The 47377-nt window shown below is 59.3% G+C and carries 41 protein-coding genes; 25 read left to right on the top strand and 16 right to left on the bottom strand.

Translation table 11 applies throughout. The annotated features are described in order from the left end of the window. Positions 1–129: 129 nt before the first annotated feature. Positions 130–534 carry a RidA family protein gene (locus tag B0E42_RS00820; RefSeq protein WP_077505271.1) on the bottom strand — a complete coding sequence of 135 codons (405 nt, stop codon included), beginning with the start codon at positions 532–534 and terminating at the stop codon, positions 130–132. Next, positions 524–1660: a DSD1 family PLP-dependent enzyme gene (locus B0E42_RS00815; RefSeq protein ID WP_018601256.1), complete on the bottom strand. Its 1137-nt coding sequence runs from the start codon at positions 1658–1660 to the stop codon at positions 524–526. The genes B0E42_RS00820 and B0E42_RS00815 overlap by 11 nt, the downstream gene beginning before the upstream one ends. Before the next feature lie 95 nt (positions 1661–1755). Here B0E42_RS00815 and B0E42_RS00810 point away from each other — a divergent pair, with 95 nt between their 5' ends. The 13 genes from B0E42_RS00810 (at position 1756) to B0E42_RS00750 (ending at position 17611) form a co-directional block, all read left to right on the top strand. Beyond that, a complete protein-coding gene (locus B0E42_RS00810) occupies positions 1756–2640 on the top strand; it encodes a LysR family transcriptional regulator (protein WP_077505269.1) in 885 nt (294 codons plus the stop codon). A 586-nt stretch (positions 2641–3226) separates the two neighbouring features. Continuing rightward, the gene (locus tag B0E42_RS00805; protein ID WP_003203206.1) at positions 3227–3895 is read left to right on the top strand and encodes a haloacid dehalogenase type II; all 669 of its coding nucleotides are present in this window, start codon (positions 3227–3229) and stop codon (positions 3893–3895) included. A gap of 36 nt (positions 3896–3931) precedes the next feature. Beyond that, on the top strand, positions 3932–5206 hold the full coding sequence (locus tag B0E42_RS00800) for an FAD-binding oxidoreductase (RefSeq protein WP_077505267.1): 1275 nt from the start codon (positions 3932–3934) through the stop codon (positions 5204–5206). Positions 5207–5291: 85 nt separating this feature from the next. Then, positions 5292–6935, top strand: coding sequence for an ABC transporter substrate-binding protein (locus tag B0E42_RS00795; RefSeq protein ID WP_053177709.1), 1644 nt, complete (start codon positions 5292–5294; stop codon positions 6933–6935). Between the two features lie 43 nt (positions 6936–6978). Further along, positions 6979–7935, top strand: a complete 957-nt coding sequence (locus B0E42_RS00790; RefSeq protein WP_003203201.1) for an ABC transporter permease — start codon at positions 6979–6981, stop codon at positions 7933–7935. After that, positions 7932–8807 carry an ABC transporter permease gene (locus B0E42_RS00785; protein ID WP_053177707.1) on the top strand — a complete coding sequence of 292 codons (876 nt, stop codon included), beginning with the start codon at positions 7932–7934 and terminating at the stop codon, positions 8805–8807. The genes B0E42_RS00790 and B0E42_RS00785 overlap by 4 nt, the downstream gene beginning before the upstream one ends. A 1-nt stretch (position 8808) precedes the next feature. After that, complete coding sequence (locus B0E42_RS00780) at positions 8809–10653, top strand: ABC transporter ATP-binding protein (protein WP_014337749.1); 1845 nt, start codon at positions 8809–8811, stop codon at positions 10651–10653. Further along, a complete protein-coding gene (locus B0E42_RS00775; protein WP_014337750.1) occupies positions 10650–10958 on the top strand; it encodes a (2Fe-2S)-binding protein in 309 nt (102 codons plus the stop codon). The genes B0E42_RS00780 and B0E42_RS00775 overlap by 4 nt, the downstream gene beginning before the upstream one ends. Beyond that, on the top strand, positions 10940–12316 hold the full coding sequence (locus B0E42_RS00770) for an NAD(P)/FAD-dependent oxidoreductase (protein ID WP_077505265.1): 1377 nt from the start codon (positions 10940–10942) through the stop codon (positions 12314–12316). Before B0E42_RS00775 ends, B0E42_RS00770 begins: the two co-directional genes overlap by 19 nt. Next, positions 12313–13467: an FAD-binding oxidoreductase gene (locus B0E42_RS00765; RefSeq protein WP_053189281.1), complete on the top strand. Its 1155-nt coding sequence runs from the start codon at positions 12313–12315 to the stop codon at positions 13465–13467. The genes B0E42_RS00770 and B0E42_RS00765 overlap by 4 nt, the downstream gene beginning before the upstream one ends. Beyond that, positions 13464–14621: an acetylornithine deacetylase gene (argE, locus tag B0E42_RS00760; protein ID WP_053177701.1), complete on the top strand. Its 1158-nt coding sequence runs from the start codon at positions 13464–13466 to the stop codon at positions 14619–14621. Before B0E42_RS00765 ends, argE begins: the two co-directional genes overlap by 4 nt. A gap of 412 nt (positions 14622–15033) precedes the next feature. Next, positions 15034–16491 carry an NAD-dependent succinate-semialdehyde dehydrogenase gene (locus B0E42_RS00755; protein ID WP_077505263.1) on the top strand — a complete coding sequence of 486 codons (1458 nt, stop codon included), beginning with the start codon at positions 15034–15036 and terminating at the stop codon, positions 16489–16491. Between the two features lie 40 nt (positions 16492–16531). Then, positions 16532–17611 (top strand): tartrate dehydrogenase, encoded by a 1080-nt coding sequence (locus B0E42_RS00750; protein ID WP_077505261.1) that lies wholly within the window; start codon positions 16532–16534, stop codon positions 17609–17611. Positions 17612–18289: 678 nt separating this feature from the next. Here B0E42_RS00750 and B0E42_RS00745 read toward each other — a convergent pair. The 5 genes from B0E42_RS00745 to B0E42_RS00725 form a co-directional block, all read right to left on the bottom strand. After that, positions 18290–18997, bottom strand: a complete 708-nt coding sequence (locus B0E42_RS00745) for a cupin domain-containing protein (protein WP_018601230.1) — start codon at positions 18995–18997, stop codon at positions 18290–18292. A 43-nt stretch (positions 18998–19040) separates the two neighbouring features. Beyond that, positions 19041–19898 carry a GNAT family N-acetyltransferase gene (locus B0E42_RS00740; protein ID WP_077505259.1) on the bottom strand — a complete coding sequence of 286 codons (858 nt, stop codon included), beginning with the start codon at positions 19896–19898 and terminating at the stop codon, positions 19041–19043. Between the two features lie 260 nt (positions 19899–20158). Further along, positions 20159–21247: a DUF6161 domain-containing protein gene (locus B0E42_RS00735; RefSeq protein WP_053177693.1), complete on the bottom strand. Its 1089-nt coding sequence runs from the start codon at positions 21245–21247 to the stop codon at positions 20159–20161. Continuing rightward, complete coding sequence (locus B0E42_RS00730; RefSeq protein ID WP_077505257.1) at positions 21244–22350, bottom strand: hypothetical protein; 1107 nt, start codon at positions 22348–22350, stop codon at positions 21244–21246. Before B0E42_RS00730 ends, B0E42_RS00735 begins: the two co-directional genes overlap by 4 nt. A 131-nt stretch (positions 22351–22481) precedes the next feature. After that, positions 22482–23408: a glyoxylate/hydroxypyruvate reductase A gene (locus B0E42_RS00725; protein WP_077505255.1), complete on the bottom strand. Its 927-nt coding sequence runs from the start codon at positions 23406–23408 to the stop codon at positions 22482–22484. A gap of 288 nt (positions 23409–23696) precedes the next feature. Here B0E42_RS00725 and gabT point away from each other — a divergent pair, with 288 nt between their 5' ends. The 3 genes from gabT to B0E42_RS00710 all read left to right on the top strand — a co-directional run bounded on the left by gabT (position 23697) and on the right by B0E42_RS00710 (position 26267). Then, the gene (gabT, locus tag B0E42_RS00720; RefSeq protein ID WP_077505253.1) at positions 23697–24989 is read left to right on the top strand and encodes a 4-aminobutyrate--2-oxoglutarate transaminase; all 1293 of its coding nucleotides are present in this window, start codon (positions 23697–23699) and stop codon (positions 24987–24989) included. Between the two features lie 87 nt (positions 24990–25076). Then, positions 25077–25733 (top strand): hypothetical protein, encoded by a 657-nt coding sequence (locus B0E42_RS00715; protein ID WP_018601222.1) that lies wholly within the window; start codon positions 25077–25079, stop codon positions 25731–25733. Between the two features lie 45 nt (positions 25734–25778). After that, complete coding sequence (locus B0E42_RS00710) at positions 25779–26267, top strand: Lrp/AsnC family transcriptional regulator (RefSeq protein WP_003203167.1); 489 nt, start codon at positions 25779–25781, stop codon at positions 26265–26267. 386 nt (positions 26268–26653) lie between these two features. Here B0E42_RS00710 and B0E42_RS00705 read toward each other — a convergent pair whose 3' ends face one another. The 3 genes from B0E42_RS00705 to B0E42_RS00695 all read right to left on the bottom strand — a co-directional run bounded on the left by B0E42_RS00705 (position 26654) and on the right by B0E42_RS00695 (position 29707). Next, positions 26654–27607 (bottom strand): alpha/beta fold hydrolase, encoded by a 954-nt coding sequence (locus B0E42_RS00705; protein ID WP_077505251.1) that lies wholly within the window; start codon positions 27605–27607, stop codon positions 26654–26656. Between the two features lie 299 nt (positions 27608–27906). Continuing rightward, positions 27907–28554: a VOC family protein gene (locus tag B0E42_RS00700; protein ID WP_077505249.1), complete on the bottom strand. Its 648-nt coding sequence runs from the start codon at positions 28552–28554 to the stop codon at positions 27907–27909. Positions 28555–28906: 352 nt separating this feature from the next. Then, complete coding sequence (locus B0E42_RS00695) at positions 28907–29707, bottom strand: hypothetical protein (protein WP_077505247.1); 801 nt, start codon at positions 29705–29707, stop codon at positions 28907–28909. 216 nt (positions 29708–29923) lie between these two features. On the opposite strand from B0E42_RS00695, the gene B0E42_RS00690 reads away from it, so the two are divergent. Then, positions 29924–30673, top strand: coding sequence for an ABC transporter substrate-binding protein (locus B0E42_RS00690; protein ID WP_077505246.1), 750 nt, complete (start codon positions 29924–29926; stop codon positions 30671–30673). A gap of 40 nt (positions 30674–30713) precedes the next feature. Here B0E42_RS00690 and B0E42_RS00685 read toward each other — a convergent pair whose 3' ends face one another. Continuing rightward, positions 30714–32102 carry a surface-adhesin E family protein gene (locus tag B0E42_RS00685; RefSeq protein WP_053189261.1) on the bottom strand — a complete coding sequence of 463 codons (1389 nt, stop codon included), beginning with the start codon at positions 32100–32102 and terminating at the stop codon, positions 30714–30716. A gap of 622 nt (positions 32103–32724) precedes the next feature. Here B0E42_RS00685 and B0E42_RS29445 point away from each other — a divergent pair. Together B0E42_RS29445 and B0E42_RS00680 are read left to right on the top strand one after the other, a co-directional pair. Then, complete coding sequence (locus tag B0E42_RS29445) at positions 32725–33957, top strand: hypothetical protein (RefSeq protein ID WP_139353061.1); 1233 nt, start codon at positions 32725–32727, stop codon at positions 33955–33957. Further along, positions 33950–34993, top strand: coding sequence for a hypothetical protein (locus B0E42_RS00680; RefSeq protein ID WP_139213149.1), 1044 nt, complete (start codon positions 33950–33952; stop codon positions 34991–34993). The genes B0E42_RS29445 and B0E42_RS00680 overlap by 8 nt, the downstream gene beginning before the upstream one ends. Positions 34994–35070: 77 nt before the next feature. On the opposite strand, the gene B0E42_RS00675 is transcribed toward B0E42_RS00680, so the two are convergent. Then, a complete protein-coding gene (locus B0E42_RS00675) occupies positions 35071–35508 on the bottom strand; it encodes a helix-turn-helix transcriptional regulator (protein ID WP_256578252.1) in 438 nt (145 codons plus the stop codon). Positions 35509–35866: 358 nt separating this feature from the next. Beyond that, entirely contained in the window at positions 35867–37327 is a 1461-nt protein-coding gene (locus tag B0E42_RS00665; protein ID WP_077505275.1) for a fatty acid desaturase, read from the bottom strand. Between the two features lie 171 nt (positions 37328–37498). Here B0E42_RS00665 and B0E42_RS00660 point away from each other — a divergent pair, with 171 nt between their 5' ends. Together B0E42_RS00660 and B0E42_RS00655 are read left to right on the top strand one after the other, a co-directional pair. Further along, positions 37499–38164 carry a hypothetical protein gene (locus B0E42_RS00660; RefSeq protein ID WP_168188486.1) on the top strand — a complete coding sequence of 222 codons (666 nt, stop codon included), beginning with the start codon at positions 37499–37501 and terminating at the stop codon, positions 38162–38164. Next, positions 38158–39273 carry a hypothetical protein gene (locus tag B0E42_RS00655; protein WP_077505242.1) on the top strand — a complete coding sequence of 372 codons (1116 nt, stop codon included), beginning with the start codon at positions 38158–38160 and terminating at the stop codon, positions 39271–39273. The genes B0E42_RS00660 and B0E42_RS00655 overlap by 7 nt, the downstream gene beginning before the upstream one ends. Here the strand turns inward: B0E42_RS00655 and B0E42_RS00650 are convergent. Both B0E42_RS00650 and B0E42_RS00645 read right to left on the bottom strand, forming a co-directional pair. Continuing rightward, complete coding sequence (locus B0E42_RS00650; RefSeq protein ID WP_168188485.1) at positions 39261–40187, bottom strand: hypothetical protein; 927 nt, start codon at positions 40185–40187, stop codon at positions 39261–39263. The two genes, B0E42_RS00655 and B0E42_RS00650, sit on opposite strands and share 13 nt — an antisense overlap. Beyond that, positions 40184–41062 (bottom strand): metal-dependent hydrolase, encoded by an 879-nt coding sequence (locus B0E42_RS00645; protein WP_168188484.1) that lies wholly within the window; start codon positions 41060–41062, stop codon positions 40184–40186. The genes B0E42_RS00650 and B0E42_RS00645 overlap by 4 nt, the downstream gene beginning before the upstream one ends. A gap of 88 nt (positions 41063–41150) precedes the next feature. Between B0E42_RS00645 and B0E42_RS00640 the strand changes: the two genes are divergently transcribed. The 4 genes from B0E42_RS00640 to B0E42_RS00625 are packed head-to-tail and all read left to right on the top strand — an operon-like array spanning position 41151 to position 45210. After that, positions 41151–42080 (top strand): fatty acid desaturase, encoded by a 930-nt coding sequence (locus B0E42_RS00640; RefSeq protein ID WP_077505273.1) that lies wholly within the window; start codon positions 41151–41153, stop codon positions 42078–42080. Further along, on the top strand, positions 42080–43681 hold the full coding sequence (locus B0E42_RS00635; protein WP_077505240.1) for a GH3 auxin-responsive promoter family protein: 1602 nt from the start codon (positions 42080–42082) through the stop codon (positions 43679–43681). The genes B0E42_RS00640 and B0E42_RS00635 overlap by 1 nt, the downstream gene beginning before the upstream one ends. Then, positions 43666–44751: an aromatic ring-hydroxylating dioxygenase subunit alpha gene (locus tag B0E42_RS00630; protein ID WP_077505238.1), complete on the top strand. Its 1086-nt coding sequence runs from the start codon at positions 43666–43668 to the stop codon at positions 44749–44751. Before B0E42_RS00635 ends, B0E42_RS00630 begins: the two co-directional genes overlap by 16 nt. Positions 44752–44805: 54 nt before the next feature. Beyond that, on the top strand, positions 44806–45210 hold the full coding sequence (locus tag B0E42_RS00625; protein WP_077505236.1) for a thioesterase family protein: 405 nt from the start codon (positions 44806–44808) through the stop codon (positions 45208–45210). A gap of 108 nt (positions 45211–45318) precedes the next feature. Here B0E42_RS00625 and B0E42_RS00620 read toward each other — a convergent pair. Continuing rightward, positions 45319–47377: TonB-dependent siderophore receptor (locus B0E42_RS00620; RefSeq protein ID WP_139353060.1), on the bottom strand; the 2059-nt coding region annotated here is incomplete at its 5' end.

Genomic DNA, 47377 nt, shown 5'->3' with positions numbered 1-47377 from the left:
GGATTTATCCCCGCTGGGCTGCGCAGCAGCCCCAAGCCAGGCGACTCGGCGTGCCAGGAAGATTGAGTTCACTGTTTTAGGGCTGCTGCGCAGCCCCGCGGGGATAAATCCCCTCGCCACAGGTTCATCTCATGCCGTTGGGAAGGGGCGCGCACGGGCCAGCGCTTCGATTTCGATCAGGTACCCATGGTGCAAGGCCGGGACGGGCACCACCGCGCGCGCAGGCCGGTGTTCGCCGAGATAGTGGGCGTAGATCCGGTCGAAAGCCGGCCAGTGTTCGATGCCGGCGACATAGACCGTCACTTTCAGCAGGTCGTTGGGGCTGCGGCCTGCCGCGCCGAGAATCGCCATCAGGTTGTCCAGGGCGATGATGGCTTGCACTTCGAACGGTTGGTCGACGCTGTGGCTGCCATCGGCGCGCACTGGCAGTTGTCCGGACACGTACAAGACGCCCTGGTGCAAAACCGCTTGAGCGTAATGTCCGCCCGCAGCGGCCGCCTGGGTTGTGTGAATCAACTCGATTTCACCAGCCATGCAGACGACTCCAGGTGTGCACCGCGCCCGAGGCATCGCAGGCGTGGTAATCAGGGAATTGCGCACCGGTGGCGCAGGCGTGGTTGGGCAGGATGCGCAGGCGACTGCCGATGGGAAACCGCTCGGTGATATCGATGTCCCCGGGGCTGGAAAGGGTGACGATGCCGTGTTCCTGGTTGGCGCTGGTGAGCAGCGCGCCCTCGATCCAGTCACCGGCTTCGCTGCACACCTGCCCATAGCCGAAATCCGTTTGCTGGCGCTGCGTACCTCGATCACGACTCATGGCCATCCAGCCGGCATCGGTGATGATCCAGCCTTTGTCCGGCTGGTGACCGATGACCGTGGTTAGCACGCTCAAGGCCAGCTCGTCCGCCTGGCAAACACCGATGTTGTGCATCACCAGGTCGAAGAACACATAGACGCCGGCGCGCACTTCAGTGACGCCTTCCAGGCTTTGCGCCGAAAGTGCCGTGGGTGTGGAGCCGATGCTGACCTCGGGGCAGGCCAGCCCGGCTGCACGGATGCGTTGGGCGGCGCTGACGCAGAGGTGGCGTTCTTGTTCGGCCAAGGCTTGCAGCGCTTGGGGGGTGTCGAGCTCGTAGCTGGACCCGGCGTGGGTCATGACGCCGCACAACTGCATGCCGCCTTCGCTGAGTTGCCGGGCGATGTCGACAAGTGCATCGTCTTCAACGCGCACGCCGGACCGATGGCCATCGCAATCGATCTCGATCCAGACCTCGAAACGTTCGTCGTGCTGCCTGCCGAAATCGACGATGGCCTGCGTCGCCGCCAGGCTGTCGGTCAAGATGCTCAAGCGGCAGCCCTTGCGCCGCAGCGTCAGGGCCTGGGCCAGTTTGCCGGGCGCCATGGACACGGCATAAAAGATGTCGTGGATGCCGGCGGCGAAGCAATGCTCGGCTTCCTTGAGGGTCGACACGGTGATGGCGCTGGCGCCTGCTGCAAGCTGCGCCTGAACCACCGGCAGGCATTTGCTGGTCTTGATGTGCGGGCGCAAACGCACGCCCAAGGCGTCCATGCGGTGTTGCATGCGTTGGATATTGCGCTGCATTCGCGGCACGTCGATGAGCGCGACCGGGGTATCGAGGGAAGCAATTGAGACTGGCATGAACGAGGCTCGCGGGTAAAAGACAGGCTCGACTCTACTCAGTCATCGTAAAGCCGTGGTTCAATGCGCTGTCATCAATCATTAAGTTGAACTGAATGATCAGCCTCGAAGACCTGCGCATGGCCGTGACGCTGGCACGCTGCGAATCGTTGAGCGCCGCTGCCAGGGCCCTCAATGTCTCGCCGCCAGCGCTGTCCATGCGCTTGCGCAAACTGGAGACACTCCTGGGCCTGACCTTGGCCAATCGCGACGCCCGGCGGCTGAGCCTGACCGCCGACGGCGAGCGTTTCTCGCGCCAGAGTGCGCTGTTGCTGGAACAGCTGGAAGCGCTTCCCGAATCGTTCAGGCAGCAAGACGATCAACTGGCTGGCACCCTCAGGCTGGCGGCACCGTTCGGCTATGGACGCCAACGCCTCGCGCCGCTGCTGGCCCGTTTTGCCAGGTTGCATCCGCAGCTGTGCCTGCATCTGGATCTACGGGAAACGCCCTGGCCTGACCGTCATGACAGCGATGCGGTGATTCACATCGGTCACCTGAGCGACAGCCAATGGGTCGCCCGGCCTCTCACGCAAAATGACCGTTGGCTGTGCGCGAGTCCCGCTTACCTGGAGCAGAACGGCACACCGCTAGTGCCGGAGCAACTCGCCGAGCACCGCTGCATCTGTATTCGTGAAAACGATGAAGATGTCACCCTGTGGCACCTGCGCAACGCACACGGGCGCAAGACCCTGCGGATCAAGCCTGCCTTGTTGAGCAACGATGGCAGCGTGGCCCGACGCTGGGCCGAACAGGGCCTGGGGCTGGTGCTGCGTTCGCAATGGGACGTCAGCAAAGCCATCGCCGACGGCCGCCTGGTACGGGTGCTCGCCGATTGGCAATTCGACAGCGCCCCCATCAACCTGCTGGTGCCCTCGCGCAAACTGCGCAGCGCGCGGGTGCAGGCGTTGGTGAGCTTCCTGGAGGCCGAACTGAAGGTCTGAATAGGCCACTGCTCCTACCGACCCACCGCCATCGCGAGCAGGCTCGCTCCCACAAAGGATCGGTGGCGTTCCTCGGACCTGTGTCCACCACCCCCCTGTGGGAGCGGGCTTGCTCGCGAAGACGCCAGCCCATTCACCACACTTGCAAGCAGACCCACCGCTTTCGCGAGCAAGCCCGCTCCCACAAAGGATCGGCGGCGGTCCTTGAACCTGTGTCCACCACCATCCCTCCTGTGGGAGCGAGCCTGCTCGCGATGACGGCAGCCCATTCACCGCGGATGCTGAAGCTGCTGCGCCAAGCGTAGATTCTGCCGAAAACAACGCTTTGCAGAGTCGTTTGGCGCACCATAACTGTCCGCAAACCGAAGAAACACGGGCACAACGCCCACGCCTGGAGCATCCCGCAAAGTCTGCTGAGCGAGCCCCGCAAAACGGTGGTTTGTACCAAGCGGCCGGTATTTTTAACGATTTATCCACGGTCTCATGGTGTTGTAATGAAAACGTGATGCAGCGTTGCACCGATGCCTCACGAAAGGCGCCATCGTTCGCCTCGTCGAGCCTTCAACAACAATCCAGGACCGCACTCATGAGCTTTCTTCGACCCAAGTACATCACCTTCGACTGCTACGGCACGTTGACCAATTTCCAGATGGGCACCATGACCCGCGAGCTGTTCGCTGACCGTGTCGATGCCGGGCAGATGGACCAGTTCGTCAAGGATTTCTCCGCTTATCGCCTGGACCAGGTGATGGGGGACTGGCGGCCCTATGATGAAATCATCAAGACCTCCCTGATGCGGGTCTGCAAGCGTTGGGGCGTCGAATATCGTGGCGAAGGCCAGCTCTATTACGACGCCGTGCCAACCTGGGGCCCCCACGCCGATGTACCGGCGGGCCTGTCGAAAATCGCCGACAAGATCCCCCTGGTGATTTTTTCCAACGCGATGGACGAGCAGATCATGTCCAACGTCGACAAGCTCGGCGCACCTTTCCATAAAGTCTTCACGGCCCAGCAGGCCCAGGCCTACAAGCCGCGCCTGGCCGCCTTCGAATTCATGCTCGATAACCTTGGCTGCGGACCGGAAGACGTCCTGCATGTGTCGTCGAGCTTCCGCTACGACCTGATGTCGGCCCACGACATGAAGATCAAGCACAAAGCCTTCGTCGCCCGCGGTCATGAACACCCGGCCAACGCTGCCTTTGGCTACCACCAGATCCCGGACATCGGCGGGTTGCCCGCTCTGGTCGGGCTCTGAGTCTCGACGCACGCTTGAAGGCGAAAGGGGTTAGACATGGGCAGTGAGTCCTATTGGCTCGACACCGCACCGGCGTTCACCGGTGCTCAGCTCGGCGGATTGCCCGGGCAGGTCGATGTCGCCATCGTCGGTGGCGGCTTCACCGGTCTGGCGGCGGCGCGGGCCCTGGCCTTGAAGGGGGCCAGCGTGGCGGTGCTGGAAGCGGGCAGGGTGATTGGCGAGGCGTCAGGGCGCAACGGCGGGCATTGCAGCACCGGCGTGGCCCAGGATTACGCGGCACTCACCGCCAGCCTCGGTGCCGACAAGGCTCGGGCGTATTACCAAGCCTATGAAAGCGCCGTGCAGAGCGTCGTGACGCTGGTGGAGCAAGAGCAGATTGCTTGCGACCTCAAGCGCAACGGCAAGCTCAAGCTGGCTGCCAAGCCGATGCACTACGAAGGGTTGGCGCGCACCTGTGAATTGATCCGCAAGGAAGTCGATGCCGAGGTCGAGTTGCTCTCGGCCCAGGAGACGCGGGCGGAAGTCAATTCGGCGCAGTTTCACGGCGGCCTGTTGCAGCGCAATGGCGTGCAGATGCATGTCGGGCGTTTCGGCGTCGGCCTGGCGCAAGCGGCCGCCCGTCACGGTGCGTTGGTCTTCCAGGGCGTGGCGGTGCAGGACTGGAAGGCCAGTGCCGGCGGTTATCGAGTCAACACCAGCAAAGGGGCGCTGCAAGCCTCGCAGATCCTGCTGGCGACCGGTACCTGTCAGCAGGGTGGTTTGGGCTGGTATCGGCGGCGGATCGTGCCGGTGGGCAGCTTCGTGATCGCCACCGAGGTCCTGCCCCAGGCACTGATCGACAGCTTGCTGCCGGCCCGGCGTTCCTATGTCACCAGCCGCATGATCGGTAACTACTTTCGCCTGACCCCGGACAACCGTTTGCTGTTTGGCGGCCGTGCGCGGTTCGCCATGTCCGACAGTGTTTCCGACGCCAAGAGCGGCAAGGTGTTGCAAGCGGCCATGGTGCAGATGTTCCCGCAGTTGGCGAACACTCGGATCGACTATTGCTGGGGCGGCCTGGTGGACATGACCTCCGATCGCCTGCCTCGGGCTGGCCAGCATGGCGGGGTTTATCACTCCATGGGCTACAGCGGCCACGGCGTGCAGATGTCGGTGCACATGGGGCAGGTCATGGCCGAGGTCATGGCCGGCAAGGTCGAGGCCAACCCTTGGCGCGAACTGGACTGGCCGGCCATTCCCGGGCACTTCGGCAAGCCTTGGTTTTTGCCGCTGGTCGGCGCGTATTACCGCTTGCAGGACTACCTGCACTGAGTTTCACCGGGTTGTTTGGCGTTTCAACCACGTTGCGTTAATGCACGTAATCGAGCCCTATCATTTTCCGAAAGGTAGAACTGACATGAGTGACACTAAAAACGGCATCAAAGACCAGTTGATCACCGGTACAGAAAGTCTGCGTGTTTTCGAAGGGCTCAACCGCGGCATGTCGCGCCGCCATGCATTGCAGATGCTCGGACTGGCCGGTGTGGCCGCAGCGGGTGCCGGCAGCCTGTTCGGCGCCGCCGGCAAGCTGCTTGCCGATGAGCAGGCAAGCCCCGGCAAAGGCAAGCCCGGCGGGCGTATCCGGGTCGCCGGTATCTCCAGTTCCACCGCCGATACCCTGGACCCGGCCAAAGGCTCATCGTCCACGGACTACGTGCGTCACTACATGTTCTACAACGGCCTGACGCGTTTCGACAGCCACATGGTGCCGCAACTGGAACTGGCCGAACGTATTGACACCACCGACGCCACGCTCTGGGTGATTACCCTGCGCAAGGAAGTGACCTTCCACAACGGCAAGGGCCTCACCGCCGCCGACGTGGTGTTTTCCCTGATGCGTCACAAAGACCCGATCACCGGTTCCAAGGTCTTGCCGCTGGCCGAGCAGTTTGCCGAGGTCAAGGCCACCGGCACCCATGAAGTGCAGATACGCCTGAGCGGCCCGAATGCCGAGCTGCCATCGATCCTGGCCATTTCCCATCTGTTGATCGTCCCCGAGGGCACCAGCGACTTCAACCAGGGCATCGGCACCGGTCCGTTCAAGGTCAAGGAGTTCAAGCCTGGGGTGCGTTCCATCGGCGCGCGTAATACCAACTACTGGAAGCCTGGCCTGCCGTACCTGGACGAGATCGAATTCATTGGCATCGGTGACGAGCCGTCACGGGTCAACGCGTTGCTGTCGGGCGACGTGCAGATCATCAACGAGGTCAACCCGCGCTCGACCACGCGCATCAAGGAAAGCACCACCCATCGCGTGGTGGACTCGCCGTCAGGTAACTACACCGACCTGATCATTCGCCAGGACCAGCTGCCCGGCCAGAGCCCGGAGTTCACCGAGGCGATGAAACTGCTGCTGGACCGCGAACAGGTCAAGTCGGCGATCTTCCGGGGTTTCGCCAGGGTCGGCAACGATCACCCGATTGCGCCCGGCGCCCGTTTCTACAACGCCGACCTGCCGCAACGGACCTACGATCCGGAGAAGGCCCGTTTCCTGCTGAAGAAGGCCGGCATGGAAAGCATCAGCATGCCGGTGATGTGCTCGCCAGCCGCCACCGGTTCGGTCGACGTTGCCGTGCTGCTGCAGCAATCGGCCAAGGAGGCCGGGCTCAAGCTCAACGTCAACCGCCTGCCGAGCGACGGCTACTGGTCCAACCACTGGGCCAAGCACCCGCTGAGCTTCGGCAACATCAACCCGCGGCCTAACGCCGACATGCTGTTCTCGCAGTTCTTCCAGTCGACGGCGCCGTGGAACGAATCCGGCTGGAAAAACCCGCAGTTCGACCAGTTGCTGATCCAGGCTCGCGGTGAAACCGATGAAGCCAAGCGCGGCAAGATGTACGCGGATATGCAGACCCTGGTGCATAACCACAGCGGCATCGGCATCCCGGTGTTCATCAGCAACATCGATGGCGTCGACCAACGCGTCAAAGGTTATGGCACCAACCCGCTGGGCGGTTTCATGGGCTATATGTTCGCCGAGCAAGTCTGGCTTGACGCTTGATGCGTGTGGTCTGGCGGCGTGACATGGCACAAGGGGTAGGGCGATGAATAGCAACACACTTTGGTTGATCGGCCGGCGCCTCGGCGCTGCAGTCGTGACCCTGTTGATCGTATCGATGGTGGTGTTCGCCATTACGGCGGTGTTGCCGGGAGACGCGGCGCAACAGTCCCTTGGACAGTTCGCCACGCCTGAGCAAGTGGCGGCGTTGCGGGTGAAGATGGGCCTGGACCAACCGGGTGTGTTGCGCTACCTGCACTGGTTGATGAGCCTGCTCAGCGGTGACATGGGCGTGTCGATCTCCAACGCCACGCCGGTCAGCGAGTTGATGGCTGGCCGGGTCCCCAACACCCTGATGCTGGCGGCGGCCACGGCGCTGGTGTCGGTGCCGGTGGCGTTGATCCTGGGCATCGGCTCGGCGATGGGGCGAGGGGGACGCATCGACGGCTTCCTGAGCTTCTTCACCCTGACGATGGTGGCGGTGCCGGAGTTCCTGGTCGCCACCCTTGCCGTGCTGATTTTCGCGGTGAACCTGGGCTGGCTTTCGGCGCTGTCCTATTCCAGCGAGATCACTTCGCCGCTGCAATTCATGCGTACCTACGCCTTGCCGGTGATGACCCTGTGCTGCGTCATCGTCGCGCAAATGGCGCGCATGACCCGGGCGGCAGTGATCGATCAACTCGACAGCCCCTACGTGGAAATGGCCCGTCTCAAAGGCGTGAGCCCGGTGCGGGTGGTGCTGCGCCATGCCTTGCCCAATGCCATCGGGCCGATCGCCAATGCCATCGCCCTGAGCCTGTCCTACCTGCTGGGTGGGGTGGTGATCGTCGAGACGATCTTCAACTATCCCGGCATCGCCAGCCTGATGGTCGATGCCGTGACCAACCGCGACATGGCGCTGGTCCAGGCCTGCACCATGCTGTTTTGTACGGCGTACCTGGTGTTGGTGCTGGTGGCTGACCTGTGCGCGATCCTGTCCAATCCGAGGCTGAGAAACCAATGAACAATCTCATTGTGAAATCCCCGCCTGCGGCGCCCGAACTGGCCTTGGGCAAGGTGTCGCGCAGAACCCCCTGGCTCGGCCTGATCGGCGCCGCGATGTGCGTGATCTGGTTGCTGGTGGCGATCTTCGGGCCATGGCTGGCACCCCACCCGGTGGGGGAAGTGGTCTCCGATAACGTCTTCGACAACTTCAGCGCCACGTATCCATTGGGCACCGATTATTTGGGCCGCGACATGCTCAGCCGCATTCTCGTGGGGGCGCGCTTCACGGTGGGCCTGGCGTTGGTGGCGGCAGTACTGGCCAGTGGGCTGGGCACCAGTTGCGCGCTGCTGTCGGTGGTTTCGCCGAAGTGGCTGGATGAACTGATCAGCCGCCTGATGGATGCCTTCATTTCGATCCCGAGCAAGATGCTCGCGCTGATCATGGTCTCGGCGTTCGGCTCGTCGGTGACCCTGTTGATTTGCACGGCGGTGCTCAGCTTTACCCCGGGGGCGTTTCGTATCGCCCGCAGCATGGCGGTGAACATCGAGGCCCTGGAATACGTGCAAGTGGCCCGCACCCGTGGCGAACGCCGGCTGTACATCGCCTGTGTGGAAATCCTGCCGAACATGCTCAACCCGGTGCTGACCGACCTGGGCTTGCGTTTCGGTTTCATCGTCCTGCTGCTCAGCGGCATGAGCTTCCTCGGCCTGGGCGTGCAGCCGCCGGATGCCGACCTGGGCTCGCTGGTGCGGGAAAACATCGGCGGCCTCAACCAGGGCGCGCCGGCCATTGTGATTCCGGCCCTGGCCATCGGCACCCTGACCATTGGCGTCAATCTGTTTATCGACCGCTTGTCTTCGCGGCGCAACCGACGTACGGGAGGCCATTGATATGAGCCAATTGATCCGAGTCGAGAACCTGCGCGTGGTCGCCTGTGGCGAGCGCAGCGAGGTGGAGATCGTCAAGGGCGTGAGTTTCTCCCTGGAGAAAGGTGAAGTGCTGGCGCTGATCGGCGAGTCCGGTTCGGGCAAGACCACCATCGCCCTGGCACTGCTCGGTTATGCCCGGCGCGGTTGCCGCCTGGCCGGTGGCGTGGTGCAGATTGGCGAGCACGACATGCTCGCCTTGAGTGAGCGCGAGCTGCAAGGCCTGCGCGGCAATCGGGTATCGTACATCGCCCAAAGCGCCGCGGCGGCGTTCAACCCGGCCAAGAAACTTATCGACCAAGTGGTGGAAGGGGCGTTGATCCATGGCCTGGGCAGCCGGGCCGTGCTCGAAGCCAAGGCCATCGAACTGTTCCGCGACCTGGCGCTGCCCAACCCCGAATGCATCGGTCAACGCTATCCCCATCAAGTGTCCGGTGGGCAACTGCAGCGGGTGATGGCGGCCATGGCGCTGATCAGCGATCCACTGCTGGTGGTGCTCGATGAGCCGACCACGGCCCTCGATGTGACCACCCAGATCGACGTGCTGCGCGCCTTCAAGCGGGTGGTGCGCGAGCGTGGCGCGACGGCGGTCTACGTGTCCCACGACCTGGCTGTCGTGGCGCAGATGGCCGACCAGATCGTGGTGCTCAACGGCGGGCAGATCTTCGAACAGAGCGCCACCGCGCCGCTGCTCAAGGGCCCGGCTCACGCCTACACCCGCAGCCTGCTGGCGGCGGCACGGCCAGACACGACGATTCGCCCGCCGTGCGGCGTGGCCGAAGACACGCCGCTGTTGACCATCAAGGGCTTGACCGCCGGCTACGGCAACAAGAACCAGCACGGCATGCCGGCGATCCGGGTGCTCGAAGACATCGACCTGACCGTGCGCAGGGGCCAGGCCATCGGGGTGATCGGTGAGTCAGGCTCGGGCAAATCGACCCTGGCGCGGGTGGTGGCCGGGCTGTTGACCCCGGCCCTGGGCGGGCTGACGTTTGACGGCCAGCCACTGGGTGGCAGCCTGTCCGAACGCACGGACGAACAGTTCCGACGCATCCAGATGGTGTTCCAGAATGCCGACACCGCGCTCAACCCGATGCACAGCATCAGCACCATCCTGAGCCGGCCGCTGAAGATGTATTTCGGCCTCAAGGGCGCGGCGCTGCGTGAGCGTATCGGCGAATTGCTCGACCTGGTGCGTCTGCCACGGGACATGGCCGAGCGCCGCCCGAGCGAACTCTCCGGCGGACAGAAACAGCGGGTCAACCTGGCCCGGGCGCTGGCGGCCAAGCCGGACCTGATCCTGTGCGATGAAGTGACCTCGGCGCTGGACACGGTGGTCGGAGCGGCGATCCTTGAACTGCTGCGCGACCTGCGCCAGCAACTGGGGGTGTCCTACCTGTTCATCAGCCATGACATCTCCACGGTGCGGGCGCTGTGCGACGACATCGTGGTGATGTACAGCGGCCACAAGGTTCAAGAGGGCAGCCGGCAATCGTTCGCCCAGGCGCCGTTCCATCCCTACACCGACCTGTTGATCCACTCAGTGCCGGAGTTGCGCCAGGGCTGGCTGGAAAGTTGTGGCACCACGACGTGCGGCACGCTGCCGGCGTTGGGCGCGCGCGCCGAGGTGCCGCAGCTGTGCACCTTCCTCAATCGCTGCCCGGTGCGGGTCGATGGCCTGTGCAACCACACCGCGCCGCCCCGGCGGATCATCGATGGCGGCAGCGAGGTGCTCTGTCATCACGACAGTGCCGAGCTGCTCAAGCGCCAACAGGATTCAAACAGCATGATCGTGGGAGCCTACGCATGAGCGCGCGTTTCGTGAGGTTGGCCGAACAGGGCCGGCCCGTCGTCAAATTGAAAGTGGATGGCGTCCCGGTCGAGGCGTTGCAGGGCGACACGCTGATGGTCGCATTGCTGACCCACGGCCCGGCGTTGCGCCAGTCGGAATTCGATCCGGGTAGCCGGGCCGGTTTCTGCCTGATGGGCGCCTGCCAGGATTGCTGGGTCTGGACCCGCAGCGGCGAACGCCTGCGGGCCTGCTCCAATGAAGTACGCGAAGGGCTGGACATCATTACTCAACAACCGGAGGCGATATGGCCGCTGCGCGGATAGTCATTGTAGGCGCTGGACCGGCGGGTATCCGTTGCGCGCAGACCCTGGTCGCAGCGGGCTTCAAGCCGATCCTGCTCGACGAAAACCGTCGCGATGGCGGGCAGATCTACCGGCGCCAGCCCGAAGGGTTCACCCGCACCTACGCCACGCTGTATGGCACCGAAGCGGACAAGGCCCGTGACCTGCACGAAAGTTTCGACCGCTTGCGCCCACAGATCGACTACCGTCCGGACACCCTGGTGTGGAACCTGACGCCCGGGCAATTGTGCTGCGTCAGCCAGAGCCAGCACACGACGGTGGATTACGACGCGCTGATCCTCTGCACTGGCGCCACCGACCGCCTGATGCCCATCGAGGGTTGGCAGTTGGGCGGTACCTACAGCCTCGGCGGCGCGCAGATCGCCTTGAAGGCCCAGGCGGTTTCCATCGGCCACCAGGTGGTGTTCATGGGCAGCGGGCCGCTGCTGTATCTGGTCGCCAGTCAATACCTCAAGGCCGGCGCCAATGTCGCGGCGGTGCTGGACACATCGCCGCTGGGCCAGCGCATCAAGGCCTTGCCCAAGCTCATGGCGCGCCCGGGCTTGCTGTTCACCGGCATGAAATTGTTGGCGCAGCTGTATCGGGCGAAAATTGCTGTGCACCTGGGTATTTCGCCGCTGCAAATTCTGGGAGAAACGACCACCGGTGTCAGTGGCGTGCGAGTTCGTACCGCCAGTGGGGAAACCTTGACGGTGGCGTGCGATGCGGTGGCGCTGGGTTATCACTTGCGCCCGGAAACCCAACTGGCTGACCTGGCGGGCTGCCGCCTGCGCTTTGACGAGGCCTCCAGCCAATGGCTGCTGGACACGGACGAAGAGGGACGGACCTCGGTCAGCGGTGTCTACGCCGCCGGTGATGGTTCGAAGATTCGTGGCGCCGATGCCGCCGAGCACGCTGGGCGCCTGGTCGCCTTGGCGTTGTTGAGCGATCTGCAGCAGCCGGTGGACGCCGCACTCGTCGCCGAACAGCGCCAGGCGCTCAAGGTGATGGACGCGTTTCGCCTCGGCCTGGCCCAGGCGTTTCCCTGGCCGGCGGCACAAGCCAAGGCCTTGCCGGACGAGGCCATCGTCTGCCGCTGCGAGATGATCAGCGCCGGCGAACTGCGCCGCACCGTCAGCGAAAAGGGTGCTTGTGAAGTCAACCGGGCCAAGGCGTTCAGCCGGGTTGGCATGGGCCGCTGCCAGGGGCGCTATTGCTCCCAGGCCGGGGCCGAAGTGATTGCAGCAGCAGCGGGTGTCCAGGTGCAGGAGGTGGGGCGCCAGCGTGGTCAGGCTCCCGTGAAACCACTTTCGATGCTCACTCGGGAGGTGACGCCATGACGGAAAATAAAGCCGATGTGGTGATTGTCGGCGGCGGCCTGATGGGCTCGGCGGCAGCGTTTTTCCTGCGCCAACGGGGGCAGTCGGTGATCCTGCTGGAGCGTGACCAGATCGGCCAGTACGCCAGCGGCGTCAACTTTGGCAACGTGCGTCGGCAGGGGCGTTTTCTCGGGCAACTGGAACTGGCCAACCGCTCGTGGGCGCTGTGGAAGCGCCTGCCGGAGCTGATCGACGACGACCTGGAGTTCATCGCCAGCGGGCACATGCGCGTGTGTTATCGCGAGGATGAAATACCCGAGCTTGAGGCTTACGCAGCGGCACCGGAAGCGGCGCAGTTGGACTTGCAGATCTATCGCGGCAGCGAGCTGCATGCGCGTTTTCCGTTTCTGGGCAAGGACGTCAAGGGCGGCTCCTATGCGCCCCACGACGGTCACGCCAACCCGCGTCTGGCAGCCCCGGCATTTGCTCGGGCGGCTCGGCGGCTCGGGGCACGCATCGAGGAACGCACCGAGGTGGCCGAGGTGCAGAAGGTCGGTGATGGGTTCAGCATCAGCACCACCGATGGTCGCCAGTTCAGCGCCGCGCAACTGTTGATTACCGCAGGCGCTTGGGGCCAGAAACTCTCGGCGCAGTTCGGCGAGCCGGTGCCGCTGGAGACCAATGGCCCGCAGATGGCCGTCACCGAACCGGTGCCGTATGCCTTGCCGACGGTGATCGGCGTGTACACCAAGATTCCTGAAGAAGTGATCTATTTCCGCCAGATTCCCCGGGGCAATATCATCATCGGCGGCGGCTATCGCAGCAAGCCGGACATGCTCAACCGCCGGGCCTATGTCGAGCCGCGCAGCATCCTCAACCAACTGGACCAGATGCGTCGGCTGCTGCCGGGCGTCGGCAATCTCAACATCATCCGCGTGTGGAGCGGCATCGAAGGCTACCTGCCCGATTCCCTGCCGGTGATGGGGCCCAGCGCCAACGTTGATGGCTTGTACTATGCGTTCGGCTTCAGCGGTCATGGCTTCCAGCTCGGTCCGGGCGTTGGCGATGTCATGGCTGAACTGATCAGCACCGGCAGCACTCGAACCTTCATCGAGCCGTTTTCCATCCGCCGGTTCGCCCTTTGTGCCGAGCAACGGAGCAAGGCCTCATGAAACCCCGCGTGCTAGCCATTTTCGAACGCCTGCTGGCGTTTGAAACGGTCTCTTCAGAATCGAACCTGGCCCTGATCGAGTACGTGCGCGAGCTGTTGCTGAGCAAGGGCATCGAGTCGCTGATCGTCAAGGATGAGAGCGGCAAGAAGGCCAACCTGTTCGCCAGCACCGGCCCGAGTGAGTTGCCCGGGGTCCTGCTGTCCGGCCACACCGACGTGGTGCCGGCGGCGGGGCAGGCCTGGACCGTTCCGGCGTTCCAGGCGACCGTGCGCGATGGGCGGGTCTACGGGCGCGGCAGTTGTGACATGAAAGGTTTCATTGCGCTGGCCATCGACGCCATGCTCGATGCCGCCGACCATTCGTTGAACCGGCCATTACAACTGGCGCTTTCCCACGACGAAGAGATCGGTTGCGTGGGGGTGCGGCGCTTGCTCGACGTGCTGCACCTGGCGCCGGTGCGACCGTTCCTATGCGTGATCGGTGAGCCGACCAACATGCAGTTCGTGCTCGGCCACAAGGGCAAGGGTTCCTATCGCACCTACTGTCGCGGCCTGGAGGCGCACTCATCGCTGGCACCGCGCTCGGTCAATGCGATTCACGTGGCCTGCGATTTCATCGCGGCGTTGCGCCAGAGCCAGCAGCAATTGCAGGAGCAAGGCGCCCAGGATGCGGATTACGACGTGCCCTACAGCACCGTGCATGTCGGGCAGATTGTCGGCGGCAAGGCACTGAACATCGTGCCGAACCTGTGCACCCTGGATTTCGAAGTGCGCAATTTGCCGGACGACGATCTGGACCTGTTCCTGGAGCAACTGCGCGAGCGCGCCGAGGTGATCGTTCGTGAAGCCAAGAAACTCTCCAGCGTCGCGGACATCGAGATCGAAACCCTCAACGTCTATCCGGGCCTCGACACTCATCCGAGCGTCGAAGCCGTGCGCTTCCTGAAAAACTTCGCCACCCCGGACACCGGCACCACCAAGGTCTCCTTCGGCACCGAGGGCGGCCTGTTCAAGCAGCGCCTGGATGTACCCGTGGTGGTCTGCGGCCCAGGCTCCATCGAACAGGCGCACAAGCCCGACGAGTTCATCGAGATCAGCCAGATGGAGGCAGGGGAGCGGTTTCTGGAAGGGTTGCTCGGTTCCCTGAAAATCTAAGCCCTGCACAAAACAAAAGGTGGGAGCACACCTATGGGAACAAACCTGTAGGAGCACACCTATGGGAACACACCTGTAGGAGCATACCTGTGGGAACACACCTGTGGGAACACATCTATGGGAACACACCTGTGGGAGCAAAGCTTGCTCGCGATGAACGATGACACGGTCTTGATCGATGTCGCCTGATCCACCGCCATCGCGAGCAAGCTTTGCTCCCACAGTGTTCAATGTTCAATGTTCATGTTCATGTTCATGTTCATGTTCAGTGTTCGGTGTTTAGCCTGGGGCTCGGTAGAGCCTGCCGTCCCACCTCGAAACTTCAGCATCCAACACTGCCCAAACCCCGCTTTCAGCATCCTGCCCCGTGGCATCTCCTTAGACTGGAATCACCTCGGAACAGGACGCGACCATGCTCAAGAATCGATTGAAAGACCCCAGCCTGTTGGCAGAACTCGCTTACGTCGACGGTCAATGGCTCGGCGCCGACAACGCCGCCACCCTTGACGTCATCGACCCGGCCACCGGCCAGGTGCTCGCCCGTGTACCCGCGATGCAAGGCGTGGAAACCCGGCGTGCCATCGAGGCCGCCGAGCGCGCCTGGCCAGCGTGGCGCGCGCGTCCGGCGGCCGAAAGGGCAGCGCTGTTGGAGCGCTGGTATCAGGCCATGATGGACAACCTCGACGACCTCGCGCTGATCATGACCTGTGAACAGGGCAAGCCGTTGAACGAGGCCAAAGGCGAAATCCGCTACGGGGCCGGTTTCGCCAAATGGTTTGCCGAAGAGGCCCGGCGGGTCTATGGCGAGACCATCCCGGCCCCCAGCGGCGACCGACGCCTGCTCACGCTCAAGCAGCCGGTGGGTGTCTGTGCAGCCATCACCCCCTGGAATTTCCCCAATGCGATGATCACTCGCAAATGCGCCCCGGCCTTGGCGGCGGGCTGCCCGGTCGTTGTCAAACCCTCGGACCTGACCCCCTTGTCGGCCCTGGCCCTGGCGGTGCTGGCCGAGCGGGTCGGGATTCCGGCCGGGGTGTTCAACGTCGTGACGGGTATGCCCGCCGGTATCGGCGAAGAACTGACCGGCAACCCGACGGTGCGCAAGATTTCCTTTACCGGCTCCACGGCGGTCGGGCGCCTGTTGATGCGCCAGAGCGCCGAGCACATCAAGCGCTTGAGCCTGGAGCTGGGCGGCAACGCGCCGTTCATCGTGTTTGACGATGCGGACCTGGAACAGGCCGTCGCCGGCATCATGCTCAGCAAGTTTCGCAACGCCGGCCAGACCTGCGTCTGCGCCAACCGCATCCTGGTGCAGGACGGTATCTACGAACGCTTCGCCGCGCGCCTGGTGGAGGAGGTGGGCAAGCTCAAGGTCGGCAATGGGCTGGAGGCTGACGTGATGATCGGCCCGCTGATCAACCTCGCGGCGGTGAACAAAGTCGCCCGGCACATCGACGATGCGTTGAGCCAGGGCGCGCGCCTGCTGTGTGGCGGTGTTCCCGAGGGCGACAGTCAGTTCGTCCTGCCAACGGTACTGGGCGAGGCCCATGCCGGGATGTTGCTGGCCAACGAAGAAACCTTCGGCCCGGTGGCGCCGCTGATGCGCTTTACTACTGAAGAGCAGGCCCTGGCCCTGGCCAATGCCACGCCGTATGGCCTGGGCGCTTACTACTTCACCCAGGACCTGCGCCGCTCATGGCGTTTCGGCGAGGCGCTGGAGTTCGGCATGGTCGGGCTCAATACCGGGCTTATCTCCATGGAAGTCGCGCCCTTCGGCGGCATCAAGCAGTCGGGCCTGGGGCGCGAAGGCAGCAAGTACGGCCTGGACGAATACCTTGAAGTCAAAGCCTTCCACATCGGTGGGCTGTGATGCGACCGTCATTTGAACCGACACCCGGGAGCCATGATTGATGAGCAAACCATTTCGAATCGCTGCCATTGCCGGCGATGGCATTGGTAAGGAAGTCCTGCCTGAAGGACTGCGGGTACTGGAGCAGGCCGCGAAAAAGTGGCAGTTGTCGCTGGACATCGAAGTGCTCGATTGGGCCCATTGCGATTACTACCTGGAACACGGGCAGATGATGCCCGCCGACTGGTTCGAACAACTCAAGGGCTTCGACGCGATCTACTTCGGCGCCGTGGGTTGGCCGGACAAAGTGCCGGATCATATTTCCCTGTGGGGCTCGTTGCTCAAGTTCCGTCGCGACTTCGACCAGTACGTGAACATCCGCCCGGTGCGGCTGTTTCCGGGGGTGCCGTGTCCGTTGGCCGGGCGCAAGGCGGGGGACATCGACTTCGTGGTGATCCGCGAGAACACCGAGGGCGAATACTCTTCCATCGGCGGCAAGATGTTCGAAGGCACCGAGCATGAGTTCGTGCTGCAGGAGTCGGTGTTCACCCGTCGCGGGGTCGACCGGATCCTGAAGTTCGCCTTCGACCTGGCCCAGACCCGACCGCGCAAACGCTTGACCGCGGCGACCAAGTCCAACGGCATTTCCATCAGCATGCCGTATTGGGACGAGCGCACGGCATTGATGGCCGAGCAGTACCCGGACGTGAAGTGGGACAAGCAACACATCGACATCCTGTGCGCTCGCTTCGTTTTGCAGCCGGACCGGTTTGATGTGGTGGTGGCGTCAAACCTGTTCGGCGACATCCTCTCCGACCTGGGCCCGGCCTGCGCCGGCACCATCGGTATCGCACCGTCGGCCAACCTCGATCCGGAGCGCCGCTTCCCATCGCTGTTCGAACCGGTGCATGGCTCGGCGCCCGATATCTATGGGCAGAGCATCGCCAACCCGATCGCGATGATCTGGTCCGGCGCCTTGATGCTCGACTTCCTGGGTAACGGCGATGAACGCTACCGCGCGGCCCACGATGGGATTCTCAAGGCCATCGAACAAGTCATCGCCGAAGGCCCCATCACCCCCGACCTGGGTGGGCAAGGCTCGACCCAGGATGTTGGCCAGGCCATCGCCGCCGCGCTCTGAGGCTTGATCCAACCTGCGACACCTTTTGCCCGCTCACACTGCGGGCTTTTTTTGCTGATCCGACGCTACCCGCCAAACCCCCTTGTGGGAGCAAAGCTTGCTCGCGAAAGCGGTGGATCAGCTTGCGATGATGTTGGCTGTGCCGCCGCCATCGCGAGCAAGCTCGCTCCCACATGGGGTTCTCGGTTGGCGGCAAGATTCACATCCACCCGCACCCGTTGTGGGAGCAAAGCTTGCTCGCGATAGCGGTGGATCAGCTTGCGATGATGTTGGCTGTGCTGCCGCCATCGCGAGCAGGCTCGCTCCCACATGGGGTTCTCGGTTGGCCGCAAGATTCACATCCACCCGCACCCGTTGTGGGAGCAAAGCTTGCTCGCGATAGCGGTGGATCAGCTTGCGATGATGTTGGCTGTCCCGCCGCCATCGCGAGCAAGCTCGCTCCCACATGGGGTTCTCGGTTGGCGGCAAGATTCACATCCACCCGCACCCGTTGTGGGAGCAAAGCTTGCTCGCGAAAGCGGTGGATCAGCGAGTGGTGATGTTGGATGTGCCGCCGTCTTCGCGAGCAGGCTCGCTCCCACACTGGGTTCTCGGTTGGCCGCAGACTTCACATCCACCGTCAATCCCCTGTGGGAGCAAAGCTTGCTCGCGATAGCGGTGGAACTGCCATACACCGGATTACTTGACGACGTACACCTTGCGCACATAGACGCTGCTTTTCCAGGCACACGGCGCATTCAGCGGGACGAATACGGTATCGCCGGTGTTGACCGTCAAGTCGCTGCCATCGGCTGCCTGCAAGGTGACGCTGCCTTCGAGCAGGTGCATCAGCTCATGCAGTTTGTGCGGTCGTGACTTGCGAGTGTAGGGCGTCGAGTCCCAGATACCGATCCGCAGGTTGCTCGCTTGCTCGACAAACAAATTGTGCGAGCGACATTGCGGCGGCGGGCTGAGCAGGATCTCGTCATCCGGGGCAGCAGAAGGCGAGAGCAGGGTGTGGGCGGGGAGTGCCGTCAGCCCGGGAAGGTGCGTTTCGATGCGCTGGGTATCGGCACAGAAGGCCCAGAGCGAGCCAGGTTGCGCCTCGACCTCAAGCGCCGTCCCCCGACCGATCACCGCGCTTTCACCTGGCTTGAGCTGCAACGTCTGCCCCTGGCTGCGCAGCGTCACTGCGCCGGCGTGCACCACGAGCGTCTCACTGAAGGGGTATTCATCGACGCTGAACAGTCCGCTCGCCCGGACCACGCCGGCAGCCATGCCATCCGCCCCGGCATAGGCGATGAGGCGGTCGAACGGATCCTTGGCGCCCAGCGAACCCGGGGTGAACGGGGTTGAGGCAAGGCGGCCATCGGCGTGTGCCAACAGCACTGCAGTGGGTTCGAGCATGAAGAAGATTCTCCAGGGAAGCGTTGAGGGGAGTGCGGGGGTTTCAGCCAATGGCCTGGGTCACCGGCGCAAATTGCCGAACCGCGCCGGTCGCCTGCGGGGGCGTGCCCCGTGCCATTTGGGCGACGGTGTCGACCTGCTTGAGCCCGGCCTTTTCCAGCCAAGGGGCCAGGCCGCTGTTTGAAGGGGTGTCGATGCGAACGAATGCGTCCGGCACGTGGGCCAGAAGCACGGCGATCAAGTGCCGGGCCTGTTCCAGGGTCTGGGCGATGACCGGGCCAATGCAGCGCCCACGGCCAAAGGGGCGCAGCAGGGCGAAGGCGCACAAGTGACCGTCGCGCTCGATACCCACTGAATGTTCAACGACCTCGAACAGATCATTGAGCACAGCGCTCCGCTCCAGGCCGCTCCCGGCATTGGCCAGTTTGATCAGCTCGGCGTGATCGGCCTCGCCCAGCTCGCGGCAGTGCTCGCCGGCGGCCAGTTCTTGCAGGGCCGGCACCAGCGCTTGCCCTTGATGCTGCTGGATATGCCCAAAATCAACGAACCCCTGGCTGGCATACAGCGGGGTACCGGCCAGCGTCGCATTGAGCACGGCGGTCCGCGAGCCGCAAGCCTCGATCGCCAGTTCCATCAGTTTGCGACCGATCCCCTGGCCCTGATACTCATCGTCGACAATCACCAGGCCGATGGTGGCGTAGTCCCCTTGGGCGCAGCTGAACGCCGTTCCAATCAAACGACCCTGGTCTTCCACGACAAACCCCTGGGCGACGCGTTGCAACATCGCCCAGTCTTCCAGGCGATGGGGCCATTTCAACTGCACGGACAAGGCATGGGCCGCCGGCACGTCGGTGGCGGTCATGGCGCGATAGAAGTAAGTAGGGCGTTGCGAAATGGACATGGCAGATCACCATTGAAAGAGGCGCTTGATCGGACGGTTTTATCCGCTGAAAGCGTGTGTATCTCACCTGCAACGAGGCCTGGCAAGGGCCGCCAATTGATTCGGTATGTTCCGTCAGCAACGGCTTTGCCGACCACATTTCTTGCTCAAATCAGCTGCTCGGCCAGCAGTAAATACCGGGCCGGATTTCAGGCTTGGGCCGACGCGAAAGCGCGATAGATAAGTATGCAGGTGCTGCGCGAATAACCTTTCAGTGGCTGTCAGCCTTTTTTGAAAGCAGACAGCAGGTCCGTCAGTCCGGGCATGGTTGGTCCGGATTCATTAGAGATAAGTCCTGTCTCCGAGCGGCTGAACAGCGACTGGAGGATTATTTTTCTCGATTCCTCGTCTACTTGGGTGTCTTTGCTCAATGTCAGATACAAGTGGGTAAGCTGCTCTCGTTCTTCTGCATCGCGTTGAAGGTGGAATGCGCTGAAAACCAGCTTTGAGAGTGTTTTGACGGTAAAGGCCAACGTTGAGATAAGGGTTACGAAAATGAGCGCACCCTCGATCTGATTGAGGGCAATCGGTGTGCGGTCACCACTCAGCCATAGATTGAAGGATGTCCATAGGCCGATGACGGAGAAAAACAAGGTGACGCTGAGTACGCCTGTCCAGATATAACCACGTGTCTGGTGTTCACTGGCTTTTTTTGCCCAATAGGTCGCGGGGCCTTCCAGCCGAAGCTTCTCTTTATATGTTGACTCTAGCGTCTCAAGGCGCGTTGCCCAGGCCTCCTCTTCCTGCTTTTGCCATTGGGCAAACAGGTTCATTTCTTTTCTTGCTTTTTTTACGAGCCTGTATTTGATCTTGAAGAAGTTTGAGTGAATTCCACGTATCACCGCCGCTTCTGAAGTGGAACGCTGTGCGAAAGAGTTTTGCAGGGGAAGTTTGAATTCATACGCGGCCAGGTATCCGCTGAAGTCGTTAAATGAGCCTGGGTTATCACTTTTGCCTAGAAAAATTGCATCGTAGAAACCTCCGGCAATAGCGGGTTCATTCGAATAAATCTCCAGCCATTTGATCGTGGCGGGTGAGTTGCTATAGATCCAGACGTCCGAAAGCTCCTCTTCTGGCGCTTCTTCGTCGAGAAAATATTGCTCTTCCATGGCGATGTGATATTCAAAAATCTCCACGCAGGCCGCTATATTCGTCAGGGCCTGGTGAACATTCGATGTGTCGTGTTTTTTGAGACTTTTGAGTTTTGGCTTCCAAAAGCTCACTTCATTCTGCATGAAGTCATTTCTGTCGGTGAGATTTTCAAAGTCGAAAATCTCACCGCTTAATGCCTTGAATTCGGGTTTAGTCATTTTTTATCTAATAAGGAGGCGTTGAGTGAATGAATATGCAGGTCATCGGGTTCAATAGAGCCTAAGCACAGGAGAATCAATGAAAGGTAGAAATAGCCAAACAAAAAAATCCAAGTAGCGGCAACGATGCTTTGACTGTCTGAATATATACTGCCGACCCTGGATGCTACATTTCCGTGCGCGTTATTGTTTCTGGTGGCGTAGAGAAGGCAAAACACGAGAAATTCTAGTCTCTGGGTGTCTGAATAGAGGGCCGGGGTTTTTACGGTGGGCTTGCCGAGGTCATCGAATTGGTCGATGGCAGGTATCTTGATGAGTATTGTTTTTATCTCTTTTCCAAGCGCATGGGTGATTTTTCGAGATTTTTCGTTTTCGACTATTCCGAAGCTTACATCCGTTTTGTCCGGATTCTCGGTAATCGTACATAGGGCGGAATAGGCCTCACCGTAGGTCCAGTAGAAATGATTGAACATTACCTTGAACTTGGTTTTAAACGATTTGTATGATGATGAAATATGAATTTTTCTGATGGTGTCTGCTTTTTTTCCGGTTTTGTTTGCTTTTTTTATGACGAACTCATTGTGTTTTTCGATAGCCATACCCTTGAGGATGTAAGACGCGACGAAATGCAGTGTCTTGTCAGGTAGGCGGTGGGCGAAATCCAATATTATTTCTTGAGGGGTGCTGAAATCGGGACCCTGCGAGGAGGCGGTTGGCAAGGCGATTTGGGACTGCATGATCTTGTTGATTTCAATCAGGGATTTTTCAATGGCTTTCGAGTCTCCCAAGCTTTCCGCATGGGCAGATGACTTCATATAGAGATCGTTGTAGCAACTGTTGGTAGCCGTCCACAGATAGGTAAACGCCATGTCTGGTCTTCGCGGCAGGCAGGAATAACTGTCAACCAACGCAGTGGCCGCTACGTAGGGGATTTTATTTGGGGCAAGTGCCCAGCTAACTGGATTCAGGTATTTGAATGGGGTGAACCAGGCGAGTGCAGGGTGATCGGCAGGTAGCAGTTTTTCCTCATGAGCTTCGGCGGTGTAGGCAGTCACAAGCTTATGAAGCTTATCCAGTCGTTGTGTCCTTACGTTCTGCTTCATGCATGCTGATCCTTCAGATAGTTGAAGGCCAAATGCTATCACCTGGTAAGCGTCATAGCTGCTGTTTTATAAAAAGACAGCAGCACGTCACCGCATGATGAGGTGTGACGGGGAGCATGCTATTCGAGCGCTCAATAGCTGCGCTCACGATCCACCAGGCCCAGCATCGATTCACCCCGTTGATGCCGGCGGATGTTCTCCAGCAACACGCCAAAGGCACTTTCAGGCTGAGTCATCGCCGCGATGTGCGGGGTCAACAGTATCTGTGGATGCTGCCAGAATGGGTGATCCATCGGCGCCGGTTCCTGCTCCAGCACGTCCAGCACCGCGGCGCTGAGCTGGCCGTCGGCAAGGGCTTCAAGCAGGTCCGCTTCCACCAGGTGCCCACCTCGGCCCATGTTGACCAACGCTGCGCCCTTGGGCAAGTGTTGGAACAGCTGGCGGTTGAGGATGCCTCGGGTCTGCTCGGTCAACGGCAGGACGCACAGCACTATGTCGCATTGACCGAGAAAGGCCGACAATTGCTCGTCGCCGGCAAAGCACGCGACCCCGTCGATGTGATGCGCGCTGCGGGCCCAGCCCGACAAGGCAAAACCAAAGGTCTTCAAGCTGGCGAGTATCTGCCGTGCCTGCAAACCCAGACCCATGACGCCCACCCGGCGTTGCCCGGCGGGCATCAGCCGGTGCGCTTGCCAGCAGCGTTCGGCCTGTTGCTGGCGATAGCGCAACATGTCCCGGTGCAGGCTGAGCACGGCGAAACTGGCGTACTCGCACATGCCCTGGCTGATGCCCGGGTCGAGCAAGCGCACCACCGGCAGCGTCGTTGGCAAGCGGCCAAGGTCGAGTTGATCCACGCCGGCCGACAAGGCGAACAGCACCTGCAGATTCGGCAACAGCGTTTCGACGTCGTCCGGCGCCTGCCAGGCCGCCAGGTACTGGATATCCCGTGGGTCGCCGATGTCTGGCCAGGCGCGCCATTCGACGTCCGGCGCGTGTTCGGCGAACAGGCGCCGCCAGTGTTCGCCGCGTACCGGGTCAGCTTTATAGAGCAGGGCCATGGGTCACTTCTCGCCTGAAATAAAGGAGCCCCTAGCATGCCTCAACGCCAGAGCAGGATCTGTCGAAAGGGCCGGCGTAGCAGCATCGCACTGCGTTGCAAGGTGCCTCTTGCGGCAGATTCCATGGGGCTGGAATGCCTCTGGAGGATTCTGCTGTTTGCCGGGGTGTAAACAGTCGATCCGAATTTCTCAACGACCAAGTTCGGCTTAGACAATCGTGTCGAACGCTTAACCTGTGAACACACCGCAGCCGCTTCCTGGGTGCGAGGCTCACGATGGGAAATGCCAATGAACAGTAAAGTCGAAGAAACCCCAAGTTTGCTCCGTCAGCGTGATCAATTCGTGCCACGTGGCCTGGTCACCGCGCACCCGCTGGTGATCGATCGGGCCCAGGGCTCGGAATTATGGGACGTGGACGGCAAGCGCTACCTGGACTTCGTCGGCGGCATCGGTGTGTTGAACATCGGCCACAATCACCCCAAGGTCGTCGCGGCCGTGCAGGCCCAGTTGCAGAAGATCTCCCATGCCTGCTTCCAGGTCGTGGCCTACAAGCCTTACCTGGACCTGGCCCAGCGCCTGTGCGAAATGATCGGCGGCCAGCACGCCTATAAAGCGGCATTTTTCACCTCGGGTGCCGAAGCGGTGGAAAACGCCGTGAAGATCGCCCGGGCCCACACCAACCGCTCGGCCGTGATTGCCTTTCGCGGCGGGTTCCATGGCCGGACCTTGCTCGGCACCACGCTGACCGGCATGAGTCAGCCGTACAAACAGAACTTCGGTCCGTTCGCCCCGGAGGTCTTCCACACGCCGTATCCGAATGCCTATCGCGGCGTCACCAGCGCCATGGCGCTCCAGGCACTGGACGAGCTGCTGGCCACCCAAGTGGCACCTGAGCGGGTCGCCGCCATCATCATCGAGCCGGTGCAGGGCGATGGCGGTTTCCTGTCGGCCCCCGCCGAGTTTTTGCAGGGCCTGCGCGCATTGACGCAAAAGCATGGCATTGTGTTGATTCTCGATGAAATCCAGACCGGTTTCGGTCGCACCGGTAAATGGTTCGGTTTCCAGCACGCCGGCATCCAGCCGGACCTGGTCACGGTCGCCAAGAGCCTCGCCGGTGGCTTGCCGTTGTCGGGTGTGGTCGGCAAGGCCGAGATCATGGACGCTCCGCTGCCGGGTGGCCTGGGCGGTACGTACGGCGGTAATGCGCTGTCGTGCGCGGCGGCGCTGGCGGTGATCGAGGCGTACGAGCAAGAACAGCTGCTGGCCCGTGGTGAAGTCCTGGGTAAGCGCCTGCGCCAGGGCCTGCTGCACCTGCAAACCCGTTACCCGCAGATCGGCGACGTGCGCGGCAGCGGTTTCATGCTGGCGATCGAACTGATCAAGCATGACGACACGCGCACCCCGGACGCCGACCTCAACCAACGCCTGATCGACGAGGCCCGGGCCGGCGGTTTGCTGGTGATCAAGTGCGGGGTGTACCGCAACGTCTTGCGCTTCCTGGCGCCGCTGGTCACCAGTGAAGCGCAGATCGACGAAGCGTTGCAGATTCTCGACGGCGCCTTGGCACGCGTCCTCGGCTGATGCCGGTGTTCATGACGTTTGCCTGGGCAAGCGTCAGTGGCGGTTAATGGAGCGTTGATCGATGGGACATCATCGGAGGCTTTACAGATGAGGCTGACTGAATATCGGGCGTTGTTGATCGACTGCGATGAGGTCCTGGTGGATCGGGACTCCGGCGTCTGGACGGCGTTGCAGCCGTTGCTGGAAAACCATGGCGAGCCGTTGGACAAAGCACAGGTGCTCGCCGATTTTGACGAAGTGCTGCAAGCCTTGTACCCGCGTTTCGGCGAATTGGGCTTCAGCGGCTTGCTGTGTTTCGCCCACCGTCAATTGGCCGAGCGCTGGAAGCTCAAGGTCAGTTGGGAGGAGGGCATGAGCTTCGCCCGCTCGGCTGCCGGTTGGACGCTGTTCGAGGATGCGCCGGGTGCGATGCTCTACCTGCGCAAGTTCTATCGGTTGTTGGTGCAAGGGGATCGCGATGCCGAGGACCGGGGCGTGTTGTGCGAGCGCCTGGGCATCGAGCCTGATGATTTTATTTCGCTGGCGAGCGACCCGTTGCAGGATCACGATTGGCTGGCGGCCAATGGCCTGAGCGCCGAGTCTATTCTCCAGGTGACCCGTCCCGGCGCCCGCCCACGGTCGGTTGGGGCTGTCTGCCTGATCTGCCGTAACGCCGACATGTCTCCCGCACCCTGTGCGGCGGACTACTGTATCAACAGCATGGCTGATCTGGTCGCTCAGCATCAGCTGTCCTTACGACGCTGATTTTGTTAGAAGATTGTCTTACAAACGGCAGGCAAGAGGTATGCGATGGAAGGTTTAGCGAAACTGGACCGGATCGACATCAGCATTTTGGTAGAGCTTCAAAAAGATGGCCGCATGACCAACGTCAGCCTGGCCGATGCCGTGGGCTTGTCCGCCAGCCCATGCCTGCAACGGGTCAAACGACTGGAGTCGTTGGGGTACATTTCCAGCTACAAGGCCCATCTGAACCTGGCCAAGATTACCGACTCGGTGACGGTCTTCACCGAAGTCACCCTCAGCGACCACAAGCGTGAGGACTTCGCCAAGTTCGAATCCAACATCCGCCTGGTGGATGAAGTACTCGAATGCCACCTCATCAGCGGCGGCTACGACTACCTGGTGCGTTTCATGACCCGCAGCATCCAGGACTATCAGGACGTGATGGAAAGCCTGCTGGACAAGAACATCGGCATCTCCAAGTACTTCAGCTACATCGTCATCAAGTCACCGGTGCGCAAGGATGAGATTCCATTGCGTAAGTTGTTGCGGCATTGAATTCGAACCCCCTCCTGAAACAACTGTGGGAGCGAGCTTGCTCGCGAAGGCGTCGGCCCATTCAGCACTGATACAAGCAGGCCCACCGCTTTCGCGAGCAGGCTCGCTCCCACAATGTTATGCCCGGTGTCCGCAAAGCCTGAATCCACCCCAAACCCCTTGTGGGAGCGAGCCTGCTCGCGAAGGCGTCGGCCCATTCAACACTGATACAAGCAGGCCCACCGCTTTCGCGAGCAAGCTCGCTCCCACAATGTTATGCCCGGTGTCCGCAAAGCCTGAATCCACCCCAAACCCCTTGTGGGAGCGAGCCTGCTCGCGAAGGCGTCGGCCGATTCAGCATTGAGGCAAGCTGACCCACCGCCATCGCGAGCAAGGGATCTGGGCTTTTATTCCTTGAGGAAGGTCAGCAGATCCTGATTGAGGCGATCCTTGTGCGTCTCGGTCAAGCCGTGCGGCGCACCAGGGTAGACGATCAGTCGAGCACCCTTGATCAGCGCTGCCGAGGCCCGGCCTGAAGCGTCGATAGGCACGATCTGGTCGTCATCGCCATGGATCACCAGCGTCGGCACGTCGAATTTCTTCAAATCACCGCGGAAGTCGGTCGCCGAGAATGCCGCGATCGAGTCATAGGTATTCTTGCTGCCACCCTGCATGCCCTGCACCCAGAACGACTGGATCAGCCCTTGGGATGGCTTGGCGCCCTTGCGGTTGTAGCCGTAGAACGGGCCCGAGGCAATGTCCAGGTACAGCTGCGAGCGGTTCTCCAGGGACGCCTTGCGCAGGCCATCGAACACCTCGATAGGCAAACCACCGGGGTTGGTGTCTGTCTTGAGCATCAACGGCGGAACAGAGGACACCAGCACGGCTTTCTTCACTCGAGCGGTGCCGTGACGGCCGATGTAGCGAGCCACTTCACCGCCCCCCGTCGAGAAGCCCACCAGCGTGACATCCTTCAGGTCCAGCGCTTCAATCACCGCCGCCAGGTCATCGGCGTAGTGATCCATGTCGTTGCCTTCCCACGGCTGGCTGGAGCGACCGTGGCCGCGACGATCGTGAGCGATCACGCGATAACCCTTCGAAGCGAGGAACATCATCTGGCCTTCCCAGCTGTCGGAGTCCAGTGGCCAGCCGTGGCTGAAGGTCACGACCTGACCATCGCGCGGGCCCCAGTCCTTGTAATACAGCTGGACGCCATCCTTGGTGGTGATGTAGCTGGCGGACTGGACCACGCTGCCGACAGCAGACGCGCTGGCAGCGGCCTGGACCGGCGACGCGGCTTCGGCGCTGAGGGTGGCCAATGCCAGGGTGGCGACAGCGAGGGTGCGGTTGAATGTGTTCATCGTTTCTCTCTCCATAAGGTCGGTTTGATCTGCGGCGATCGTCGTCGATCGCGTTGGTGGGCAGATTAGAGAGAGAGGCCGAGGACGAGAACGGCGCCGGTATCGATAGCAACTATGGGAAAATCGGATAGCTGCGTTTCGCTTCGGTTACGTGTCAATGGTCGGCGCGGGTTATGGTGACCTTGTGGCGAGGGGATTTATCCCCGCTGGGTTGCGCAGCAACCCCAAAATTTAAGGGGACTGCTACGCAGCCCAACGGGGATAAATCCCCTCGCCACAATTGGCTGTTCTGTACAGACTCACACGTGTAAAAGCGGCAGTGTCTTCAGCCCACTTGGCGTTTGAACATGCGCAACCAGGTAGGGCGCCGAAGGCGCTTGCAGTGCGTGAAGATGAACCGGGCCAGAAAAATTCATGGCCGTCAGGATCGCTTTGATTTTTTCCGGATCCGTATGAAAGACATCCAGCGCCAATAGCGCGCAACCCTTGTCCTGGAGCGTGTCCGCCGGATGAAGCCCAGGCGCCCATTGAATGAGGGTGGGGACTGATCCATCCATGGGAAGGCTTCCATCAGCCGGTATGGTTATTTGCCAGCTCAATGTTCCTCTCGTCATGGGTTCGACATCCCCGACAAGGCCAGGGCAGGCATCACGAGCGGTGTGAATATCATCAGTGCGTGCCACCCAGGTCGCCAGGTGTGCCGGCGAATGGGGGGCCAATTGATCAAGGCCGAACCAGCGTGCCCGGTCCGGACGTATGGCGGACGGGTCCACGGCAATCACTTCGAGGTAGAGCCCGGGGCCAAGGTGCAGCAGCCTGTTATGGGTGCCCATGCGTGAATGGACGCCGCCCGGTTGAAGGTCGACGCCCAGCGCGTCAGTCACGAACGCGCAGCCGGTGTCGAGGTCCGTTGCCACGATGACGAGGTGATCAATAGTGGTTTTCATGTGTTCATCCGTCCGTGGGTTGGGAAGTATCTGTCGCCATCAACCAAAAGAAGGCATCGGCCCCAGCGAGTGCAAGATCCACATGACCGCCGCCACTGCTGCCAGCACCGCGACCACAATGCCGATCAGCACCCATTTCAGGATTTTCTGCCCTTTCGACGGCTGGGGCCTTGGTGCGTGTGCCTCTACCGTGTGCCGAAATTCCCCGGCGCATCGCGGGCAAGCAGCGGTGTCGTAAGGGAGGAGGGACCCGCATTGCTCACAGTTTGTCATGTCGTCACTTCGAGGCTCAAAGGAGGGGTAGCCCTTATGGGCTGGTAAAAGCGGACCGAAAGCGCGTGGCGTCGGTCGCTTAATATTTGTAGACGATGCCCAGCCTGCCCATGATCTCCAGGGTGTTGATCAGGCCCAGACCGTTCATGGGCAGGCAGGCGAAGGCCTGGTATTCATCGAAGTGCGTGCCGATGGCCAACAACTTCAAATCATGGGCCTCCAACTGGGCGTTGAAGTACTGCAGCAGTGCGCGTTCCCAATCGTTGGCGCGGTTGATGGCATCGATGGCTTTACGCTCAGGCGCAGGGATTTCAATGCCCAACTGCCGCAGCGGGGCGAGGGCATTGACGGCATCGATCCCGTAGGACGACCACTCCTTCCATTCGAACCCCGCCAACTGATTGGCCTCGGTGAGCGCTGACTCGACCTGCGTCCAAGCCCAATCCCACTGCCCGGTAGGCGCCGGCATGTTTTGAATGAGCGCCTGCGCGCGCGCCTCGTCGAACAGGCAATCAAACAGATCGGCCAGGGTATCGGCCAAATCGGGCTGCGGCCCTTGCCCCTGGGTGTCCAGGTCGTGGCTCAAACGCTGCCACAGACTGCCCAGCTCGGCCCAATCCTCGTCGTCCATGTCGTCATCGATCACCTGGGCCTTATGGCCGCGCAGGTAGTTATCCAGCCGTGTCTTGCGCACCCGTACGCAGCCCTCGGCGAGATCGACCTCGTAGCTGCGGTAATCCAGGTAGTTGGTCTGGAACACGATGCGGTCAGCAAATACCTCGTGGGCGAGGCTTTCCTCAGCGTCGAAATACGCCGCGCCTTCGAAATCGCCATGGGCGGTGATGATGCGTTGAAACGACAGTGGGTCGATCGGATTCATGTGGGTTGGGTCACAGGGAGAAGGGCGAAAGGGAAGCGCCGCGTACGCTGGCCGATATCCGGATCGCGCTGATCGTACACCAAGGCCTGGGGGTTGCTAAGGGGCGGAATGTGGACTGCGTCAACAGTTGGGCGTGTGTTTGGGTCTATGCTTACCTTGCCCCCTTGAATCAGGCCCGTCCATGCACAAACACCGAACAACCCACCGGGAGAACCTGTGAGACATTCGACACCGGCTGCAGCGCTGCTCTGCCTATTGCTCGGCACGGTTGATGCCGGGGCCGAGGAGTATCAAGTCGTCACCGAAGAGTGGGCACCGTACAACTACCAGGAAAACAACCAACTCACCGGCATGATCACCGAGATCGTCCGGGCCATCATGACGCTGACCGGGAATGACTTCGAGGTGCTGTTGCAGCCGAGTATGCGAGCGAGCCAGATGCTGAGGAACCGGCCCAAGACCATCATGTACTCCATGTTTCGCACGCCGGAGCGCGAGTCGTTGTACAAATGGGTCGGCCCGATCGTGGAAGAGTCCATCCACCCCTATCAACTGGCCAATACGCCCCCACTGGACACCTTGGAACAACTCCTGAACGCCCCCCAGATCACTACGCGCCACGCCGGCCTGGTGCCCCAGAGGCTGCAGTCACTGGGCTTCAACAACCTGGACAAAAGCGCCACCGAGAGCAAGCTGCTCTACCGCATGCTGCTCGCCGGGCGCACCAACATCATCATCGGCGACACCGACGCGGGCGTGGCCTATTACAGCCGTCAGTTGAACATCGCGCCGGGCACCTTGCGACGGATCCCTATCGAGCTGTATCGCTCATCGCTGTACATCGCCTTCAGTCCTGACAGTGACGATGAAGTGGTGGCGGCGTGGGCCAGTGCGTTGGAGAAGTTGCGGCGTTCAGGGGAATTGGAGCGGATTCAGCGGCGGTATGAGGGGGCGGTTGGGCGGTGAGCGCGCGGAACCGGCGAAAGCCGGTCCCGCAGACCTTCACTCACTTCACGCTCTGCACATGCATGTCGATGGATACCGAGTCATTTTTGTCAGTACTGGCGTGATAGAAGAACCCATAGTCAACCAAGTAGTAATAGTGCTTCAGCGGCACGACTGTTGAGCTTGGGCGCTGTTCACGGCAGCTCAACGCCTTGGCGTTACCGCTCAAGGCTGGGTTCAGTCGTTTGGCTGGCCCTTCACTGTCGACGGTGCAGTCGAAGGTTTTCGGTTCCTTGCCCACGGTGCCGATCAGATTGCTGGTGAGGCTGCCCTGGCGGGTGAAGCCCAGTTGACCGCCCACAGGCATACGCTGCCAATCGCCACGGAAACTCAGGCTGTCGACCACCTCGGTGTTCTCGGAGTGCGTGGCCTGCTCTGTGCCTGATAGCCTGATCAGGCCGCGCCAGTTGATCTGGCGGCCATTGAGGTTTTCGCTTTTGTGAACAATGCGCAGCTGCCCGGTCACAGGGTCAGTGGACAGAAAATACTCAGTACGCTCCGGCCAACTCTCCTGGGAATGACTGGCGGTGCCTGACAACTCAATGTAAGTCAGCGTCTTGGCCGGGGCCGGCATGTGCAGTTGCTCAATGCTCCTCAACACTCCGGGGTTGATGTCGGGCAGGGCATCCGCCGCGATCGGTGCTTTGGTACGTGACTTGAACGTCGGCAGAGTGGCAATGGTCGTCGGCGCGTTGCACACGAGTTCAAACACCTTCAACTGATCCTGGTCGGCTGATGTCATCGCCTTGGCCTCGGGAAACATCTCGATTTTTCCGTCAGTGACCTCGTTATTGGCATTGAGGTAATAACGGGCCAGCAGCGTGACGTTTCGCGCTGCGCAGTCCAGCGTGTACTGCTCGCGGGTCTGCGTGAAAGGAGAGTTACTCAGCGGGTTCAGGCGGGTCTGCGGCTCGTCGTACGCCATCCAGAATTGCACCTGTTTACCGCTTTTGCGCACGCTGCTGTTATCCAGCAACAGCCACCGTTCAGCGTCCCCCTTCATCACCTGGCGCCAATCCGGAGCGGGGAGATTTTTACACGCTTGGGTGAACTCCCGGTTGTTCATCAGCGTGGCGTGATAACGCTCGGGCAACGCTGTTGGCGGGGCATAGCGGCCGCTATTGTTGGCGTAGGAGCGGCGGAGCATGAACGAGTAAACCAGGTTGACCTGGGGCCTGGAGCAGGCCGCCGAAAACTGAACCGTTTGCCAGAAGGGTAAGTTCGGTTCGCGGGGGGCGAACACCTGGAAGTTGATGACGTCGCCTTCGCGCATCAGGCTGTTGGGCGTCAACGGCTGAGCGAGCAGGGTGGCTTGCTTATCGGCCGGTGGCTGTTGGCTGGCGCAGGCGGTTAGCAGTACTGAGGCGATGAGAAGGGTAGGGCGTTGCACAGATGTCTCCGGTAAGTCCATTGAGGGAGGCAGGGTGGTGCGATGTCTTGGGGCGGGTAAGGATAGAGGGAGTGGTGGAGTTTGTCGCGGGGATGTTATTTGGATCGCTGTACAACGCGGGGCTTAGAAACGAAAACGGTTTTACTTTTTCCTCAAATTCCGACGATTCAATTTCGGATATACAAAATCGAAGTAACTGTTTATTCGTCTTGCATAAAATCTCATAACGAACGATGGCGAAGCGCTATTGACTTTGGCTAAATTGAAGCTTGAATAAAGTAAGCGCATTCATAAGGGGAGGTGGTTATGAGGGACATAATGTTCCTTTGAAAAGAGAGGTGGCAATTGGCAAAGGTCTGGAGTTCAGATGGCTGTGCGGCACGATGAAACGATGCTGTTTTATTGGCTGATCTGAAAGTCTCAGGAGAGAGAAATATGTCTCGCGCGTCTGCATATTAGGGTATGTGTCGGTCAAGAGCGCGACTCTCAGAAAATCGCAGTCATCTGCTCACCTACACAGAAGATGGGGAAATGAGCTGGTAGCTCATCTACACCCTCAGCCCTCGGCACATGATGGACAGGTTAGAATAAAAATAGACAAGTTTCTTCAGGGAGAAGTGATATGAACCATATTTCACTCATTGTGCTTGTATTGTTTGTTGCAGGTTGTACTGCGGGGTCTGGGTTTTCTGAGCGTGACAGAAATGTAATAAATACCCCCGACTATTTTGATAATAGAGTATTTTATGTATCGCCAAATAAGGAGAATGATGTTTATAAGCTTTCGCGTTCGGATACATTAAGTCCAGATGAATCCTCCGATATAAGTCATGGCAGCCCAATATCCGTAATTTTGGATAGCGTCACATTGCCGCGTGCGGATAGCTCCCGGACGATGGATATTGCTATCGTGATAGAGGTTGGGGCGTCGGATAATGGAACTAGCACCCCAATTGTCGCTTGGTACCAGAGAGGTGTTAATCCGGACCAAGCGCTAAATTTTTCAAATTTATTGCTGTATTTTGAACCGCGCTGGGATGCTCGAATAGCGCCTCTGTTTCATATTAGAGTTATAGATGTATACGCTGAAAAAAATCAGGAGGCCCGAGATGCATTGGCCCAAGTTAGCCAGATCTCCCAATCGTTAAGTCCAATAGCGTCAGGAGTGAATCAAGCTGCCTTTAGCTTGGGTGTAAAAGCAGCGGGGTTGATTCTTTCGAATCGAGATAACAGACAGCTTCTTGACTATACAGTGCAGTTTTACTCTTCCGAGACTATCAATAACTCATACGGCTCAGACCTTACGCCGCTGAGGAGAGGGCGCTTTATTCTTCTAAGTAGGCCTATAGATAAAATTAGCACGAGTTCGTATTGGAATACGTTCAGTGGAACCTTTGATCCTGCTTCAAAAAATGTCATTTCCCAAGGTCAAGTTGTAGCCTCTCCAACCGTCACTGTTACCGTTTCAACCGCGCAAACAATTGTCCCGGTATTGGTGTCGTCTCGATCTTTATATCTACAGTCGTTGCTAAGTGATTCCCAGCAAAAAAATGCGGCAAGCATTGAGAACGCAGCTGCGTCAGTTCTTGGGGCCGCAAAAACATATTCGAGTATAGATCGTCTTAGGCGGCTGCGTACTAAAAGAAGCTTGGAGCAAGTAATCGCGTTAGAAAGAGATCAGGCTGCTGCTACAAAAGTTAGTGATGATGACAAGGCTATGATTAGAGCAACATTGAGCGAGTTAACCGGTTGTCATCTTGATTCTTCCGATAAGGTCACTCTGTGGGCGGACGCCAACCCAGAGCCTGAGTTCGAGGAAAGAAAATTTAGATTGAAAGGGGGTGTTTGTGGATAAAATGTTAGTTGTCGTGCTCGTTTTTACTTTGGGTCTTGGCCCCTACGCACGGGGGGCTGAAGTTACTGGATGGGTTACTGTTTACCCTTCTTACAAATCCCTAAAACCACCGGAAAGAGCTTCCGAAAATAGTGCTGTGATTATTTTAAGTGAAAACACTCCGTCCGGTGGCTTAGGGATGTCTGAAGTGACTACTAAAAAAAATGGCGAATTTTCCTGGGAGGCGCCGAATACTTTGTCGACTGAACTGTCCCTTATGGCAAGGCATCGGGAGAAACCAAATAGCTATGAAATGAGGTCTTCATATAAATTTGAGTTGGTCGATAAGGGCGTGAGTCTCAATGAGATTGCCCTTGTAGAAACCAATCGATTAGCATCGGATCAATATTCAATAGCCAATAAGAAGTTGAGCGATCTCGCCGCTCAATACCCTTGCTTAACACATGGCAAAAGTCACGCAGCAATAGAAACCTGCTGGAGGCGAGATCCTGCGGCGTTCGAGGGAGCATATCCCCAAGCGCGTAAGATTCTGGCCGAACTTGAAAAAATCAAAATTAAAGATAATTACAGATATGTGTTTTCTGAAAAAATACACCTCATGACGTTGCTGACAATGTACTGCGCACAAAGTAAATTTTCTGAATTTGATCAGGGCTGGATAGATCAAGAAGATCATGCGAGAGAATTGAGGGAGCAAGTGTTTTCCCTGTATGAGTGCGCCAAAGGAAAGGGGGTGGAAGTCGAAAGCCTTTCATATCGAGAGGTTAGAAATTATATAGCAAGTCGAACTGGCGAGCGGAGCAGTGACGCTGTCAGGGGGTTGCTAAGGGTATGGCTTGATACTTATTACTCTGAAGCGAATACTACAGAAGCGGCAAAAGTTGCGGATTTCATAAGGCTAAACCAGTATGTAACAGAGTGGGAAGGGTTTGTTACTTTGTTGCATGGCGTCGCACGCGGACCGTTTCTTCATTCCGCAACAACGCTTACTCCTCAAAGTGTAGACGACGCAAAACGTGAGCTCATGAGCCTGTAGCTAACTTCAGCCAGACGTATGGGCAGGCGCAACCCGTGCGTGAAGAAGGGGGGGAATCGGGGGGCAGGCCATGGTTATCAAATTATGGTCTGGTCCCGATTTTCCTGCGGGGATATGGAGCTGCTCTCTCTGTATTCACGAGGCGAACAGGTCATGATGCGCTTGAAAGCGTGGCTAAAAGCACTGTCGGAGTCATAGCCCAGCTTTTGTGCTATGGACGAAATGGTGGTGTGGTTTGTTTTCAACAATCTCGTAGCTAATTGCATGCGCCAGCGCAAGACGTACTCTAAAGGGGTGACACCAGATTTTTGCTTGAATCGCAAAGCGAAGGTCGAGCGAGAAACACCCGCGATTTTGGCAAGGTTCTCGACCGTCCAAGAACGCGCCGGATCGGCATGCAAAATCAGGGTCAGGCCACGGTTATCAAATTGTGGTTTGACCCTGAGGGGAGGCTTTCTACCGCTCTTGATAGTACTGCGCCCTACGCCTGGCCTCTTCCCGCTCCATTTCTTCATAATGCTTGCGCTCGTCCCGCTCCCTCTCTTCATGGCGCTCGCGGTGTTTCCTGTCTTCTGCTCTATTCATTTCCCGCTGGTGTTCCCAGTGGCGCCTGTTTGCCTCTCGATAGTCCTGGTTCCGATCACCGGCAAATGCACCTGCTGAGGTGAAGCCAATCCAGGTGAGTACAAACATGGCAGCCATTTTCATGTGAGAGTGTCTCTGGGGTGGATGTGTGCAGGTGGTGCCATTGGTGGCTTGCGGTAGACCATGAGAAGGGGCGCAAGTGCTGATCAGGCTGCTGTTGCACCGCTATGTTCGCGTGGGAAGTCCGAAACGCGACACCGAGCATTAAACAACCGAAAGAGGGTTGAATCAGCTTTTTTGCTTCGACCCAGACCAGAGCAGGGAAAGCAGCGTACGCGAGTCCATTAAACGCTCGTCGGTCCTCAGCAGGCTTGGAAGCACATGCCATGGATGGTTGGCGCTGCGATGATGATGCAGATGCAGATTGATGTGATAAGGCCAAATGAAAAACCTTCCGACACATCCCACTTTCCATGCGTAAGTCCATTGCTGCCAGCCTGGGGTTACATCAGGCCCGCCACTGTGTTCGGCGATGCTACGAATTTTCTGTAGTAGCGTTCCCAAAGTGGCGAGTGGCAAAAACCATAACAGCACGATAAGCATCATGGTCTGGGCGCTGGTTTGCCAGGTGATGAACGACAAGAGGGCGAGCCAGATAATGCCCGCAGCGGCGATCGGCCGGGTCATCTTCGGTGATGCTCCTCCCGCCTCTCTGTAGGCGCGCAGATTGCGCAGCGTATTGATGATGAACAGATCCCCCAGCAATTGCCTGAGCAATAATTTCCCGGACAGTGGTCGGAAGTTCCACGGCTGCTGGTGATAAAGAAAGCGCCGCTCCGGATCTTTCGTTGATCCCGTGTGCTGATGATGCTCGAGGTGCAGTGGCCGATAGAACTCAATGGGCACCGTACCCGGAACACCGATGGCCACGTTGATCAAAAAGTCATTGATACCGCGATGACGCGTCAGGTGATAGTGAGTCGCGTCGTGGTACAGAATGAACAGCGCGTGTTGGCGCGCGGCAATGATGACAAACGCCAGGCAATAGAAACGCCAGTCCGCGGCATACAGCGCAATGCGCAACGTCACGATGATGCACAACCATTCAAGCAGGATGGCCGCCAGGGTGCGCAAATCCACCTTGAGGCGACTCAGCGTGATGGTTGCCAAACCCGCTGCTGCGCCAATGGCTGCTCCATAGACCACATCGAGCAGCACATGTTGGCCCGTCGTCAACACGGTGATTGCCAGCATCAGGCTCCACAGCGCGAAGACCCATGCCTGGCGGACACGCAGATAACCCAGCACAACGCTGATAGCCACCGGCAATGCCACATGTCCGCTGGGTGACGCCGCTAGCGGTGAGTCAATGCTGTAGAACCACGTTAGCCACTGCGACGGGCTATCCGGGCGCTCAATAAGGGTTGGCCAGAACAGGTGGCTCACCAAGCAGGTTCCAGAGGCCAGGGCCCCGGCAAAAAAAACCGGTAACAGCCAGTCGCAGCGACGCCCGAGAAACACGAGCGCGGGCATGATCAATAGATAGCTAAGGTACAAGGGGAGTGTGTAGGGCAGTTGCGCAATATGCGCATCGATACCGCCGGGCTGAATAACCCGTACCGGCCCCATCGGGAAGTGCGTGACAAGAAAATACAGGACCCCCGTCACAACGGTGTAGGCCAGCAGCCAACTGACGGGGCGGGTCACCCTTGAGGCATTGACAGGATGGTGTGCGACAGTGGATGACATGATCAAGGCGCCTGGGTAAACGAGGAGGGCGATGAATGGAAGTCTACGTTGCATTGGCCGATTGATCTGGCCAATATCCGTCCCCCCTTGCTTGCGATGCTGAAGGTCTCCATGAGTTTGAGTGCAACCTCCGTTGAATGCGCCCATCTGCATCTGAATGAAATTGATCGGATGTTCGAGATTTATGCTGCGTCCTACGACGACACCTCGCGAGCAAGGTTTGATCAGGATTTCCAGGAAAAAACCCACTGCATCGTATTACGGGATGCGGGTGAAGTAATCGTCGGATTCACCACGCTCAAACTTTATGAAAAAACCTGGTCTGGCAAACCGATCAGGGTGATTTTTTCGGGCGATACCATCATTGATCGTGAACACTGGGGAAGCCAGCAACTGGCCTTCGCCTGGATGCGACTGGCGGGGGAGATCTGGCAGGAGCAGTCTGAAATCCCTCTCTATTGGTTGCTGATCTGCAAGGGTCACCGAACGTACCGTTATTTAGGCGCCATGGCGTTGAACTATTCACCCCGAGCCGGGGCCATGACGGATTCTGGCGTCCAGGCGCTGATGGACCACTTGGCGATCGATCGTTTTGGTGAGGCCTATGATCCGAAAACGGGTGTTCTGTCCTTCAAGGTTCCACAAGGTCGGCTGAGCACGGAATTGGCACAGGTTCCTGCGCCTCACCTGCGTCTGGCAAACGTATTGTATTTTCTGGAAAGAAATCCTTTTTACGCATCGGGTGATGAGTTGGTCTGTTTGTGCGAGCTGCACCCCAATAATTTACGGCCGATGGTGCTGCGCTTGTTTGCTGCCGCTCAACCATCGCCATGCTGATCCGCCAGGCAAGCGCCGCGGACAACCTGAAATTACTCGACTTTCAGGCGCAGCGGGCGATGCAGGGTGGCTTGCCGATGCGGTTTGACCGTGGGCCGGACTATTTCGCGCTGCATCGTTGTCACGCCACGGATCATCGAACCTGGATAGCGGAAAGCGAGGTGGGCGAACTGAAAGGCATCGCCAGCCTGGTGGTCCGCGATGGCTACCTTAATGGCGGTATCGAGCCGGTGGCCTATCTGGGGGATCTGCGACTGGTGCCCGACCGGCGTTTGTCGAAGTCGTGGATGGCCGAGGTCAAAGTGCGGCTCGAAGCGTTGGCCCATGAAACCGGTGCGCAGCACGCGTATTGCTGTGTCATTCGCGGCAATAGGCTTGCGGCTCACTCGCTTCTGGGGGGGCGGCGAGCCAATCCGCTGATGCTTTCGCACTGGCGTGGCTATAGCAATGTCTCCGTGTATGGTCAGCGGGGATGGAGCAGCGCGCCAAGAACGCTGGAAAGCGTCCGCATCGTTCGAGCCCAGCCGGCCCATACGGATGCACTGCGGGCATTTCTCGACAGCGAGTCGGCAGGCCAGCCCTTTGGTTGCGTCTTTAGTGAAGCGCAGTTTTCGCGACGCCTGGACACCTGGCCGGACTTCGGTATCGAGTCATTTCTCCTGGCCTTGGACGCCCGTAACAATGTGCTCGGTTGTGTGGCCCCTTGGGATGCCGGGCGTATCAAGCGGGTGGTGCTGGAAAAGCTGCCCTTGCCACACCAGGCGCTTCGCCTGGCTTTCAACGCCTGTGCGCCAGTCCTGGGGCGCCCTGCAATCGCTGCACCTGGCGAGGCACTGCAGGACATCTACCTGACTCATCTACAGGTGCGGCAGCGCAACCCGCACATTTTCGCTGCGCTGCTGGATGCCGCTTGGGTGCGCGTTCGCGGTCAGTACGCGTTGATGCAAATGTGCTTGTATGACAATGACCCGCTTTGGGCTGCCATGAAACGTTATCGTAGCGTCACCCTTCCCATGGACCTGTATACGGCGCCCTGCGTCGGCAGTGCGTCAGCACTGGCACCGGTGGACGCGGCGCGTATTCCGGGGTTTGAGATCTATCTCGTCTGATTGCCCCGGCCGGGCTTGGTCTCGTGCAAGACGTTCAACAGCGCCAACCAGAAACGGGTCGCATCAAATCCACCGCCGCCCAAAACAGGTTGGCCGTGATCGAGGTGCGGCAGGCAAATCTGCGGCATGCCCTCGAGTCGCTGATGGTCGAGGTAAAACTGACCGTCATGGGCCCAGCCGGGTCGCCGTGCATTGAGGCGTGCGTGATGCGTGTCAAAACCAGAGCTGGGCGCGCAGCTCCAACTGACGACATGCGCGCAATGCAGGTCAGGGCCCAGATGATTGAGCATGTGAGCAATGTGCGGGTCGCGCAGGCGGCTGATGTCTCGTGTGCCATCGGCCACCCACGGCATTTTTGCAAACACTCGACGAAGGTGATCCAGAGGATATCGTTGGGCCGGTTGCCACGTGCTGCAACCCAGCACCTCATCCATGACCGTCGACGGGCCTGCCGGCGGTTGCACCAACGCCACGCCGTCGCACGCCTCACTCAAGACGCTGTTCTGTAGGAGGGCTGCAAGTGCATCGAGCCCCCCCTTACTGTGCGCCAACACAACAAATCGCTGGCCTGGCTTGAGTTCGGCAGTCAGTACCTTGTCGATAGACGTTCCTTGAGCCATCACCCCACGCGAAGAGCGCACGGGCATGCGCAGAACCTGATAGTTCGAGCGCCGTAACGTCTGGGCGCAATCTTGAAAACAACGTGGCAACCATTCGGAAAACAGCCCGGCAACCAGCACCACCAACGTACTTCGAGGAAGACGTGGCACGGGGGCATGCCAGCACGCGATAAATTGCTCTGTCCAATCAAGGTGTGCAGCAGGCCTCGCCCATTGCGTTGCTGGAAAGTGAAGTGGCCATTCGTCAAAGCCTTCTGGTATCCAGGTTTTTTTTTCCGGCGAGGATGGGCTCATGGCTTGGGCTCAGCGAATTCATCCAGTCTTCGGCGGGCCGCTTCCAAGGCTTCACTGTTGTCGAGCTTATCGGGGTGAAAACCAGGAATGAACCAGGCCAGCCAGCTCGGAAATGCACGGGTCAGCGGGCCAGGACTCACAAACAACCACCATTGCAAGCGCGCCCACCCTCGCCAGTTACGGCGTTGCCCATCGGTCCCTGCAAGTTGGTAAATGAAATACAGCACATCGACGGCGAAGTACGCGGTCATTATCAGCATGACCCCGCACCGCATCAGGTATCGCCAAAGTGGATTGCGCACAACCCGGCACAACACGTCGTAGGCGACGGCCTTGTGTTCGGTTTCTTCTATGGCATGCCAACGCCAGAGCATGGCCATCCTCGAATCGGCACCGTTGAGAACAGCGGGATTTCGCAAAAGCTGATCAGAGAGAATGGCCGTGAAATGCTCCAGGCTGGCGGTCATGGCCAGACGAGTCGCTGGCGTAAATCGATTGCCAACCTCTTGTCGGCGCAGCAGCAGTTGTTCCAGTGCCTCAACAGGCGCGCCTTGTGCCGCGAGTAGCTGGTTATACAGCCTGTGCTCACGAATATGCGACGCCTCCTGATAAACAAACGCTTCAACCGCGTTGCACAGCGAACGATCGGTTTCTATCTCGGTACGAAAGTGCGTGACGCTATCAATGAACAGCTTTTCGCCGAGTGGAAACATGATCGACAGGCCATCAAAAAAACGCGTGACGTGAGGCCAGTCACGGTACCAATAACGGGGAATTCGCTCATCGAGAGCAAAGCGTACGTTGCGCAGGGGAATTTTTGCGGCAGGTGGTTTTGCCGCCGAGCACCAGGACAAGAGGCCTTTGAGATACGACATATCGACGGGTGCGGCCCTGAAAAACTATAGGCTATCTCTTTTGTCATTGATCGTGTAAATGGATATCCGACTTTCCATGGGACCTCTTATGCGCAGTTCTGGTGACATTCCACCCTCTAGTCGTTACGACGTGGCCAATCTGTGTGTACTGATGCTGCAGACATTGGTTTGGGGGGCGACGCTGACCTGGTTGTCACACACGGATGCGGGTTGGCCCAAGTGGCTTGTGCTGATGCCTTTTTGCCTGGTCATGCAAGGCGTCTTTTCGATGATGCACGAGGCCTTTCATGGGCTGGCCCATAGTCAAAAAAAGCTGAATTATTTCGTCATGTGGTGGGCTTCAACCCTGTTTGGTGCATCGGCTACGCTCATCCATATCAACCATCTGGGGCATCACACGCGTAATCGCACACGAGCAGAGTTGGCTGATTTTGCCAGCGCAGACGAGTCGTTGCTGCGCAAACGAGTCGAATACTATTTCGCGATTCTGGGGGGTATCTGGTTCGCAGCGTTTATCGGCAGTCTTTTGTTGCCGCTACTGCCGGCACGTATCACGGACAGGTGGTCGCAAACCGCAGAGGTCAATACGTATGCGGCGGCCTTCAAGGACTTTTCAAAAAGCGATTTCAGCCGTATCCGGCTGGAGGCGATCGCCAGTGTCGCGGTGTGGTTATCGGCCGGGACAGTGTTGGGATGGAAGTGGCCTGTCGTCCTGGTGACCTACATCGCTTTTGCTTTTTCCTGGTCTTCGCTGCAGTGGGTCTACCACATGCGCACACCGTTGGACGTGGTGGAGGGGGCCTACAACATGAGGGCGCCGCGCCTGGTCCGCTGGGCATTTTTGAATTTTAACTACAACCTCACCCATCATCGCCAATCAGGACTGCATTGGCAGCAGATGCACCGGGCCTCGAACCTGAAGGAAACCCGGCCATTGTGGTTTGGCTGGCTAACGGTTTTCTTGCCGCCCCAGCGTTTACCGGATGACGTGACGCAACTCGACAAGACCTACTTTTGATGAGTGCCAACAATGGCGCCAAACGCGCGCTGTGGAAACGTTTCATAGACAGTGCCCAACCCCTGCTGGATCGGTGGCACGAGCAACTTGAGCAACCAGAACTGACGCAAGAACGCCTGTTGCAGCGATTGCTAAAGGCCAACAGTGATTGTGCGTTCGGGCGTGCCCACCACTTTGCGCGTATCGCTGATTCAATGCAGTTTCGCGACAACGTCCCGATTCACGCTTACGCGCAACTGCATCCCTGGATACAGCGAGCCCAACAGGAATCGGAACCGATCTTGACATCCCGCCCGCCACTGTTCTTTGAACGTACAAGCGGTAGCAGTGCGCTGCACAAAGCGATTCCTTATACACGCGACTTTCTCTCTGAAATGCACAGCGCTTTAGGCGTCTGGCTTGCGGATATGCACCGTCAAGTCCCCGGGATCAGCCATGGCTCAGGCTATTGGTCAATGTCACCCCCTTTGCAAGTGCCGGTGACGGGCCCCAATGGTATTGCCGTTGGTTCAGCCAGTGACCTGGAGTACTTGAGCGGCAGCAGCATTGCCGGGCTGGCCGGGACGTTGTTGATTCCAGAGTTCGCCGGCGATCTGTCCAACTGGCGTAGACAGACCCTCCTGGCGTTGGTGGCAGACGCTGATTTGAGTTTTATCAGTGTCTGGAGCCCTACGTTCTTGACCAGTCTGTTACAGCCAATTTTCGATGGCGAAACCGCTGAGCATGAGCAGACGTTTGCATGGCTGGACAATGCGCTTCCCGCCGCCCGCAGGTCTGCGTTGCGTCGCGCGCGATCCCAAGGTGTCTGCACCGAGTTATGGCCACGGCTGGCAGCCGTCAGTTGCTGGATGGATGGCCCCAGCCGCAGCTACTACAGGCAATTGGCGGCGCGCTTCCCTCAGGTGCAATGGTTACCTAAAGGGCTTTTTGCCACCGAAGGTGTGGTGAGCGTGCCATTTGGTGACGGGCCGGGATGTCCCTTGGCGATTGGCAGCCATTATCTCGAGTTTCTCTGCGAAGACGGTTCGCTACGCAATGCCCACTCCCTGCGCATGGGCGAAAGCGTGCAAGTGCTGCTGACAACCGGTGGCGGCTTGTATCGCTACGCATTGGGGGACCGGGTCCGAGTCGTCGGAATGCTGGGGGCTACGCCGCGTGTAGAGTTTGTGGGGCGTACTACGGTGACCAGTGATCTGGTCGGAGAAAAGCTTGATGAGCACATCGTGCAGAGCATATTTGACCGTTGCCTCACCACGACAGGGGCTGCTTGCCTGATCCCCAATGCTTCGGCCATGCCACCGCATTACCTCGCGCTGGTGGCGACATCTGAAGACCTGGATGCAAGCGCGCTGGCGCTGGCGGTCGAGTCGGAGCTGTCCAACGCCTTTCATTACAACCAGGCACGCAGACTTGGGCAGTTGGGGCCTCTTCGGGTTCGCCTGCTCAAAGGCAGCGCTGATCTGCTGGCTCAAGTACTGCAACAGGCGGCGGAGTTAAGCGGTATCCGCGCCGGTGACGTCAAACCTCGCCCTCTTATCAATCGGCTCGAGACAGCCGAGGCCATTCTCGCGCTAACGGAAAGCTCATGTCGGCATCTTTAAATCCCACCTTCGAGGCACCTTGCGATGCAACCCTCGAACAATGGTATGTGGCTTGCGCGCAGAAAGAGCTGCGTAAGAACACACCTTACAGGGCAAAAATCCTCGGACTGAACCTGGTGCTTTTTCGTCAGGGTGATGGGCAGGTAGCGGCGTTGCTGGACCAATGCGTGCATCGGGGAACCCGATTGTCCGCCGGCAAGATTTCCGATAATTGCCTCGTCTGTCCCTACCATGGCTGGCGCTACGATGCCCAAGGGCACGTGGTTCATATCCCCAGTGTCGGCGATAAACAGTGCTCATCGCCATCAGGCGAGTACCGGTACAAACAGCGTCATTTTGCCGTGCAGGAACTTGATGGCTTGATCTGGGTATACACCGGTGCAGGTGACCCGCAGGCCAAGCCTGTGTTCAGGCTACCGGCTTACGCTGACCAGCGCTGGCAGAGCTATTTCATGATCAACACCTTTGAGGCCGACGTAGGCAGCCTGGTGCAGAACTTCATGGACGTGCCGCATACCGTATTCGTGCACGAGGGCATCTTCAGATCCAGCACCGGTCGTTCGATGGACGCCACGCTCGCGTGTAAAGCGCGGAGCATTGAAGTGACCTATCACGATGACGGGGACAAGATTGGTGTCATGAACTGGCTGAGTAATCCTGACGGCGAGCCGCTGGTTCACACGGATCGTTTTTTTGCGCCCAACGTCACGCGCTGCGACTACCAGTGGGGCGAGCGTTCGGCTTTTTTGATCATCAGTCAAATCACGCCAATCGATTCACGTCAGTCGCGCGTCTATACCTACATTGCCTACCGCTTCCGCCTACCCCGTTGGGTACTGCGGACGTTGCGTCCGTTCATCCATCTGTACACCCGCATCGTCATTCGCCAAGACGTGAAGATCATTCAAGCACACCGCCAAGGCCTTGATAACGCACCGGACTTCAAGCCGTCCAATGTGCAAGCGGATGCCATACATGTCGGTGTCGAGCAGCTACTGACGGCGGTCAGGCTAGGCGAGGATTTGCCACCGGCACAGCGTCGTGAGAGCCGGATACGGTTTGAGCTTTGATGGCGGCGACAAAAATACCTACCAAGGCTCGAATAACTAAAGGGAAAGAGACCAATGCCTCATGCGGTTTTCGTCAGTAGAACGATTTTATTTGGCGACTGTGATCCGGCAGGCGTGGTGTACACGCCGCGATTTTCGTATTTTTCAGTAGAGGCTATCTATGTTGCACTTGATCAGTGGCTTGGCAGGCCCGGGCTTAGGACACTCATGGGCTTTGAAATATTGCCGCCGGTACGCGCCATGTCCATGGAGTTTCTGGTGCCTTTGACGTGGGATGATGAGTTATCTATCAAAGTCAGTGTGGCGAAGGTGGGTGTTCATTCATTCACGTTTCTGGTCGAAGGGTTTGTTGTTGATGGGCCCTTATCTTTTGTGGCAAATGTCACTCATGTATGTGTCTCGCCGGAAACCAAGGAGGTGGTCGCCGTTCCCGCGCAGTTGAGAGCGCTTCTTTCATAACCCGCTGGAAAGACCTTCGTCCGGACAGAGAAAGAGACGATTTCAGGTGCTGGGTCTGGCCCTGAAACAGGCATGAACTTGGTTCAGGACCAGACAAATCCGCTCTTCTTAGAAACTGTACTTGGCGGTCAGCAGCATATTGCGCGGGTTGCCATAGGCGTCACCGCCATAGCTCACGGAGTTGGCGATGGTCGAGTAGTACCGGCGGTCGAAGATGTTGTTGGCGTTGACCTGCAAATCCAGGTTCTGGCTGACCCGGTAGCCGGCCATCAGGTCGGTGATCGCGTAGCTGCCCTGTTCGAGGCGGTACTTGCTGCCATCAGCCAGCGGGATGTCGTTGTACAGGCGGCTCTGCCAGGAGACGTTGCCGCCCACGCGCAGTTTTTCCAGCGGGCCCTGGAAGTGGTAGCTGGTGGTCAGCTTGAACAGATGCTCCGGTGTGTCGGGGTCGAACTGCTTGTTTACGTTCTGTGGGTTGGCGGCATCCTTGATGGTGTGTGTTCGCGCGTAGGTATAGCCACCGCCGACTTGCCAGTTTTCGGTCAAGGCGCCTTGCAGTTCGAAGTCGATACCCTGGCTGCGAATCTCGCCGGAGGCTTCGTAGCATTCTGCCTGTGGGCAGTCTGCCGGGGGTATCTTCACCGCGCGGTTCTCTTGATCGACGCGGAACAGCGCCACGCTCGCATTCAGCGCGCCATCAAAATATTCGCCCTTGATGCCGACCTCGTAGTTCTTGCCGACGATCGGCTTGACCGGGCTACCCGAGGTATCCTTTTCGCGCTGCGGCGTGAAGATATCGCTGTAGCTGACGTAGACCGAGTGGTGGTCGTCCAGGTCGTAGATCAAGCCGGCGTAACGGGTGAGGTTACGGGTGACCTTGTAGTCGGTGTCGCCATCGCGGTTATCGTAGTCGTACCAGTCCAGGCGTCCGCCGAGGATCAGCTTCAACGGGTCGGCCAGGCTCAGGCGTGTGGTGAGGTAGACGCCGTCCTGGGTGGTCACTTCGCGCTGGTTGTTGGTATGAACGAAGTTCGGTTTACCCCCATTGATCGGCCAGTTCATGTCGTACGGGCTGTAGTTGTGGATGGTCGTGTCGTTGATGCGCTTGCTGGCGCCCACCACCAGTTCATGGCTGCGCCCGAACGCCTCGAAGGGCCCACTGGCAAAGGCGTCTACGCCGGCCTGGTTTTCATCGAAGTCGGCCTGGTAAACCGTGCGGGCCAGTGTGTTGTTGTCCCAGCGCGATTGATAAGAGCCGGAGAACAACGCGTTCTGTTCGGAGTAGTTGGCGTTGACCTGAAGGTTCCAGTCATTGGCCAGGCGATGACGAACTTCGGCGAATACGGTGTTGATCTCCTGATCCTTGTTCTCCCAATCCGTCCCCGGATTATAGGAGCGTGGCAGGTCCAGATGATGGCCGTCCTGGCCGATCATCGAAGACCCCCAGAAGTAATTGGTCTTGTCCTTCTGGTGGGAAAACCCCAGGGTCAGGGTGGTGTCCTCGCTCAAGTCCGCTTCGGTGACCGCATAGAACAGGCCATGATCCTCCTCGACATTGTCGATGAAGCTGTTGGCGTCCTGGTAAGAGGTCACGACCCGGCCGCGCAACGTGCCACTGTCGTTGAGCGGGCTGGAGGCATCGACCTCGCCACGGTAGTCGTCCCAACTGCCGGCGGCACCGGTCAGGGTGAGTTTCTGCTCGGCCAATGGCCGCTTGCGGATCAGGTTGATGGCGGCCGAAGGGTTGCCTGCACCCGTCACCAGGCCGGTGGCACCGCGCACCACCTCGACTCGATCAAACATCGCCAAGTTAGGCTGGGAGCCGACGTTAACGCCGTCGTAGCCACTCGGGATGCCGTCATACATCAAGTTGTCGATTTCAAAACCGCGTGCCTTGTAGGTCTGCCGACCAGGACCAGAGGAAAAGTCCAGGAACAAACCGGGCGTCGCCTTGACCACGTCGTTGATGTCGGTCATCGCCTGGTCATCCATGCGCTGGCGCGTAATGACGGTGACGGCTTGCGGGGTTTCACGCATCGTCAGCGGGAGTTTGGTCGCGGTCGACATCGCGCCGGTGGTGTAGGACTCGGTGCCTTCCGTGGTGCTCCCCAGTTGGCCACTGCCGGAGACCTCGGTTGCGTCTAGTTCCAGGGTGGCGGGTGGGGTG

Origin of the sequence: Pseudomonas sp. A25(2017), from assembly GCF_002001065.1 — a bacterium.
GTDB classification, from domain to species: domain Bacteria; phylum Pseudomonadota; class Gammaproteobacteria; order Pseudomonadales; family Pseudomonadaceae; genus Aquipseudomonas; species Aquipseudomonas kilonensis.
This window is presented reverse-complemented; position numbering and strand designations above follow the sequence as displayed.

Coding starts and splice junctions, on each gene's coding strand:
- gabT (WP_077505253.1), top strand. CDS start 23,697: ATGAACAGTAAAGTCGAAGAAACCCCAAGTTTGCTCCGTCAGCGTGAT.
- B0E42_RS00745 (WP_018601230.1), bottom strand. CDS start 18,997: ATGCTCGAACCCACTGCAGTGCTGTTGGCACACGCCGATGGCCGCCTT.
- B0E42_RS00800 (WP_077505267.1), top strand. CDS start 3,932: ATGGGCAGTGAGTCCTATTGGCTCGACACCGCACCGGCGTTCACCGGT.
- B0E42_RS00740 (WP_077505259.1), bottom strand. CDS start 19,898: ATGTCCATTTCGCAACGCCCTACTTACTTCTATCGCGCCATGACCGCC.
- B0E42_RS00710 (WP_003203167.1), top strand. CDS start 25,779: ATGGAAGGTTTAGCGAAACTGGACCGGATCGACATCAGCATTTTGGTA.
- B0E42_RS00730 (WP_077505257.1), bottom strand. CDS start 22,350: ATGAAGCAGAACGTAAGGACACAACGACTGGATAAGCTTCATAAGCTT.
- B0E42_RS00810 (WP_077505269.1), top strand. CDS start 1,756: ATGATCAGCCTCGAAGACCTGCGCATGGCCGTGACGCTGGCACGCTGC.
- B0E42_RS00820 (WP_077505271.1), bottom strand. CDS start 534: ATGGCTGGTGAAATCGAGTTGATTCACACAACCCAGGCGGCCGCTGCG.
- B0E42_RS00755 (WP_077505263.1), top strand. CDS start 15,034: ATGCTCAAGAATCGATTGAAAGACCCCAGCCTGTTGGCAGAACTCGCT.
- B0E42_RS00805 (WP_003203206.1), top strand. CDS start 3,227: ATGAGCTTTCTTCGACCCAAGTACATCACCTTCGACTGCTACGGCACG.
- B0E42_RS00715 (WP_018601222.1), top strand. CDS start 25,077: ATGAGGCTGACTGAATATCGGGCGTTGTTGATCGACTGCGATGAGGTC.
- B0E42_RS00815 (WP_018601256.1), bottom strand. CDS start 1,660: ATGCCAGTCTCAATTGCTTCCCTCGATACCCCGGTCGCGCTCATCGAC.
- B0E42_RS00770 (WP_077505265.1), top strand. CDS start 10,940: ATGGCCGCTGCGCGGATAGTCATTGTAGGCGCTGGACCGGCGGGTATC.
- B0E42_RS00640 (WP_077505273.1), top strand. CDS start 41,151: ATGCGCAGTTCTGGTGACATTCCACCCTCTAGTCGTTACGACGTGGCC.
- B0E42_RS00790 (WP_003203201.1), top strand. CDS start 6,979: ATGAATAGCAACACACTTTGGTTGATCGGCCGGCGCCTCGGCGCTGCA.
- B0E42_RS00750 (WP_077505261.1), top strand. CDS start 16,532: ATGAGCAAACCATTTCGAATCGCTGCCATTGCCGGCGATGGCATTGGT.
- B0E42_RS00655 (WP_077505242.1), top strand. CDS start 38,158: ATGCTGATCCGCCAGGCAAGCGCCGCGGACAACCTGAAATTACTCGAC.
- B0E42_RS00695 (WP_077505247.1), bottom strand. CDS start 29,707: ATGAATCCGATCGACCCACTGTCGTTTCAACGCATCATCACCGCCCAT.
- B0E42_RS00785 (WP_053177707.1), top strand. CDS start 7,932: ATGAACAATCTCATTGTGAAATCCCCGCCTGCGGCGCCCGAACTGGCC.
- B0E42_RS00705 (WP_077505251.1), bottom strand. CDS start 27,607: ATGAACACATTCAACCGCACCCTCGCTGTCGCCACCCTGGCATTGGCC.
- B0E42_RS00675 (WP_256578252.1), bottom strand. CDS start 35,508: ATGAAGAAATGGAGCGGGAAGAGGCCAGGCGTAGGGCGCAGTACTATC.
- B0E42_RS29445 (WP_139353061.1), top strand. CDS start 32,725: ATGAACCATATTTCACTCATTGTGCTTGTATTGTTTGTTGCAGGTTGT.
- B0E42_RS00625 (WP_077505236.1), top strand. CDS start 44,806: ATGCCTCATGCGGTTTTCGTCAGTAGAACGATTTTATTTGGCGACTGT.
- B0E42_RS00775 (WP_014337750.1), top strand. CDS start 10,650: ATGAGCGCGCGTTTCGTGAGGTTGGCCGAACAGGGCCGGCCCGTCGTC.
- argE (WP_053177701.1), top strand. CDS start 13,464: ATGAAACCCCGCGTGCTAGCCATTTTCGAACGCCTGCTGGCGTTTGAA.
- B0E42_RS00635 (WP_077505240.1), top strand. CDS start 42,080: ATGAGTGCCAACAATGGCGCCAAACGCGCGCTGTGGAAACGTTTCATA.
- B0E42_RS00795 (WP_053177709.1), top strand. CDS start 5,292: ATGAGTGACACTAAAAACGGCATCAAAGACCAGTTGATCACCGGTACA.
- B0E42_RS00725 (WP_077505255.1), bottom strand. CDS start 23,408: ATGGCCCTGCTCTATAAAGCTGACCCGGTACGCGGCGAACACTGGCGG.
- B0E42_RS00665 (WP_077505275.1), bottom strand. CDS start 37,327: ATGTCATCCACTGTCGCACACCATCCTGTCAATGCCTCAAGGGTGACC.
- B0E42_RS00765 (WP_053189281.1), top strand. CDS start 12,313: ATGACGGAAAATAAAGCCGATGTGGTGATTGTCGGCGGCGGCCTGATG.
- B0E42_RS00660 (WP_168188486.1), top strand. CDS start 37,499: ATGTTCGAGATTTATGCTGCGTCCTACGACGACACCTCGCGAGCAAGG.
- B0E42_RS00700 (WP_077505249.1), bottom strand. CDS start 28,554: ATGAAAACCACTATTGATCACCTCGTCATCGTGGCAACGGACCTCGAC.
- B0E42_RS00645 (WP_168188484.1), bottom strand. CDS start 41,062: ATGTCGTATCTCAAAGGCCTCTTGTCCTGGTGCTCGGCGGCAAAACCA.
- B0E42_RS00780 (WP_014337749.1), top strand. CDS start 8,809: ATGAGCCAATTGATCCGAGTCGAGAACCTGCGCGTGGTCGCCTGTGGC.
- B0E42_RS00650 (WP_168188485.1), bottom strand. CDS start 40,187: ATGAGCCCATCCTCGCCGGAAAAAAAAACCTGGATACCAGAAGGCTTT.
- B0E42_RS00630 (WP_077505238.1), top strand. CDS start 43,666: ATGTCGGCATCTTTAAATCCCACCTTCGAGGCACCTTGCGATGCAACC.
- B0E42_RS00735 (WP_053177693.1), bottom strand. CDS start 21,247: ATGACTAAACCCGAATTCAAGGCATTAAGCGGTGAGATTTTCGACTTT.